Annotated in this window: 38 protein-coding genes; 21 read left to right on the forward strand and 17 right to left on the reverse strand. The window is 75.2% G+C overall.

Going from position 1 to position 43,889, the window contains the following annotated elements; all coding sequences use genetic code 11:
• The first annotated feature begins 252 nt into the window (after window positions 1–252).
• The 3 genes from ACF09K_RS32615 to ACF09K_RS32625 are packed head-to-tail and all read left to right on the forward strand — an operon-like array spanning window position 253 to window position 1,246.
• Complete coding sequence (locus tag ACF09K_RS32615) at window positions 253–528, forward strand: hypothetical protein (protein WP_392248980.1); 276 nt, start codon at window positions 253–255, stop codon at window positions 526–528.
• The gene (locus tag ACF09K_RS32620; RefSeq protein WP_392248942.1) at window positions 525–857 is read left to right on the forward strand and encodes a hypothetical protein; all 333 of its coding nucleotides are present in this window, start codon (window positions 525–527) and stop codon (window positions 855–857) included. The genes ACF09K_RS32615 and ACF09K_RS32620 overlap by 4 nt, the downstream gene beginning before the upstream one ends.
• Entirely contained in the window at window positions 854–1,246 is a 393-nt protein-coding gene (locus ACF09K_RS32625; RefSeq protein ID WP_392248943.1) for an STAS domain-containing protein, read from the forward strand. The genes ACF09K_RS32620 and ACF09K_RS32625 overlap by 4 nt, the downstream gene beginning before the upstream one ends.
• A 162-nt stretch (window positions 1,247–1,408) precedes the next feature.
• Here ACF09K_RS32625 and ACF09K_RS32630 read toward each other — a convergent pair whose 3' ends face one another.
• Window positions 1,409–1,972: a Dps family protein gene (locus tag ACF09K_RS32630; protein ID WP_392248944.1), complete on the reverse strand. Its 564-nt coding sequence runs from the start codon at window positions 1,970–1,972 to the stop codon at window positions 1,409–1,411.
• 324 nt (window positions 1,973–2,296) lie between these two features.
• Here ACF09K_RS32630 and ACF09K_RS32635 point away from each other — a divergent pair, with 324 nt between their 5' ends.
• Window positions 2,297–3,094, forward strand: a complete 798-nt coding sequence (locus ACF09K_RS32635; RefSeq protein ID WP_392248945.1) for an MEDS domain-containing protein — start codon at window positions 2,297–2,299, stop codon at window positions 3,092–3,094.
• Window positions 3,091–4,047, forward strand: a complete 957-nt coding sequence (locus tag ACF09K_RS32640; RefSeq protein WP_392248946.1) for an anti-sigma factor RsbA family regulatory protein — start codon at window positions 3,091–3,093, stop codon at window positions 4,045–4,047. The genes ACF09K_RS32635 and ACF09K_RS32640 overlap by 4 nt, the downstream gene beginning before the upstream one ends.
• A gap of 78 nt (window positions 4,048–4,125) precedes the next feature.
• Here ACF09K_RS32640 and ACF09K_RS32645 read toward each other — a convergent pair whose 3' ends face one another.
• Window positions 4,126–5,016, reverse strand: a complete 891-nt coding sequence (locus ACF09K_RS32645) for an SDR family oxidoreductase (protein ID WP_392248947.1) — start codon at window positions 5,014–5,016, stop codon at window positions 4,126–4,128.
• Window positions 5,017–5,423: 407 nt separating this feature from the next.
• Between ACF09K_RS32645 and ACF09K_RS32650 the strand changes: the two genes are divergently transcribed.
• The 3 genes from ACF09K_RS32650 (at window position 5,424) to ACF09K_RS32660 (ending at window position 10,138) form a co-directional block, all read left to right on the forward strand.
• Window positions 5,424–6,413, forward strand: coding sequence for a polysaccharide deacetylase family protein (locus ACF09K_RS32650; RefSeq protein WP_392248948.1), 990 nt, complete (start codon window positions 5,424–5,426; stop codon window positions 6,411–6,413).
• A gap of 294 nt (window positions 6,414–6,707) precedes the next feature.
• Window positions 6,708–6,923 carry a hypothetical protein gene (locus ACF09K_RS32655; RefSeq protein ID WP_392248949.1) on the forward strand — a complete coding sequence of 72 codons (216 nt, stop codon included), beginning with the start codon at window positions 6,708–6,710 and terminating at the stop codon, window positions 6,921–6,923.
• Window positions 6,924–7,072: 149 nt separating this feature from the next.
• Window positions 7,073–10,138: a glycosyl hydrolase gene (locus tag ACF09K_RS32660; protein ID WP_392248950.1), complete on the forward strand. Its 3,066-nt coding sequence runs from the start codon at window positions 7,073–7,075 to the stop codon at window positions 10,136–10,138.
• Between the two features lie 246 nt (window positions 10,139–10,384).
• Here the strand turns inward: ACF09K_RS32660 and ACF09K_RS32665 are convergent, their stop codons facing one another.
• Complete coding sequence (locus tag ACF09K_RS32665; RefSeq protein WP_392248951.1) at window positions 10,385–12,505, reverse strand: alpha-galactosidase; 2,121 nt, start codon at window positions 12,503–12,505, stop codon at window positions 10,385–10,387.
• A gap of 194 nt (window positions 12,506–12,699) precedes the next feature.
• On the opposite strand from ACF09K_RS32665, the gene ACF09K_RS32670 reads away from it, so the two are divergent.
• The 3 genes from ACF09K_RS32670 (at window position 12,700) to ACF09K_RS32680 (ending at window position 17,355) form a co-directional block, all read left to right on the forward strand.
• Window positions 12,700–13,872, forward strand: a complete 1,173-nt coding sequence (locus ACF09K_RS32670) for an ROK family protein (RefSeq protein ID WP_392248952.1) — start codon at window positions 12,700–12,702, stop codon at window positions 13,870–13,872.
• A 155-nt stretch (window positions 13,873–14,027) separates the two neighbouring features.
• Window positions 14,028–15,407, forward strand: a complete 1,380-nt coding sequence (locus tag ACF09K_RS32675; protein WP_392248953.1) for a protein kinase — start codon at window positions 14,028–14,030, stop codon at window positions 15,405–15,407.
• Between the two features lie 574 nt (window positions 15,408–15,981).
• Window positions 15,982–17,355 (forward strand): trypsin-like serine protease, encoded by a 1,374-nt coding sequence (locus ACF09K_RS32680; RefSeq protein ID WP_392248954.1) that lies wholly within the window; start codon window positions 15,982–15,984, stop codon window positions 17,353–17,355.
• 162 nt (window positions 17,356–17,517) lie between these two features.
• Here the strand turns inward: ACF09K_RS32680 and ACF09K_RS32685 are convergent, their stop codons facing one another.
• The 6 genes from ACF09K_RS32685 to ACF09K_RS32710 form a co-directional block, all read right to left on the reverse strand.
• On the reverse strand, window positions 17,518–18,606 hold the full coding sequence (locus tag ACF09K_RS32685; protein WP_392248955.1) for a serine hydrolase domain-containing protein: 1,089 nt from the start codon (window positions 18,604–18,606) through the stop codon (window positions 17,518–17,520).
• Entirely contained in the window at window positions 18,603–19,526 is a 924-nt protein-coding gene (locus tag ACF09K_RS32690) for a DUF6895 family protein (protein WP_392248956.1), read from the reverse strand. The genes ACF09K_RS32685 and ACF09K_RS32690 overlap by 4 nt, the downstream gene beginning before the upstream one ends.
• Window positions 19,523–20,728, reverse strand: coding sequence for a DUF6895 family protein (locus tag ACF09K_RS32695; protein ID WP_392248957.1), 1,206 nt, complete (start codon window positions 20,726–20,728; stop codon window positions 19,523–19,525). The genes ACF09K_RS32690 and ACF09K_RS32695 overlap by 4 nt, the downstream gene beginning before the upstream one ends.
• A complete protein-coding gene (locus ACF09K_RS32700; RefSeq protein WP_392248958.1) occupies window positions 20,725–21,432 on the reverse strand; it encodes a hypothetical protein in 708 nt (235 codons plus the stop codon). Before ACF09K_RS32700 ends, ACF09K_RS32695 begins: the two co-directional genes overlap by 4 nt.
• Before the next feature lie 21 nt (window positions 21,433–21,453).
• Window positions 21,454–21,642, reverse strand: a complete 189-nt coding sequence (locus ACF09K_RS32705; protein WP_392248959.1) for a hypothetical protein — start codon at window positions 21,640–21,642, stop codon at window positions 21,454–21,456.
• A 216-nt stretch (window positions 21,643–21,858) separates the two neighbouring features.
• On the reverse strand, window positions 21,859–23,925 hold the full coding sequence (locus ACF09K_RS32710; RefSeq protein WP_392248960.1) for a SpoIIE family protein phosphatase: 2,067 nt from the start codon (window positions 23,923–23,925) through the stop codon (window positions 21,859–21,861).
• 486 nt (window positions 23,926–24,411) lie between these two features.
• Here ACF09K_RS32710 and ACF09K_RS32715 point away from each other — a divergent pair, with 486 nt between their 5' ends.
• On the forward strand, window positions 24,412–26,877 hold the full coding sequence (locus ACF09K_RS32715; RefSeq protein ID WP_392248961.1) for a SpoIIE family protein phosphatase: 2,466 nt from the start codon (window positions 24,412–24,414) through the stop codon (window positions 26,875–26,877).
• A 32-nt stretch (window positions 26,878–26,909) separates the two neighbouring features.
• On the opposite strand, the gene ACF09K_RS32720 is transcribed toward ACF09K_RS32715, so the two are convergent.
• Entirely contained in the window at window positions 26,910–27,281 is a 372-nt protein-coding gene (locus ACF09K_RS32720) for a transglycosylase family protein (RefSeq protein ID WP_392248962.1), read from the reverse strand.
• A 553-nt stretch (window positions 27,282–27,834) separates the two neighbouring features.
• On the opposite strand from ACF09K_RS32720, the gene ACF09K_RS32725 reads away from it, so the two are divergent.
• The 5 genes from ACF09K_RS32725 (at window position 27,835) to ACF09K_RS32745 (ending at window position 32,234) form a co-directional block, all read left to right on the forward strand.
• Complete coding sequence (locus ACF09K_RS32725) at window positions 27,835–28,014, forward strand: hypothetical protein (RefSeq protein ID WP_392248963.1); 180 nt, start codon at window positions 27,835–27,837, stop codon at window positions 28,012–28,014.
• A gap of 205 nt (window positions 28,015–28,219) precedes the next feature.
• Complete coding sequence (locus tag ACF09K_RS32730) at window positions 28,220–28,543, forward strand: alpha-amylase (protein ID WP_392248964.1); 324 nt, start codon at window positions 28,220–28,222, stop codon at window positions 28,541–28,543.
• A gap of 206 nt (window positions 28,544–28,749) precedes the next feature.
• On the forward strand, window positions 28,750–28,935 hold the full coding sequence (locus ACF09K_RS32735) for a hypothetical protein (protein ID WP_392248965.1): 186 nt from the start codon (window positions 28,750–28,752) through the stop codon (window positions 28,933–28,935).
• Window positions 28,936–29,237: 302 nt separating this feature from the next.
• Window positions 29,238–31,502, forward strand: coding sequence for a catalase (locus ACF09K_RS32740; RefSeq protein WP_392248966.1), 2,265 nt, complete (start codon window positions 29,238–29,240; stop codon window positions 31,500–31,502).
• Window positions 31,503–31,766: 264 nt separating this feature from the next.
• Entirely contained in the window at window positions 31,767–32,234 is a 468-nt protein-coding gene (locus tag ACF09K_RS32745) for an MSMEG_6728 family protein (protein ID WP_392248967.1), read from the forward strand.
• A gap of 75 nt (window positions 32,235–32,309) precedes the next feature.
• Here the strand turns inward: ACF09K_RS32745 and ACF09K_RS32750 are convergent, their stop codons facing one another.
• Window positions 32,310–32,681: a DUF4190 domain-containing protein gene (locus tag ACF09K_RS32750; RefSeq protein ID WP_392248981.1), complete on the reverse strand. Its 372-nt coding sequence runs from the start codon at window positions 32,679–32,681 to the stop codon at window positions 32,310–32,312.
• 313 nt (window positions 32,682–32,994) lie between these two features.
• On the opposite strand from ACF09K_RS32750, the gene ACF09K_RS32755 reads away from it, so the two are divergent.
• From ACF09K_RS32755 to ACF09K_RS32765, 3 genes are all read left to right on the forward strand, one after another.
• On the forward strand, window positions 32,995–33,141 hold the full coding sequence (locus ACF09K_RS32755; protein WP_366060574.1) for a hypothetical protein: 147 nt from the start codon (window positions 32,995–32,997) through the stop codon (window positions 33,139–33,141).
• Window positions 33,142–33,230: 89 nt separating this feature from the next.
• Complete coding sequence (gene htpG, locus ACF09K_RS32760; protein ID WP_392248968.1) at window positions 33,231–35,147, forward strand: molecular chaperone HtpG; 1,917 nt, start codon at window positions 33,231–33,233, stop codon at window positions 35,145–35,147.
• A 153-nt stretch (window positions 35,148–35,300) separates the two neighbouring features.
• Window positions 35,301–35,693: a hypothetical protein gene (locus ACF09K_RS32765; protein WP_392248969.1), complete on the forward strand. Its 393-nt coding sequence runs from the start codon at window positions 35,301–35,303 to the stop codon at window positions 35,691–35,693.
• A 25-nt stretch (window positions 35,694–35,718) separates the two neighbouring features.
• On the opposite strand, the gene ACF09K_RS32770 is transcribed toward ACF09K_RS32765, so the two are convergent.
• From ACF09K_RS32770 to ACF09K_RS32790, 5 genes are all read right to left on the reverse strand, one after another.
• Window positions 35,719–36,606, reverse strand: a complete 888-nt coding sequence (locus tag ACF09K_RS32770) for an oxygenase MpaB family protein (protein ID WP_392248970.1) — start codon at window positions 36,604–36,606, stop codon at window positions 35,719–35,721.
• 505 nt (window positions 36,607–37,111) lie between these two features.
• The gene (locus tag ACF09K_RS32775) at window positions 37,112–37,804 is read right to left on the reverse strand and encodes a hypothetical protein (protein ID WP_392248971.1); all 693 of its coding nucleotides are present in this window, start codon (window positions 37,802–37,804) and stop codon (window positions 37,112–37,114) included.
• Window positions 37,801–39,462, reverse strand: a complete 1,662-nt coding sequence (locus tag ACF09K_RS32780; protein ID WP_392248972.1) for a serine/threonine-protein kinase — start codon at window positions 39,460–39,462, stop codon at window positions 37,801–37,803. The genes ACF09K_RS32775 and ACF09K_RS32780 overlap by 4 nt, the downstream gene beginning before the upstream one ends.
• A gap of 442 nt (window positions 39,463–39,904) precedes the next feature.
• Window positions 39,905–41,143 (reverse strand): MFS transporter, encoded by a 1,239-nt coding sequence (locus ACF09K_RS32785; protein ID WP_392248973.1) that lies wholly within the window; start codon window positions 41,141–41,143, stop codon window positions 39,905–39,907.
• Window positions 41,140–41,730: a helix-turn-helix domain-containing protein gene (locus tag ACF09K_RS32790; protein ID WP_392248974.1), complete on the reverse strand. Its 591-nt coding sequence runs from the start codon at window positions 41,728–41,730 to the stop codon at window positions 41,140–41,142. Before ACF09K_RS32790 ends, ACF09K_RS32785 begins: the two co-directional genes overlap by 4 nt.
• Here ACF09K_RS32790 and ACF09K_RS32795 point away from each other — a divergent pair.
• Window positions 41,729–42,250, forward strand: a complete 522-nt coding sequence (locus ACF09K_RS32795; RefSeq protein ID WP_392248975.1) for a GNAT family N-acetyltransferase — start codon at window positions 41,729–41,731, stop codon at window positions 42,248–42,250. The genes ACF09K_RS32790 and ACF09K_RS32795 overlap by 2 nt on opposite strands.
• Window positions 42,251–42,421: 171 nt before the next feature.
• Here the strand turns inward: ACF09K_RS32795 and ACF09K_RS32800 are convergent, their stop codons facing one another.
• Window positions 42,422–43,588 carry a S1 family peptidase gene (locus ACF09K_RS32800; protein WP_392248976.1) on the reverse strand — a complete coding sequence of 389 codons (1,167 nt, stop codon included), beginning with the start codon at window positions 43,586–43,588 and terminating at the stop codon, window positions 42,422–42,424.
• Between the last annotated feature and the right edge of the window lie 301 nt (window positions 43,589–43,889).

Here is a 43,889-nt window from a genome sequence, read left to right on the forward strand (position 1 = left end):
GGGGGGGCCGCGCGGCGGGGCCCCGCGGGGGCCCCCGCCCCCCCCCGCCCACCCCCCCCACTCTGCGGGGGGGGGGGGGCCCCCCCCCCGCCCCCCCACCGCCCGTGATCTCCCCACCGGGTCCCCGCCCGTCCCCACGGTGGCGCCGGCGGTGCCGGCGCCACGTGGAACGACGCCCCACCCGGTTCTCGTCGGGAGACGCGGGGCGACGTCGTCGGGATCGACCGAGCCGCCCCGCCGCACACCGACGGCATCACCGAGGCCCGCGGCGATTCCCCGGGCGACCGGATGTACGGTGAACACCGGTTGTGCGCGTCCCCGGCCGGATGCGCGAGAATGCCGACGGAAGCGGTGGCCGAACGCGTGCGGACGCCCACCGCACAGCGGCCGGGCGGGAGCAGGCACGACGACACGGCGGCCCCGGCCACCACCCGTCCGACGACCGGCCGAGGACGGCTCCACCCCGTGGACGGACCCACCGCCCGGAGCCGGGCCGCGCAGGACCGGACGGAGGAGGAGGGCGCATGACCGATCTGTGGGAGCTGTCCCCGGTGCCGCGGTCGCACACTCCGCACCAGCGGGACCGCCCGGCCGAGGACGTCCGGCACGTCATCGGGTCCCCGGCCACGGCCTGCCGCCTCGACGATCCGGACCTCTTCACCCGGTCCGTCGGCCGTACCACCGGTATCCTCACCGCGCGAGGCGTCCCCGTCGGGTCGCTCCGCCTCGACCCGACGGTCCTCGCCGCCCACCCGTACGACTTCCCCCGCGCACGGCGCTTCCCGAACGAGACGACGCCGGGCCCCGACTCGTTCGCCACCGTCCTTTCCGCCACCGGCACAGGAACCCCCGCATGAGCACGCACGTCCCTTTCCAGATGACCACCGCGGCCTCCGGCCCGAGCACCCTCACCATGGAGGTCGTGGGTGAACTCGACCACGACGCCGGGCACTTCCCGACCCTGCTCACGTACGCCATCGAGGAGCACCAGCGGGAGCACGGGGCGACGCTGCGGGACCTGCACCTGGACTGCGCCCGCCTCACCCTGATCGACTCGACGGGGCTGGCCATGCTGCTCATGCTCCGCCGGCGGACCTATCCGGCCGGGATCACCCTGCACCTCGACAACCGGCCCGCCCACCTGGAGCGCATGCTCCAGCTCACCGGCACCGCCGAGTACCTCACCGAGCCCCAGCCCGGCGCCGGGCGGCACACCGAGGAGCCGGACGGCGCTCCCGCGCCCTGAGACCGACCGCCCGTCCACCGCCCGCGCCGCACGCCGTCGACCGCTCGCACCGTCCACCGCCCGCGCCGCCGTCCGCCCCGGGCGACCCGCCCGCACGACAGTCGGCGGGCGGGCGGCCCCGATCGTCCCCGCGAGCGGTCCGCCGCGGTCGGTCCGGTGCGATCAGTCCAGTGCGGCGCCGCGCGCCGCGGCCTCGCGCTCGGTGTCGGCGTCGGCCGTCACCAGGGTGCCGTTCGCGCTCTCGAGGTGGGCGCGGACGAACCACTGGAACTGCTCCAGGTCCCGCAACTGCTCGATCAGCAGGTCCTCGGTGGCGGGGTCGAGGTCGCCGACCTCCTTGATCGAGTTCCGCACGCCCTCGATCAGGCCGGTGTAGACCACGTCAAGAGCGCCGAGGTGCGCGATCGCGCCCTCCCGTCCGATGGAGTAGTCCTGCCACGACCGCTCCTCGACCAGCGCGCCGGGCGTGCCCTGCGCGACCCCGCCCAGGGCCGCGATGCGCTCGGCCACGTCGTCGGCCATCTCACGCACCCGGTCGACCTGGGGGTCGATCATCTCGTGCACGGAGATGAAGTGGGGCCCCACCACGTTCCAGTGGACGTGCTTGAGGGTGAGGTGCAGATCGTTCAGGGCGTGCAGCCGCAGGCGCAGCGCGCCGATGAGCCGGCCGGCGGCCTCCCGCTCGATGCCCGGAACGGTGTACTGGGGAGTCAGGTCCTTCGCCATCTGCGCAGCTCCTTCAGGTCATGGGGTGTTCGGTGCCCTGGTGCCCCGCACCCGGTGCGACAGGCCTGTGAACCGCGTCGCTCCACCGATCGGACCACCGGTTCGGCCGCGGCGCGGGCCGGAGACCGCCGTACGGGTGTCGGCACGGTCGCCGGCACGGGGGCCGCGCCGGACGGACCCGGCGCGCCCGGGCCGGCGACCGGGCGGGGCACCGCGAGCGGTGCCGGTGACATTCCGGGCCCGCCGGCCGTCCGGATGCGCACGGGGTTCCACCAGGGCCGAGGCCTGGGCCAGTAGGGTGAAAGGGTGAACGAGGGGAGACCGGTGAGAGCGGCGCGTAGCCTGGCGACGCTGGACGACGTGGAGAGCGGCGACCACGTCTGTCAGTTCCTGGACCCGGCCGAGAACGGCGTGGAGCGCAGCCGCGCCTTCGTGGCCGACGGCGCGCTCTTCGGCGACAAGCTCGTCATCGTCGGCACCGACGACCGTCCCGCTCCGGAGATCGCCGACACGCCGGCCCGCGTCGTCCTGGACCCGGCCCGGCTGGACGGTTCCGCCCTGCTGGCCGCGGTGCGCAGGGAGGCCGCGACCGCCGGACGCGAGGGTTTCCGGGCCCTGCGCATCCTGCGGCACGTGACGGCCGACCACCGGGACGCCCAGCGCGACACCATGCTGCAGAGCGAGCTGGACCTGGAGGAGTTCGCCGCGGACAGCGGTGCGATGGTGCTGTGCACCTACCGGCCCGCGGACTGGGACCCGCCGACACTCGACCAAGTCAGGTGTGTGCATCCGCACCATGTGGGCAGCAGACCGGCGGCGCCTGAGTTCCGGGTGTACACAACCGGAGAGGGCCGTTGGAGGGTGAGCGGAGTAATCGATTCCGAGGGTGCCGCGGCGTTCGGCGCGGTACTGCGCAGCCTGGTCGCGCACGCGACGACCCTGCGCCTGACCTGTCACGACCTCGAGTTCTTCGACGCGGCCGGCATGCGTGCCCTGGCCGACGCCGCCAGACTCCTGCCGGAGCGAGTGGTGATCGTCGAGGGGGCCAACGAGACCGTGCGCCTGAGCTGGGGGCTCTCGGGATACGCCGTACCGGAGGTACCCGTGGTGATGGTGCCATGACCATGTCGTCCTCGCGTGAGTCCGCGACCGCCCCCGGCGGATACCGGCACGAGCTGTATCCCTACCGGGGACGTCAGGAGTTCCTCGACGGCACCCTGGACTTCATCCACGAGGCGCTCGACGGGGGCGAGGCCGTCGTCGTGGCCGTGCCGAACGACAAGGTGACGCTGCTGCGCGCGGAGCTTCCCCGGCTGTCGGCGGTCCGCTTCGTCGACACCGCCGCCGTCGCCCACCATCCCGGCCGCCTCATCGCCGCCTGGCAGCGGTGGATCGGGGAGCACACCGCCGAGGGCCGGCCGGTGCGGGGCATCGGCGAGTCGCCGTGGGACACCGTCCGCAGCCGCGCCGAGGTGCGCGAACTGCAGTACTACGAGTGGCTGTTGAACAAGGCCTTCGCCCACAGCCCCGCCTGGTGGCTGCTGTGTCCGTACGACGCCGACGGCGGGCACGCCGACCTGAAGGCGATGGCGCGCTGCCATCCCCAGGTACGCCGTGACGGCCGCTCGCAGACGAGCGACGACTACGACGCCGAGGCGGCCTACCGGTTCGAGCCCCTCGACCGGCCGTGCGACCCGTACGAGGAGATGCGCTACGCCGGCGGGGAGCTGTCCGCGGTGCGCGCGAAGATCGCCGAGTGCGCCCGGCGGCACGGCCTGGACGGCTCGCGGCTGAGGGAACTCTCCCTCGCCGCCACGGAGATCGCGGGCAACAGCATCAAGCACGGCGGCGGCCACGGAGTGCTCCGGACCTGGGTGGAGGACGACCGCATGATCTGCGAGTTCCGCGACCGCGGCTATCTGGCCGACCCCCTCGTGGGGCGGACCGGGCCGGACGCCGCGCAGGTCGGCGGCCGGGGACTGTGGCTGGCGCACCATCTCTGCGACCTCGTCGAGATCCGGTCCACCCCCGAGGAGGGGACGACCGTCCGCCTGCACACCGCACTGCGCGGCTGAGGACGGCCGAAGGCCCCGGACGGCCCGGATCCCGCTCGGCCCGGGCTCCGCCCGCCCGGGCCTTCTCGCCGGTCGCGGTCAGGGCAGCGGGGTGCCCCCGGTCGCGTTGAGGATCTCCGCGGTGATGAAACCGGCCTCCTGCGAGGCGAGGTAGACGTAGGCGGGCGCCAGTTCGGCCGGTTGCGCCGGACGCCCCATCGGGCTCTGCTTGCCGAACTCCGCGGTGTCGGGCATCGTCGCCGGGATCAGCGGCGTCCACACCGGGCCCGGCGCGACCGCGTTGACGCGGATGCCGCGCTCCGCGACCATCTGCGCCAGCCCCTGCGTGAAGGTGACGATCGCGCCCTTCGTCATCGCGTAGTCGAGCAGGTGCGGACTGGGCTTGTACGCCTGCACGGACGTGGAGTTGATGACGCAGGCGCCCTCCGGCAGGTGCGGCAGCGCGAACTTGGTGAGCCAGAACATGCCGTAGAGGTTGGTGCGCAGGACGCGGTCGAACTGCTCGGTGGTGATCGCCTCGATGCCGTCCGGCTGGGACATCTGGTACGCCGCGTTGTTGACCAGGATGTCGATCCCTCCGAACTCCGCGACCGCCCGGTCGATCAGCGCCCTGCACTGGCTCTCCTCGCGGATGTCGCACGGGACGGCGACGGCCTTGCGCCCGGCGTCCTCGACCAGCCGGGCCGTCTCGCGCGCGTCGTCCGCCTCCTCCGCGAGGTGGGTGAACAGCACGTCGGCGCCCTCGCGGGCGTAGGCGAGGGCGACCGCCCGCCCGATGCCGGAGTCCCCGCCCGTGATGACCGCCCTGCGGTTCTCCAGCCGGCCGGAACCGCGGTAGGACTCCTCGCCGTGGTCGGGCGGCGGATCCATCGGTCCGGTCCAGCCGGGGTGCGGCTGCTCCTGGGAGGGGAAGTCGGGCCGCGGATACCGGGTGGTGGGGTCCTGCTGCCTGCGGTGCTCGTCCGTCACGTGGAACTCCTCGTCCTCGGGGGAGGGGTGGGCAGGCCGGGTTCCCCTTCGTGACCGGCCGAAAAGCGCCCTCCACAAGCCGGTCCGGAAGCGGTTCGAATGTTTCGGGGTCGACGTCTCTCGCCAATGGATCTCCCTTCCCGCTTCTCGTCGTGCTCGTGTGCGGAGATCGCCCTGGTGGGAGCCCTGGTCTGCTGAAATCCCGGCCGTGAACGCCCGAATTCCCCTTCGAACGTTTCGAAATGACGACCGAAACTGTTGACTGCCGACGGGGACGGCTCAACACTTTCGCCATTCCCGTCCCCGCAGGAAGAGGAGCGTGCGGGAGCACCTGGGCCGTCGCCCCGGCCCACGGCCTCCCGCACCCCGAGCCGACCCCGCAGTCCCCGACTGGAGGACCGATCCGCATGAGCACCAGAGCACGTCTCGCGACGCGCCGGCCGGGCACGGCCCTGGCCGTCCTCGCGCTGGCCGCCGCCGGCACCCTCACCGTCCAGGCCGCCCCGGCGGAGGCCGCCGCCTGCAACGGGTACGTCGGCCTCACCTTCGACGACGGCCCGTCCGGGAGCACCCCGGGCCTGCTCAACGCCCTGAAGCAGAACGGGCTCCGGGCCACCATGTTCAACCAGGGCCAGAACGCCGCCGCCAACCCCGCCCAGGTGCGGGCCCAGGTCGACGCCGGCATGTGGGTGGGCAACCACAGCTACACCCACCCGCACCTGCCGCAGCTCTCCTCGTCGCAGATCGACTCGGAGATCTCCCGCACCCAACAGGCGATCGCGGCCGCGGGCGGAGGCACCCCGAAGCTGTTCCGGCCGCCGTACGGCGAGACCAACGCGACGGTGAAGTCGGTCGAGGCCAAGTACGGCCTCACCGAGGTCATCTGGGACGTCGACTCCCAGGACTGGAACGGCGCGAGCACCGACGCGATCGTCCAGGCCGCCGCACGGCTCACCGACGGCCAGACCATCCTCATGCACGACTGGTCCGCCAACACCCTCGCCGCCATCCCCCGCATCGCGCAGAACCTGGCGGGCCGCGGCCTGTGCGCCGGCATGATCTCCCCCCTGACCGGCCGGGCCGTGGCCCCCGACGGCAGCGGGGGCGGCGGTGGCGGGGGAGGCGGCGGTACCGGTTGTACGGCGACCCTGTCGGCGGGCCAGCGGTGGGGTGACCGCTACAACCTGAACGTCTCGGTGAGCGGGTCGAGCAGCTGGACGGTGACGATGAACGTCCCGTCGCCGGCGAGGATCCTCTCCACCTGGAACGTCAGCGCGTCCTACCCCAGCAGCCAGGTGCTGACCGCGAAGCCCAACGGCAGCGGCGACACCTGGGGCGTCACCGTCCAGCCCAACGGCAACTGGACCTGGCCCACGGTCTCCTGCGCCACCGGCTGACCGCACGCCCGGAGCGGGTTCGAGGCGGGGCGTCCGGTCCGGGCCGGATGCCCCGTCGTGGTGCACGGCAGCCTTGGCCCGCCTCGCCGCCCCGCTCGCCCTGTCCGGGGGCGCGCCCCCGGCTGGAGGGCGCCGTCGCCTGGTCCGCGCCCGGCGACCTCACCCGGCGGGGCGCGGACTCGCCGGAGGCGCTGCCCCTCGGAGCCGCCCCCGCCGACGTGCCGCGACCCGCCCGTGAGACAAGCCCCTCGGCGCAGGTCCGGCCCGGCGCGCCGCCCTTCCCGCTGGTCCACGGTGAGGACGACTCCATGGTCGGCCGCGACCACGGCCGCGACCACGGCCGCGACCACGGCCGCGACCCCGGCCGCCCGGGCGGCGGAGGCGGGCGCCCCGGTCGGCCTGCGGACGGTCCCCGGCGCCGACCACGTCGGGTACGGCCTGCCCGACGAGCGGGTCGACGACCTCTTCGTCCGCACGCCCGACTGGATCCGGAGCCGCCCCCGCCGGTGACCGGGAGCGCGCCCGTCAGGCCCGTGAGGCCCGTGAGGCCGACCGTGCCGGACCTCTTGACCTGATCCGGCCGGCGGTTTAGCGTTCCCGCGTCGATCATGATTGAAACGATTCAATCATGGGTTGTTCTCCCGGACTCGAGGCGCACCATGGATGAAGGCACGACGCAGAGCGGCGGCATACCCCGGCGGACGGCCCTGGCCGCGGGACTGGCGGCGGGGGCCGGGGCGACGGTCCTCGGCGCCCTGCCCGGCGCGGCGGCCGCCGCCCCCGCGACCGCGGTCCCCGCGACCGGAGCCACGGCGCCCGGAGCCGGGGGCGGCGCGGCCGCGGAGGCCGCGCCCGGTGCCGACTGGTTCGCGAAGCCCCCGCGGTCCGTGCGCCCCAGGTTCCGCTGGTGGTGGCCGGACGGGCTGGTCGACCCGGACGAGATCGCCCGTGAGGTCGACCAGATCGCGGACGCCGGCTTCGGCGGCATGGAGATCGCCGCCGTCCACCACAGCGTCAAGGACAAGTCCGTCCTGGACACCGTCCGGCACGGCTGGGGCGGCGGAGCCTGGCGGGACGGCGTCGAGGCGGCCCTGGGCAGAGCCGCCAGGCGCGGCGTCGCCATCGACCTCACCCTGGGCCCCGCCTGGCCCGTCGCGGTCCCCGGCGTCAGCCCCGACGACGAGGCGGCCGCGCAGGAACTCGCCCACGGCCGGGCCGCCGTGGCCGCCGGAGCGGTGTACGAGGGCCCGGTGCCCCCGCCCGTCCACGCGCCCGCCCCCGGCGTCACCCGGCAGCGGCTCCTCGCCGTGCAGGCGGCCCGTGTCGACACCGCCCACTCCACCCGCAAGGAGACCGGCCTCGACCCCGCGAGCGTCCGCGACCTGACCTCCCTGGTCACCGACGGCGCCCTCTCCTGGACGGCCCCGCAGGACGGCGACTGGGTGCTGATCTCCTACTGGCGGCGCGGCTCGGGACAGCAGCCCGAGTCCGGGCCGCACTCCTCGCCGGCGGCCCACGTCGTCGACCACTTCAGCGCCGCGGGCACCGGGGCCGTCACCGGCTTCTGGGAACGCGAGATCCTGACGCCCCGGCTGCGCGGGCTGCTGAAGGCGGCGGGCGGCGCCTTCTTCGAGGACTCCGTGGAACTGGAGACCGACGGCCTGTGCTGGACCTCCGCGCTGCCGGAGGCCTTCGAGGAGCGCACCGGACGGCCGCTCCTGCCGTATCTGCCGGCGGTCGTGCTCGACAACGGCAACCAGGTCTTCGCGTTCGGGGCCCAGCTCACCCGGCAGATCCGGCACGACTTCTGGGCGACCGTGTCCGACCTGTTCAACCGGCACCACGTCCGCGCCCTGCGGGACTGGGCGCACTCCCTCGGCATGGAACTGCGCGCCCAGCCCTACGGCCTGCGGACCGACGCCATCGCCTCGGCCGCCCTCCTCGACATCGCCGAGGGCGAGTCCCTCGGCTTCAAGAACCTCGACGACTACCGCTGCCTGGCCGGCGGCCGGGACATGGCCGGGCACACCGTCCTGTCCTGCGAGGCCGGCGCCTACAACGGCTCCGCGTACAGCACGACCTGGGACCGCTTCCTGCGCACCATGGGCGGCGCCTACGCGGCCGGCGTCAACCAGACGGTCCTGCACGGCTTCTCCTACGCCACCGCACCCCAGGTGAGCTGGCCCGGCTTCGCCGCGTTCAGCCCGTACAACGGCACCGCCGGTTACGGCGAGTCCTGGGGGCCGCGGCAGCCGACCTGGCGGCACGTGGCCGACGTCGCCGACTACCTCGGCCGGGTGCACCGGGTGCTCCAGGCGGGCACCGTCCGGGCCGACGTGGCGATCCTGCGGCAGACCGGCTACACCGCCACCGGCATCGGCGCCTCCTGGTTCACCGCGACGGGCGTCCCGCTCGGCTGGACCCACCAGTTCCTCAGCGGCCCGCTGCTCGACCTGCCCTCCGCCACCGTGCGCGACGGCCGCCTCGCGCCCGACGGCCCGGCCTACAAGGCCCTCTTCGTCGAGGGCGACTTCTTCTACGGCTCCACGCCCACCCTCGCCCTCGACGACGCCCGCAAGGTGCTCGCCCTCGCCGGGGCCGGACTGCCCGTGGTGCTGCTCGGCGCCTTCGACCAGGCCCTGACGCCGGGCGTGCCCGCGGACGGCGAGACCGACCGGCTCCGGGACGTCCTCGCCCGGCTGCTCGCCCTGCCGAACGTCGCCCGCGTCACCGACAAGGCGCTCGTCGGCGACGCCCTGAACCGGCTCGGCGTCACGCCCGACGTCCGCCACAGCACCCCCTCCACCCTCCTCAACGCCCACCGGGCGACCCCCGAGGCGGACTTCTACTACCTCTGCAACGGCAAGCACGCGGAGACCGTGAAGCCGGCCGTCACGGCCGTCGACCACGAGGTGACGCTGCGCCGCACCGGGACCGGGGAGGCGGTGCCCTACCTCCTGGACCCCTGGTCGGGCCGGGCCGTCCGGCTCGCCCGCTACACCCGCGACGGCGACGACCTCACCCTGCGGATCGCCCTTCTGCCGGGGGAGACGGCCGTCGTCGCGCTGGGCCGGCCCGGACTCTTCGGGGACCGCCACGGCGCCCGCCCGCACGTCGTCGCCACCGACGCCGACGAGGCCCTGTTCACCGACGAGGGGCTCGTCGTACGGGCGGGCGCGCCGGGCACGTACACCACCCGGTCGGACCGCGGGCGGCCGGTCACCACGACGATCCGCGCCGTCCCCGCGGTGATCACCCCGGGCCGGTGGCGGCTCGACGTCGAGGACTGGCGGCCCGGCACCGGCGCGACCCGCACCGAACGGGTCGAGGTCACCGTCACCCTGGACGCGCTGCTGCCCTGGTCGCGCATTCCCGAACTGGCGGACAGCGCGGGGATCGGCCGCTACCGCACGACCCTCGACCTCCCCGCCGACTGGACCGCCTCCCACGGCGCCCGTCTGGAACTCGGCCAGGTCAGCGACACGTGCCGGGTGAGCGTCAACGGCGTGCGGCTCGGCCCGGTGGACCGGCTGCACCCCGTCGTCGACCTGGGCACCGCCCTGCTGCGGCCCGGCGCCAACGTCGTCGAGGTGGAGGTGGCGACCCCGTTGATCAACCGTCTCCGGGTGGCGCAGCCCGCCGTGTTCGGCGGCGCCGCCCGCCAGGACCACGGCCTGGTCGGGCCGGTGCGCCTGGTGCCGTACGCGCAGGCACGCGTCTCCTGACCCCCGGGGTTCCCGGATCCCCGGGGTTCCCGGATCCCCGGGGTTCCCGGATCCCCGGGGTTCCCGGGGATCGCCGGGGCGTGCGTGGGCGCGGGAGCGGGGCGGCGGGCTTCGGCTCCGCCGTCCCGCTCCCCGGGCGGGGGCCGGTCGGTCCGCCTGCCCGCCCGTCTCCCCTCCGGTCGTCACCCGCGCACTCGTGTCCGTCCGCTCGCGTCCGTCCGGCCGTCCGCGCCCCGGCGTCTCCCGTCAGTCCGTGCGGACCAGGTGGACGGCCGTGCTCGACCAGTCGCCCCGCGGCAGGTCCAGGTGCAGGCCGTACCCGGCGAGGACGGCGGCGTGGTGCACGGCGCCGGTGCGGGTGTCCCGGTAGCGGGCGCCGGGCGTGAGCGCCGGCAGGCGCACGGGCAGGCGCGGGGTGCCGTGCCGGGGCCCGCGCTGCCAGGCCAGCACGAGCAGCTCGGCGGCGTCCTCGGCGACGTACTGCACCACCGTCGGACGGTCCTCGCCGAGCGGTTCGGACAGCCGGTACAGCGCGCCGTGCTGCACGAGGTGGCGCACCTTCTTGTACTCGGCCACCAGCGTCGCGCCCTCGGCCAGCTCCTCCTGCGACCAGTGGGCGAGGTCGCCGCCGATGCCCAGCAGCCCGGCCATCGCGGAGTGGAAGCGGAACCGCAACGGCACCGTGCGGCCGGTCAGCTGGTTCGGCACGTCGGTGACCCAGGCGGACATCGTGCGGGCGGGGTAGACCTGGCCGAAGCCGTGCTGGATGACCAGGCGGTCGACGGCGTCGGTGTTGTCCGACGCCCAGGCCTGGTCGGTGCGCGCGAGGATGCCGAGGTCGACGCGCCCGCCGCCCCCGCTGCACGTCTCGATCCGCAGCCCCGGGTGGTCGGCGCGCAGCCGGTCCAGGACGCCGTACAGGTTGGTGACGTACGCGCTCCACAGCCGGTCGCCGTCCGGGGCGGCGCCGGGCCAGCCCGCCTCGCTGAAGGCGCGGTTCATGTCCCACTTCAGGAAGTCGACGGCGTGGTCGGCGACCAGGGCGGTGAGCCACCGGTACGCCCAGTCGGCCACGTCGTCGCGGGCGAAGTTGAGGACGAGCTGGTTGCGCAGCTCGCTGCGGGCCCGGCCGGGGACGTGCAGCACCCAGTCGGGGTGCGCGCGGTACAGGTCGCTGTCGGGGTTGACCATCTCCGGCTCCACCCAGATCCCGAACCGCATGCCGAGCCCGTGCACGGCGTCGGACAGCGGGCCCAGGCCGTCGGGGAAGCGCTCGGGCGCCGGCGTCCAGTCCCCGAGGCCGGCGCGGTCGCTGCGGCGCGCGCCGAACCAGCCGTCGTCGACGACGTACAGCTCGACGCCCAGCGCGGCGGCCCGTTCGGCGAGGGCCTTCTGGCTCGCCTCGTCGACGTCGAAGCCGGTGGCCTCCCACGAGTTGTAGAGCACCGGCGCGATCTCGCGGCCGCGCGGCAGGACGTGCGCGAGCGTGTACGCGTGCCAGGCGCGGCTCGCGGCGCCGAACCCGCCGTCGGTGCACAGCCCGGCGAACACGGGGGTGACGTGCTCCTCGCCCGGCGCGAGCGGCAGGCTCACGCCCTCGTGACCGGCGCCGCCGGTCCAGCCGGCCCGCCCGTCGGGGGTGCGCTGCACGGTGACCCGCCAGGTCCCGGACCAGGCGAGGGCGGCGCTCCACACCCGCCCGTGGTCCTCGTCGGCGTCGCCCGCGTCGAGCATCACCCACGGGTTGGCGTGGTGGCTGGTGATCCCGCGCCTGCTGGTCAGCACGGTCTCGCCGTAGGGAAGGGCGTCCCGGCGCAGCCGGCTCTCGGCGGACCACTGCCCGGTGACGTGGCTGAGCCGGTAGTCGGGCAGCACGGGCAGCGTCCAGGCGGCGGAGTCGGCCCGCAGGAGCTCGACGCGCTGCTCCCCGGCGTTGCGCAGCACGGTCCGGCGCTCGATGACGTCGGTGTCCTCGCGCACCCGGTAGTGGAGCGCCACGTACAGGGGGTGGAGGCGGTCGCGGAACTCCAGGACGAGTTCGGCGCTGCCGGGCGCGGGCTCGTCCACCCGGTGCCCGACGGGCTCCCACTCGAAGGCGCGGGAGCCGTCGGCGTGGCGGACCTGGAGGGAGGGCGGGCCGAAGCGGGTGCCCCCGTCGACGGGGAGTTCCTCGCCGACCGCCGGCCGCCCCTCGAAGCTGTCGCCCGCCGGTCCGGCGGGCACGAGGAGCCCCTCCGCCTCGGCGAGGGTCAGCCGCGGCCCCCACGCCAGGTGGCAGGGAGCCCCCGTCTCGTCGATCCGCAGGGCGTACGACGTCCGCGGGGTGGTCAGCAGCCAGATCCCGGTGTCCGGGGAGAAGGAGATCATCGGTTTCGGGCCTCACGTGGATGAACGGACGAAGGAGGGGCGAAGTGACGCAGAGCCCAGCGTGACCTTCGATCACCTGCAAAGACTCCGCCCTCCTCGCGGCTTCCAAAGGAGATCACAGGTCCCGTCGGCCGTTCAAGGCTTCACGGGTTCTTTTATTGACAGCGGAAAATAAGGGGCCTAGGTTCCCGGCCATGCCCTCGTCCCCCGGCACCGAGACGTTCCCCGCCGCCACCCCGGCCGCCTCGCTCGTCTTCACCACCGTCCTCTCCCACGGTCCCCTCACCCGGCTGGAGGCGGCCCGGCGGGCCGGCCTGTCCCCGGCCGCGGTCACCAAGGCCGTCCGTCCCCTGATCGCCTCGGGCTATCTGGTGGAGGACGCGGGCGCGGAGGCCCGTCCGGCGCTCGGGCGGCCCGCCAACCCGGTGCGCGTCGACGGCGGCCGCGCGCTGTTCGTCGGCGTGAAGCTGACCGGTGACGAGATCATCGGCGTGCTCACCGACCTGTGCTGCCGCACCCTCGTCGACCGTCGCGTACCGCTGGCCGACCGCGCCCCCGGGGCGGTCCTCGCCGCGACCGCGGACCTCGTGCGGGAACTGCTCACCGAGGCGGACGGCTACGGCGTCCGCGTGGCCGGACTGGGCATCGCCGTCTCCGGCGACGTCGACCGCGCCGAGGGCGTGGTGCGGTACTCGCCGTTCCTGGAGTGGCGCGAGGTCCCGCTGGCCGAACTCGCCACCGCCGCCACCGGGTTGCCGGTGACCGTCGACAACGACGTACGGGCCCTCACCGTCGCCGAGCAGTGGTTCGGCGCCGGCGTGGGCCTGTCGGACTTCGCGGTGGTCACCGTCGGCGCGGGCATCGGGTGCGGCCTGGTGGTGCACGGCCGGGTGGTCGCGGGGGCGTACGGCGTGGCCGGCGAGATCGGCCACGTGACCGTCGACCCGGACGGGCCGCCCTGCCACTGCGGCAACCGCGGCTGCGTGGAGGCCGTCGCCGCGGACGCGGCGATCCTCGCCCGCATCCGCGAGACGGGCGGAACCGAGGTCGCGGACACCGCCGAGGCCGTGGAACGGGCGCGCCGCGGGGATACCGGGGCACGCGAGGCGTACGCCAGGGCCGGGAACGCCATCGGCCGCGGCATCGCCACCGTCGCCAACCTGCTCGGACCCTCCCGCGTGATCATCTCCGGCGAGGGGCTGGCCGCCTACGACCTGTTCGCCGAGCACGTCCGCGAGGCGTTCACGGCCGCCGCGTTCGGTTCGGCCGCGCGGTGCGACGTGCGGACCAGGCCGCTGCCCTTCGAGGAATGGGCGCGCGGGGCCGCGGCCACGGCGATCCAGTCCTTCATCACCGCGCCCCACTGAGGGGTGACCGGCCGGAACGTGCTAAAGGTCATCAATCGGTCGAAGTCGCCCCGAACGGGTCGGAGTCGAACGAGGGCCGGAGTGCGGGGCCGAAGGCCGGGTACCCGGACCGCGTGACAGCTCCGACTTCCCGCATCCCCGCGACAGGGGAGCGCGTGCCCGCACATCCCCGGCCGCCGGTGGCGGAACGCCCCCGCGAAGGGCGGGTGCTGGCGGGCCGTTACCGGCTGGGCCCCCTGGTCGGGCGGGGCGGCGCCGCCGACGTCCACGCCGGCTTCGACCTCCGGCTCAGGCGGCGGGTCGCGGTCAAGGTGTTCCGGGGCGGCGCGGCGCAGTCGGAGGAGAGCTTCACCGACGAGGCCGTACTGCTCGCCGGGCTCCAGCACCCCGGCCTCGTCACCGTCTACGACTCCGGCCGGGACGGGGACCTGCCCTTCCTGGTCATGCAGTTCCTCGAGGGGCCGACCCTGCGCGCCCGCATAACGGCCGGAGCCCTGCCCCCGGCCACCGTCCGCGAACTCGGCTCCGCCCTCGCCGAAGCACTCGCGTACGTGCACGCCGCGGGCGTGGTGCACCGCGACGTCAAACCGTCCAACATCCTCCTGGACACCGCCGGCGCGCCCCACCTGTCCGACTTCGGCATCTCCCGCCCGGCCGACGGCACCGGGCGGACGGCCCCCGACGTGCTGGAGGGCACCGCCGCCTACCTGGCGCCCGAGCAGGTCATGTCCCGTCAGGTCGGACCCGCCGCCGACGTCTACGCCCTCGGCCTGACCCTGCTGGAATGCGTCAAGGGCGAACTGGAGTACCCCGGCGCGCCGCTCCAGGCGGCGATCGCCCGGCTGCACCGTCCGCCGGTGCTGCCCCGCTTCCTCGACGACGAACTGACCGGCCTGCTGGCGGCCATGACCGCGGAGGACCCGCAGGCCCGCCCCGGTGCCGCCGCGTGCGCCCGCGCGCTGGCCGACATGAGCACGCGCGACGCCGCCGACGCCGCCGGCGCGGCCGGGACGTCCGGCGTCGGCGGCGCGGTCCTCGGCCGCACCGGCCGGCCCCGCGCCGCGGCCGGGCCGGCGGCCCCCGCCGCCCGCCGGCCGGGCGGACGCACCCTCGCGGTGGCGGGCGCCGCGCTGGCCGCGGTGCTCGGCGTCACCCTGACCGGATCGATCGGAGCGGCGCCCGACGACGGTCCCTCGCGCGCCGAGGGCTCCGGCACGCCGCCCGTCACCGGATCGGTGAACCCACCCGCGACCACCCCGGACACACCGGCCGGCCCGGCCTCCGGCGGCCCCTCCGCGGCCCCGGAGAAGACCGTCCCCACGACCCCCGCCGCCCGTACCCCGTCGTCCGGGCGGGACGACGGGGCCGGCGACCGCGCACAGGGACACCCGGCGGCCGACGCTCCCCAGGAGCACGGCAAGCCGGACAAGACCCGGGCCCCGGCGGCGACGGCCAAGGGCAACGGCACCGGCAACGGCAACGGCAACGGCAACGGGCAGGCCGGCGACAGGCAGAACCGAGCCGCCGCACGGTGACGGCCGACCGCCCGCACCCGGCACCGGCAGGCACCGGCGGGTGGGGCCGGGGCGGAACGGACAGGAGCGGTGGGCGATGAAGGGCGGACGGTGACGAACTGACGGGCTGACAGGCTGACGTGCTGACGGACCGGTGGACCGCCGCCGGCCGGCGTGCGGGTCCGCCGCCGCGGCCCGCACCGCCTCCGCCCCGACGCCGTCCCCACCCTGCCGCCGGTGCCGACGGCGCACCCCACGGCCGGGCGCGGCGACGGCACCGGACCGGACGGGGTCGACGGCGGTCGGGGCAGGGGCCGGAGCAGCCCGCGGGCCCGGCCGCCCGGTCGGCCGGGGGCCCCTCGCCGGGCCTCCGGGGGCGAGCGGCCCCGGACCGGCCCCGGCGGTGGCGCCGTACCGCGGCCGCGGTGGACACCCCCCCGCGGCGCACGCCGGCCCCGGGCCGTCGGCCGGTGTACTGCACATGGCAGCCCCGGGCGTCCCCCGAAGCCGCTAAACCCTCCCGCCTCCCGCATCTCTTCGCGCACCACGGGCAAGGCCTCGCGTCGACCGACCCCGACCCGAGGAGACACCCCGCATGGTTGCCAGACCCCCCGCCGGCGGACGCCGCGCCGCCCTGACCGCCGTCGGCGCCCTCGTCCTGGCGGCCGTCCCGGCGGTCGCGGCCGCCGGGCCGCCGCACTCCGCACGGCCCGCACCCGCCGTCCGCGCACCCGGAGCGGAGCAACCCCCGCGGGAGGTGCTGGACGCCCTCCGACGCGACCTGCGCCTGACGCCCGAGCAGGTCACCGCGCGCCTGGCCAACGAAGCGGAGGCGGGCCCCCGGGCAGGCCGGCTCCACAACGCGCTGGGCGCGCGCTTCGCCGGGGCGTGGGTGACCGGCCCGACCTCCGACGCCCTCACGGTCGCCACCACCGACGCGGCCGACGTGCCAGCGATCCGCGCCGAGGGCGCGCGGGCCGCCGTCGTCACCACCCCCCTCAGCGGTCTGCTCTCCCTCAAGAACGCCCTCGACGAGGCGGCCGGCCGGGTCCGGACCGCGCAGACGCCCGTCTGGTACGTCGACGTCCGGGCGAACCGGGTCGTGGTCCAGGCGACCAGCCGGTCGGCCGCGACCGCCTTCATCGAGGAGGCCGGTGCCCGGGAGGGCGAGGGCCTCGGCATCCGGGTGGCGGCCGAGCGCCCGCGCCTGATGGCGGACGTCGTCGGCGGCGACGCCTACTACATCGACGACACCGCCCGCTGCTCCGTGGGCTTCTCCGTCACCAGGGCGGAACAGCAGGGCTTCGCCACGGCGGGTCACTGCGGCAGGGCGGGGGCCACGACGACGGGCTCCGACGGGACCGACCAGGGCTCGTTCCAGGCGTCCGTCTTCCCGGGCGAGGACATGGCCTGGGTGGGCGTGAACGGCAACTGGACCGCCACCCCCGACGTCAGGGGGGAGGGCGGCACGAAGGTCCAGGTCTCCGGTTCGGTCCGGGCGCTCGTCGGCGCGTCGGTGTGCCGCTCCGGCTCGACGAGCGGCTGGCACTGCGGCACGGTCGAGCAGCACGACGTGAGCGTCACCTACGCGGAGGGCACCGTCGACGGACTGTCCCGTACGACGGTGTGTGCCGAACCCGGCGACTCCGGGGGGCCGTTCCTGGCGGGGACCCAGGCCCAGGGCGTCACCTCGGGCGGCTCGGGGGACTGCACGCGCGGCGGCACCACGTTCTTCCAGCCGGTCAACCCCCTCCTGAGCCGGTACGGGCTGACCCTGAAGACCGCGGGCGGGACCGTCACGCCCGCTCCGCGGCCCGGCACCTCCACCGACACCTGGGCACCCGGCCGGGTCTACGAGGTGGGGCAGACCGTCTCCTTCGGCGGTGTGGACTACCGGTGCCTCCAGGACCACCAGGCGCAGGGCGCGGGATCGCCGGAGGCCGCCCCGGCCCTGTGGCAGCGCTCCTGACCCCGCCGGACCGCGTGGATCGCGCCGGTCCGGCGGCGGAGTCCGTTCCGCCGCCGGAGCCGCCCGCTCGTCCCCGCCCGCGCCTCGTTTCCGCGCTCCGCCCCGCAGCCCCCGCAGGCCCCGCCGTCCCGGTGTCTCGTCGCCGGGTGCCGCCCCCGCGGGTCATGCCCGGGCGAGGAGCGCGTAGGCGGTGGCCACGAAGGGATCGTGGGCGCGGAACCGGCGGGTGCACAACGCCACCAGTGCCGTGCCGGTGTCGGGCCGGAAACCGAGGAAAGCCTGCTGGCCCAGCGTCGCGCCGCTGTGGAAGTACATCGGCCCCCGGTCGGTGGGGTGACGGAACCAGCCCACCGTGTGCACGTGCCGGTGGCCGAGGCCGCGTCGCAGGACGGGGGTGCGCACCGACAGCAGGGCGTCGGCCGGCGGAGCCCCGCGCGGGTCGAGGTGGGCCTCCAGGAAGGTCAGCAGGTCGTGCGGTGTGGCCCGGACGGCGCCGGCCGCCGGGAAGCCGCCCGCGTCGAAGGGCGGGACGGGGGTGAGGCCGTCCTTGCCGTGCCCGACGGCGTCACCGCCCGGCCCCGGCCGCGTACCCGTCGAGTCCAGGGCCAGGGGTCCCAGGACGTGCTCGGCGAGCAGTTCCTCCCAGGGGGTACGGGTGGCCGCGGCGACGGCGTGGCCGAGTACCGCGACGCCGAAGTTGGAGTAGTGCCACCGCGTCCCGGGCCGGCGCCGGGGCCGGTGCCGCAGGAAGGCGTCGACCACGCGCGGGCCCGGGTAGCGGGCGTAGGGGTTGGTGCGCCAGGCGGGCAGGGCCCGGACGAAGAAGTCGGCGGGCAGGGCGGGCAGTCCGGACGTGTGGGTGACGAGATGCGCGAGGGTGACGGGGGACGCGCCCGGTGCCCGGCCCGGGTGCAGACAGGTGACGGCCGGTTCGCCGCCGGTCAGCGGGCCGTGCTGGATCAGCTGGGTGAGGGCCAGCGCCGTGAACGCCTTGGAGGCGGAGCCCAGTTCGTAGCGCAGGTCCGGGCGGGGCACGGCGGGTGGCGGCGCGGTGCCGCCGCTGCGGAGGGTGCGGCGGCCGTGCCGGGAGACGGCGAAGACGGCGTCGGGCGCCTCGACGGCGTCGACCGCCTCGGCCAGCAGCTCCGGCCAGTCCCGTTCACCCGGCCGGTCGGGCGGGGGAGTCCGGTCGTCCGCGCGGACGGCGTCGTCCGCGGGGAGGCCCGGCCAGAGCGCGGCGCGGGCGCTCATGACGCGGCGGCGTGCGTCAGCTCGGACAGGGCACGGGACGTGGCCAGGGCCGAGGCGAAGGCGGCGACCAGCGTGGGGTGGTAGACGAGGTCGAAGACCTCGTCGGGATCGCCGTCGGGCATGGAGCGCAGCGCGGGCATCGCGCCGTCGGCCTGCTGCGCCGCGGCGAAACCCGCCCAGGCCCGCTCGTCGAGGGTGGGCCGCGGCAGGCACGCGTCGACGACCAGCAGTTCGCCCAGCAGGTCCCAGCGCCGCAGGTCCAGCCAGTCGTCCAGCCACACGGGCAGCCAGTCGGCCAGGTAGGCGGCGACGCGGGGCGGCAGGCCGTCGGGACGCCCGCCCCAGTCGGTCAGGTGGAACACGGTGTGCGTGACGTCGTAGGCGATGTGCCCCTCCACCGTCCACGGCTCCGGGGTGCGCGCCAGCCAGGTCCCGGCGAGGGCGTCGGCCTCGGACGGGCGGGGGGACAGCCCGAACCGCCGCTGGAACGCGGACAGGCCCAGCCGCCGGGTCGGTGTCGTCTCGAACGCCGACCAGCTGCCGACGCGGTGGTTCAGGACGGTGGCGCGCTCGATCTCGGGCAGGCTGTGGCCCAGTTCCCTGAACGGCAGGTACACCTCGAACGGGACGGGCGAGATCGGCTCGATGCGCTGGGCGCGCACCAGCACGGTTCCGCCGTCGAGCGTCTCCCGCCAGACGTGGTCGAGGAGCCGGCGCGCCAGCCGGGCCTGCCGCGCCCCGGCCACCCCCTCACGGAACAACACCTTGCAGACCAGGGCGAGTTCCCCCACCGGCTTGAGCCGGTCCAGGAAGCCCACCTCGGGGTCCACGTCCGGCTCCATGCGGAAGCCCTCGCGGTGGGCCCACAGCCACTCCAGGGCGCGGACGCCGACGGTGTGGACCAGCCGGGTGTCGGTCATCCCAGGGCTCCTTCCGGACGGACGTACGGTGCGGGCCCACCGTTGCCGCGGTGGTGCTGTCCGACGGTCAGGGCCGCGGCGAAGGCGGCCATGAGCGTGGAGTGGTAGCAGTGCGGGAAGTCCGGTGCGGGACCGGACGCCGCGGGTTCGGACCGCGCGGGTTCGAACGGCACGGGTTCGAACGGCACGGGTTCGGATCGCACGGGTTCGGACGGTGCGCCGGGGGGCGCCGGGTCCGCCGTACCGGACCCGCGTTGCTCCGGGAGCGCGCCGCCGGCGTGCCGGGCCGCCGCGATCCGGTCCCAGGCGTGGCCCGCCGCGGCGGGGGAGAGGGGCTCGGGCAGGCTCGCCGCCACGGCGAGCAGTTCGCAGCCGAGATCCCACATCCCCGCGTCCAGACAGGTGTCGAGCCACGCGGGCAGCCAGTCGGCCAGATACTCCCTCAGATCCGCGGGAACGCCCGCCGGGCGACGGCCCCAGTCGGTCAGGTGGAACACCACGTGGGTGAGCGCGTACCCGGAGAAGCGCTCGAAGGCCCAGGGTTCCGGGAGCCCGCCCAGCCAGGTCCGGCCCAGCGACCGGCGGACGCCGTCGTGGGGACGGACCCCGTCGTGGGGGCGGACCCCGTCGTGGCCGGGGGCATCGTGGCCGTGGGCATCGTGGTGTCTGCGGTCGTCCCCGTGGCGGCCGTGGTCGTCCCCGTGGCGGTGGAGGCCGATGCGCCGCTCCGCCGCGAGCACGCCGAGCCGCCGGGTCGGGTCCTGTTCGGCGAGCTGCCAGCCGCGCGAGCGGGCCACCGTGGCGGCCGCCGCCTCGTAGCCCGGGTGCCGCAGCCCCGCCGAGGCGAACGCGGCGTACACCTCCAGGGGATAGGTGGCGAAGGGCTCCAACCGTTGCAGACGGGCGAAGAGTTCGCCCTCCCCGGTCTGCCGCCAGGCATACGCCAGGAGGTCGCGCACGGGCGCGTGCAGGGGGTCGCGGGGCGGAGTGAGCGGGGAGAGGCTCGCACAGACCCGCGCCAGTTCCCCCAGGGGCTTCCAACTGCCGTTCACGGCACCGTCCGGCGCCAACGCGTCCGCCCCGAGGGCGAAGTGCTCGCGGTGCGCGGACACCCAGGCGAGGGCGCCCTCCTCCACCCGGCGGGCCGTACGGACGTGGGCGGGCGTCCCGCCCGGGCCCGTCCCCCCGGCGGGCGGCGTCACGCGGACACCCCGGTCCGCAGCGACCGGGCCGCCTGCACCTGGAGGCCGACGCGCGGGTCGGTGCCGCCCATGAGGTCCACGAAGTTGAGTCCGGCTTCGAGTCCGAGCGTCGGGGGCACCCCGTCCAGCAGGGTCAGCCAGCGTCCCGCTCCGGCGGCCTGCCGCCAGTCCCTGCGCCGTACCGCCCGGACGAAACCCCGGGCGACGTCCACGGGCCGGCGGCGGGCGGCGCGGGCCACCGCGCAGTCCTCGCCGGGCAGCGCGAGGGGCGCGAGGACGGCGAGCTGGTGCGTCAGGGTCTGCCAGGACGCGTCGTCGAGCCAGGACGCGTCCGGCTCCGGTGGTGTGCCGCCGCCGGAACGGCCCGGCAGGGAGGACGCGTACCGGTGGAGCGCGCGGGTCATCGCCCAGTGGCTCCAGCGGATGGCCGGGGCGGTGTCCGCGCGGGGCGGGAAGGCGTCCACGGCCGCGCGGAACAGGGTGAGTTCCGCTTCGTCGGGCCGGGTGCGCAGCAGGACGTGCGGCAGGAGGAGATCGGCTCCCGTCACGCGCACGGCTGCCGGCAGGAGTTGCCCGCCGCCGTCGCCGACGGCCGTAGGGCCCGCCGACGGAGCATGGCCCCCGCCGCGAAGGGCGGAGACCACACCGGCAGCGAGGTCCTGCACCGTACCCAGCAGAAGGGGTGAAGTGCCTGACTGCTCCATTGCCTGCTCCTGTCGTTCCCGTCAGCCCTTCTTGGGCCGCGGGGTGGGCGGGGACAGCAGGAGCGAGCCCCCGCCGGAGGACAGCGCCAGCGCGGCGCACTCCCTGCTGTCGCGGAAGACCCCGTCGGGCTCGGCGGGGTCGAGCACGGCCTCGAGGTCGTCGGCACGCAGGCCGGTGAGCTCGTCGGTGCGGTGGTCGGTGGTTGTCATACCCACCATCTCCCTCTGTTTCTGGACCGAAATGCTTCCGCTGCCGAGTTGACCGCATCGCCCGAAATGATGCGTAAATCCCATAAGTTCCGAAAGTAACTTGTTCAATGTCTCGGGCTTCGAGGCGGTGGGTTGCCGGACGCGGAAGGGACCGGGCGTCGTCGGGGCAGCGGGGGCGCCGGATCGGCGCGGGGCGGATCCCTGACGCACCGTCGACTACACGGTCCGGGCGACGAGAAGGGCGACGTCGTCGTGGTCCTCGGGATGACGCAGGCCGTGCAGGAGCAGGTCGCAGGTCTCCTCCAGGGGGCGCCCCGGTTCGTCGAGGAAGCCGAGCAGCACGTCGAGGCGGTCGTCGATGGAGTGGTGACGGGTCTCCACGAGGCCGTCCGTGTAGAGGACCAGCAGATCGCCGGGGACCAGGTCGGTCGTGGTGGTCTCGAAGGGCACGCCGCCGACGCCCAGCGGGGCCCCGGTGGGCAGGTCGAGCAGCCGGGGTTCGTGACCGGGGCCGCTCAGCGCGGGCGGCATGTGGCCGGCGTTGGCGATCCGGCACCGGCCCGTACGGGGGTCGTAGACGGCGTAGAGGCAGGTGACGATGTAGTGCTCCAGGCCGCGGGTGATCTTGTCGAGGTGCTGGAGCACCGAGCCGGGGTCGAGTTCGAGGTCCGCGTACGCGCAGGTGGCGGTGCGCAGCCGGCCCATGGTGGCGGCCGCGTCGATGCCGTTGCCCATCACGTCGCCGACGACCAGCGCCGTCTTGTCGTCGGAGAGGGGGATGACGTCGTACCAGTCGCCGCCCACCTCGCTGGTGGCCTGCGCGGGCTGGTAGCGCGAGGCCAGCTCCAGGCCGGGGTGCCGGGGCGGGTGGTCGGGCAGCAGGCTGCGCTGGAGGGTCAGGGCGGTGTTGCGCACGCTCTGGAACCAGCGCGCGTTGTCGATGGCCACGGCGGCGCGGCCGGCCAGCTCGGCGGCGAGGACGACGTCGTCCTCGTCGAAGGGGAGCGGGTTGCGGGTGCGCTTCAGGTCCAGGGCGCCCAGCACCTCGCCGTGGGCGATCAGCGGGACGGCCAGGTACGAGTGCACCCCGGCCTCCGCCAGGAGCGCGCAGGCCTCGGCGCTGCGGGCGATGCGCGGCAGATCACGCTCGCCCACGTGCCGTACCAGGACCGGCCGGCCGCTGTGCACGCACAGGGTGACCAGACGGTCGCCCTCGTACCGGGTGAGGTCGCCCGGCGGGTCGGCGGCACGCTCCGCCGCGGTGGGGTGGGACGCCTTGAGCGCGAGGGCGCGGAAGAGCTCGGGCCCCTCGTCCGGCCGGCGCCCGCGGCGGCAGGCCAGCGCCGAGTCGAGGATGTCGACGGCGACCACGTCGGCGAGCTGCGGCGCGGCGACCTCGGCGAGCTCCCGGGCGGTCCGCTCCACCTCCAGCGTGGTGCCCACCCGCGCGGACGCGTCGGCGATGAGCGCCAGGCGTCTGCGGGCCCGGTCGGCCTCGGCGGCCGCGCGGTGGCGTTCGGTGACGTCGACCAGCGAGAGGGCCGCGCCGAGGACCTTGCCGCCCGGATCCTCCAGCCGGTAGAAGGACAGCGACCACGCGTGCTCGCGGTCCGGGTCGGTGGGCGGCCGGCCCACGTGGAACTGGTCGAGCAGCGGGGTGCCGGTGGCGATCACCTGGCGCAGCGCCGACTCGACGGTGTCGATGTCGGGCAGGGGCAGCGCCTCCCGCAGCCGACGCGCGACGTGATCGCCGGCGGGAATGCCGTCGATGCGCTCCAGCGCCGGGTTGACGAGCAGGTACCGCAGCTCGGTGTCGACGAGGGCCAGACCGATCGGGGACTGGTCGATGAGCCGCTCGCACAGCGCGAGGTCCGTCTCGACGCGCTGGAGGACCTGGTGGTCGGCCACGATGCCCAGGGCGTAGACGTCCCCCAGGTCGTCCTGCAGCCGGATGTTGCGGAACTCCACCAGACGGCTGCTGCCGTCCTTGCGCCGGACGGGGAACGCGCCGGCCCAGCCGCGGCCGGTCTCCAGGACCTCCGCGAACAGCCGTACGACGGACTGCAGGTGCTCGGGGTCGATGAACAGCCGCGCCGCGTGCGTGCCCAGGGCCTCCGCCGCGGTGTAACCGAACAGTTCCTCGGCCTGCGGCGTCCAGAAGACGATGCGCCCCTCGGTGTCGAGGACCACCGCCGCCACGCTCAGCAGGTCCAGCAGGCCGGTGGTGCGGGGCTGCCCGGAACCGTACGGGTCGTCGCCGGACCGGAAGGAATCGGACGTCATCCCTGAGCCTCCTCCACCGGTAGGCGGGACGGGGCGGCGACGGCCGGTACCGCCGCACACCCGGATCGCGGGCACCGGCCCCTCCATGCTCCCCCCGCACGGCGGTTCCCGGAAGCCGGGCCGCCGCCGGCACCGGCCGGTCCGGCCGGTGCCGTGCGCATCGGCCGGACTAGCAGGACCATGGTCGTGAAGAGGATGGCAGCCATGGAATCTGCTCGAGGTACTCCCGAGGGTCCGCCGCCCGACGGACCCCGACACGTGCCCGACGGACCGCCGGCCGGTGAGCCCGGTGGCGTGCCCGGTGTGCCGCTGCGCGCCGAGTCCGGGCAGGTCTCCGGGGGGCCGCTGCCCGCCGGGCCCGGCCGGAGCCCTGCCGGGCCGGCGTCCGGTCGTGCCGACGGCGGTCCCGGGGGGCCGGAGGCCGGTGCGTCCGGTGGCCGTTCCGGCGGGGCGGAGGCCGGTGCGTCCGGTGGCGTTCCCGGCGCGGTGCCGGTCGTGAGGGCCGGCGGGCCGGCGGCCGGGGGTGCCGAGGGGGTTCTCGACGCGTCCACCGACGCGGCGGCCGTCGTCACCGCCGCCGGCGTCGTCGTGGGCTGGACCCGGGCGGCCGAGGCGCTGCTCGGCCGCCCGGCGGCCGAGGTGGTCGGCGGGCCCGCCGCGCGTCTGGTGGCGATGCCCGCGGACCCGGCGCGGGTGGCCGCCGTCGCCGAGCACTGCCGCGCCGGCATGGGGTGGAACGGACACGTCTCCGTACGCCACCGCGACGGCCGGTCCCTGGACGTCGACCTGCGCGTCTCCGCGTCCTTCCGCCTGGGCGACGACGAGTGCTTCCTGCTCTCGGCCCGTGAGCGGCGGACGCGGTGGACGGTGGGCCAGTCCGTCCTCGACGGGTTCCTGACCCGCTCGCCGATCGGCATGGCGGTGATGGACCCGGACCTGCGGTACGTGTGGCTGAACGACACCCTGGAGCGCTTCGGCGGCGTCCCCCGCGAGCAGCGCCTGGGACACCGGCTGAGCGAGCTGCTCCCCGGCCTCCAGGCGGAGACGCTCGAAGGCCTCATGCGCAAGGTCCTGGAGACGGGCGCCCCGATCACCGACTACGAGTACGTGGGCTGGAGCTGGGCCGACCCGCACCGGCAGCACGCCTACTCGACCTCGTTCTTCCCGCTGGTGGACGCCCGCGACGCGGTCACCGGGGTCTGCTACATGGTCCTGGACGTCACCGAGCGGTGGAACGCGCGCCGCCTGCTGACGATGGTCAACGAGGCCGGAACCCGCGTCGGCACCACCCTGAACGTGATGCGGACGGCCCAGGAACTCGCCGACTTCGCCGTTCCGGGCCTCGCCGACTTCGTCATCGTCGACCTCCTGGAGCCGGTCCTCAGCACCGAGGGCCATGGCACGTGGCTGACCGACGCGGGCCCGGCGCCCGCCAGACCGGTGATGCGCCGCGCCGCGCTGAGGTCGGTGCGCGAGGGCTGCCCGGAGGCGGTGGCGCAGATCGGCGACCGGGTGGGCTTCCTCCCGCCCCCGCACGGGATGCGCCTGCTCATGGCCGGGGACGCGATCCTCATCCCGGTCCTCGACCCCTCCGAGAGCCTGTGGGTGGCGGAGGAGCCCGCGCGCGCGGAGCGGATCCGGGAGTTCGGCCTGCACTCGCTGATCTCCGTGCCGATGCGGGCGCGGAACACCGTCCTGGGCGTCACCACGTTCGTCCGCTCGCTCAACCCGGTCTCCTTCCAGTCCGACGACGTGCTGCTGGCCCGGGAACTGGTCGCGCGGGCGGCCCTGTGCGTCGACAACGCGCGGCGCTACACCCGGGAGCACACGGCCGCCGTCACCTTGCAGCGCAGCCTGCTGCCGGACGTCCTGACCGGCGGTTCCGCGCTGGAGGTCGCCTCCAGCTACCTGCCGGCCGACCCGACGGACGGCGTGGGCGGCGACTGGTTCGACGTCATCCCGCTCTCCGGGGCACGCGTCGGCCTGGTCGTCGGGGACGTGGTGGGGCACGGCATCACCGCCGCGGCGACGATGGGCCGCCTGCGCACCGCCGTGCAGACCCTCGCCGACATGGAGATGCCCCCCGACGAACTGCTGGCCCACCTCGACGACCTCGTGCTCCGGCTGAGCGCGGAGGACGGCGGCGACGAGGCGGCCCGCACGACGGCGGCCACCTTCCTCGGCGCGACGTGCCTCTACGCCGTCTACGACCCCGTCACCCGGCGGTGCTCGATCGCCCGGGCCGGACACCCGCCCCCCGTCGTGGTCTCGCCCGACGGGCGGGCCTCCTTCCCCGAGGTTCCCGCCGGGCCGCCGCTCGGGCTCGGTGGCATGGGCTTCGAGACCACCGAGATCGAACTCGCCGAGAACAGCCTTCTGGGCCTCTACACCGACGGCCTCGTCGAAGGGGCCGACCGCGACATGGAACGGGGCATGACCCGGCTCGGCGAACTGCTGGCCCACCCGGACGGCGACCTCGACACGCTGTGCTCGACGGCGGTACGGCACCTCGTGCCCGCGCCCCGGCCCGACGACGTCGCCCTGCTCCTGGTCCGCACCCGCGCCCTGGGCGCCGACGACGTCGTGTCCTGGGAGGTCCCCGTGGACCCGGCCGCCGTCGCCGACGCCCGGGCCCGCGCGACCCGCCAGGTGGAGGCGTGGGGGCTGGACGACCTGGTGATGACGACCGAACTCGTCGTGAGCGAGCTGGTCACCAACGCGATCCGGCACGCCGTTCCCCCCATCCGGCTCCGCCTGCTCCGCGACGCCCGGCTGACCTGCGAGGTCTGCGACGCCAGCAGCACGGCCCCCCGTCTCCGGCACGCCCGCAGCACCGACGAGGGGGGCCGGGGCCTGTTCCTCGTCGCCCAGCTCGCGCACCGCTGGGGAGCGCGCTACACGCCCGGCGGCAAGATCATCTGGGCCGAACAGGAGATCCCGGCGCCCTCGTGACCGGGGGCGCCGGGAGGACCGGGCGCGGGTGCTCAGGCGCAGCCCCAGGCGTTCATGCCCTGCATCGCCGCGAGCCGGCGGGCGACGGCGATCTGCGACTCCCTGCTCGCCAGGTCGGCTCGCGGCGCGTGTCTGAGTCCGCCTGCGGCGACCCAGCTGCGCTGCGAGAACTGCAGGCCGCCGTAGTAGCCGTTCCCGGTGTTGGCCCGCCAGTTGCCGCTGGACTCGCAGCGGGCGATGGCGTCCCAGTCGGCCTCCGCCGGGGCGCCCGGGGCCGCCCCGGCGGCGGGGGCCATGACGGTCAGGAGGGCGGCGACGGGCAGGCCGAGCCACAGGGCGGGGCGGGCCGACCGGAGCGGTCCGTGCGCGTGACGGCACGTCAGGTGTTTCTGAAGTGAAAACATGACAAGTGACATTAAGTGCAGGAATTCGCCGCCACCTGCCGTCGCGTCCGTACGTGGCCCGTCGTACGGCCTTCCGGGTGACGGCCCGTCAGTCCGTCCCGCCCCCGGCGGCGGTCCCGTGCCGTCCCCCCCCCCTGGTGGTCGGCCCGTCCCGCCCTGGCGGCCGTCCCGTCCCGCTCTCCGGCGGTCGTCACCTCCCGCCCTCCGGCGGTCGGCCTTCGGCGCCCGCGGCCGTCGCTCCTCGCCGCCCGAGGGGCGTCCCCCGGCCGAGGGTCGCCGTCCGCCGTCCGGGTACGGCCGGCCACCGTCCGCGGGCGGGTCCGCCGGAGCGGCTCCGGCCGATCGGGGAGGGCGGCGGAAGGTCCCCCCTCGCACCCGTCTACGATGTCCTGGCCCCTGCCCGACCGGCGTGGGAGCGAGTCGGCGTCCGGTGACCCGGTCCGACTCGGTGGACAGGGGTCGACACCGGTGTCGGACCGCCCGTCGACCGTGGCTGTCCGCCGGCCCAACTGGCCCTGCCGGGGCCGCCGTCTGCCGAAAGTGACGTGCCTACGTGTTCCAGGAAACGCCGATCTTCCATCGTCTCGTCGCCGAACGGGGCGACATCCCGACCCAGGTGCGGGGCGAGGCCGAACGGATCCAGCGCGATCTCGCCGCGGTCATCCCCTCCCCGTCCGCCGCCGGCAACCTGCCCGCGCAGCACTTCCTCGCCGTGCGGGGCCGCTCCGAGTGAACCGCTCCCGCCGGTCCCGGCACCGGGCCGGATGGCAGGAATTGCAGACCTCGCACCCGTGCTGAGCAGTCGCTTTGCTTCACGGTTGGACGACGTCTGAAAACATCTTCATCCCTTTGCGCAAGAGGTGAGGAGTCGTGAGGATGGCGCGTCAGGACGCCCCACCGTCATCCGTCCGTCCACCCTCACCTCTTGGGGAGAAGACATGCCGCATCTCCTTGCACGGGCCGCGGCCACGGCCGCCGCCGCACTCACCGTCCTGCTGACGAGCCCGGCGGTCTCCCGCGCCGCGATCGCCGATCCGCCCGGGACGCCGGCCCCCGACTGCGTGCACCACTACGCCGACCGGCGCCACACCACCGTCGTCAACGACTGCGACACCACCGTGAGCGTGACCGTCGACCACGCCGACGGCCAGTGGGCCCCCTGCCGCACCCTCGCACCGCACGACGTCGCCACCTTCGCCGGCTACGGCTTCGGCGAGAACCGGGTCACCGGTCTCCGTACCTGCCTGCCGGGGACCGTCTGACCGCACCACCCGCACCCGCCCTCTTTGCCCGCACCCGCACCCGCGTTCCCGTTCCCACCCGCACCCGCACCCGCACCCGCACTCGCACCTCCCGACCGGCCGGCGGGGCGCTTCCGGCCCCGCCGGCCGGTATCGGCGTGTGTGCCTCGCGGGCATCGGGTACTCGGCCCGCGACTTGTTCGACGTGCGCGGAAGGGGCGGCCGTGATGACGGTGCCGGAAGAGAACCGGAAGAAGACCCGTACGACCGACGAGGTGATCGGCGGGGGCACCGGTTCCGGGGGCTCCTCCCGTCCCGTCCCGGCGTCGGGCCGCACGATGCGCGAGGCGATGGAGGAGGCCGGTGTCCGCTCCGAGGACTACCGGGCCCCCGCGGATCCGAAGGGGGCGTAGCGCCGCGCCCGCCCGGTGCGTCCGTCCGCGGCGCGCGACCCGCTCCGGTTCCGCCCGGGTCCCGCCGCCGCTCACCCGGCTGGTGGACGAGCCACTGCGGCGGACTCCCGACCGTGCCAGATTGATGCGCGGAACCACCTTTTCGTAGGCCCCTGTGTGCCTTTGACGCCGTGGTCCCCTGGTCCGCCGCCACCCGCGAGCAGGTGGCGGCGGGTGTCGTAAGCCCTCCGCTGCCGTCGGCAGCCGGACCGCCGCGCGGACCCGGCACACATCCGCTCCACGAGTGAGAAGCGAAGGAAGCGATGAGCGAGAGCAATCCCATCAAGCGGGCGGCGGAGAAGGTCGTCGACACCCTGCGCGCCGACGGGGCGGGGCCGGAGGACGGGATCCCCGGGAAGCCGGGGCCCCAGTCCCCTCCGGTCGCCGAGCCGACCCGGCCGACGGACCCCCTGCCGCCCAAGCCGGACCAGAGCGGGCCCGACACCGTCTCCCCGACGGGACAGCCCACGGGAGCCGACCAGGCCCGCGTCGCGCAGTCCGGCAGCTACCTGACGAACGCCCAGGGAACCCGCCTCCACGACACCGACCACTCGCTCAAGGCCGGACCCCGCGGCCCCGTGCTGCTCCAGGACCACCACCTGCGCGAGAAGGTCATGCACTTCGACCACGAGCGCATCCCGGAGCGGGTGGTGCACGCCCGGGGCGCGGCGGCCCACGGGGTGTTCCAGAGCTACGGCACGGCGGCCTCCGTGACCAAGGCCGCCTTCCTCGCGGAGGACGAGGAGACGCCCGTCTTCGTGCGGTTCTCCACGGTGCTGGGGTCGCGCGGCTCGTCCGACACCGTGCGGGACACCCGCGGTTTCGCGACGAAGTTCTACACCAGCGAGGGCGTCTTCGACCTGGTCGGGAACAACATGCCGGTCTTCTTCATCCAGGACGCCATCAAGTTCCCGGACGTCATCCACGCCGGAAAACCGCACCCGGACCGCGAGATCCCGCAGGCCCAGAGCGCCCACGACACCTTCTGGGACTTCGTCACCCTGCACACCGAGGCCACCCACCACACCCTGTGGAACATGTCCGACCGGGGCATCCCGCGCTCGTACCGCACGATGGAGGGCTTCGGCGTCCACACCTTCCGCCTGGTCGCCGCCGACGGTGGCACGACGCTGGTGAAGTTCCACTGGAAGCCCAAGCTGGGTGTGCACTCCCTGGTGTGGGAGGAGGCGCAGATCATCAACGGCGTCGACCCGGACTTCCACCGCCGGGACCTCGCCGACGCCATCGAGGCGGGTGCGTACCCCCAGTGGGAGCTGGGCATCCAGACCTTCCCCGACACCCCCGACCAGACCTTCGAGGGCATCGACCTGCTGGATCCGACCAACCTCGTCCCCGAGGAGCTGGCCCCCGTGCGGCCGGTCGGGCTGCTGACCCTCAACCGCAACCCGTCGAACTTCTTCGCCGAGACCGAGCAGGTCGCCTTCCACGTCGGCCATCTCGTACCGGGCGTCGACGTCACCGACGACCCGTTGCTGGCCGGGCGCCTGTTCTCCTACCTCGACACCCAGATCACCCGGCTCGGCGGCCCCAACTTCCCCCAGCTGCCCATCAACCGGCCGCACGCGCCGGTCAACGACATGCTGCGCGACGGCATGCACCAGACGGCCGTGCACCGGGGTGTCGCCCCCTACCGGCCCAACTCCCTCGACGGCGGCTGCCCGTTCACCGCCGGCGCGGACACCGGCGCCTACATCGAGACACCGGTGCCGCTGCCCGCGTCCACCAAGGTGCGTGAGGCGCCCGAGTCGTTCGCGGACCACTTCAGCCAGCCGCGCCGGTTCTGGCTCAGCATGAGCCCGGTGGAGCGCGAGCACATCATCGGCGCCTACACCTTCGAACTCTCCAAGTGCTACGAACAGGCCATCAGGGAAAGGGCGTTGCAGGTCCTGGCCAACATCGACCCGGAGCTGTGCGGCGAGGTGGCGAAGGGCCTCGGTCTGCCGGCGCCGCAGCCGACCGTGCCGCTCGCGGACGTCGAGCCCAGTCCGGCCCTGTCGCAGGTGGGACGCACCTGGCCCACGGACGGCCGGATCATCGGCATCGTCGCGGGACCGGACGGCGACCTCGACGGGGTGCGCGCCGTGCGCGACGCCGTCCTCGAAGGCGGCATGGTCCCCCTGGTGATCGGCCCGGTCGGCGGCACCCTGGGTCCCCTGACGGTGCAGCGCACCTACGCCACCGCGCGGTCCGTCGAGTTCGACGCGCTGCTGCTGGCGGGAACCCCCGCCGTGGGCGGCGACGCCTACGGCGCCCGTGACGCCAAGGGGCTCCCCGCCGCCGCGGGCCCGGCACCCGTGGACCCGCGCGTCGGCCTGCTGGTGTCGGAGGCCTTCCGGCACGGCAAGGCCCTCGGCGCCTGGGCGGGAGGCGAGGCCGTCCTCGACGCGTCCGGGGTGCCCGCCGTCGCACCGGGCGTCGTCGCCGGCGCCTCGGGCACGGCCGTCCTGGAACAGCTCACCCGTCTCCTGGGCGAGCACCGCGCGTGGGACAGGTTCGCCGCCGCCTGACCGACCGGGCCACGGCCCGCCGGCCACGACGGCTCGACCGGCTGACCGGCCAGGACGGTCCGATCGGCTGACCGGCCACGACGGCTCGACAGGCTGACCGGCCAGGACGGTCTGACCGGCTGACCGGCTGACCTGCCGACCGGCCACGACGGCCCGTCCGCCCGACCGGCCGTCGGCCGCACGCTCCCGCGGCGTGCGGCCGACGGCCGGTCGCTTCTCCCACGCGCTCCGCGTTCTTCCGCGTTCTCCCGCCAGGGGCGGCCCGTGCAGACCTTCCTCCCTCACACCGACTTCACCGCGTCCGCCGCGGTCCTCGACCCGCGCCGGCTGGGAAAGCAGCGCGTCGAGACCCTCCAGGTGCTGCGCGGTCTGACCGTCCCCGGCTACGGCTGGCGGCACCATCCGGCGGTCCGCATGTGGACCGGCTACGAGGAGGCGCTGGTCCGCTACGGCCTGGAGATCTGCGGAACGTGGACCGCGGCCGGCCGCGCCGACACCTGCGCCGTCTCCCTCATGACCGGCTTCGCCGGCAGCTGCGGCGACACCGGCGTCCGCACCCAGCCGGAGCTGGCCGACGCCGGTGAACTGCCGCCGTGGCTGGGGGACCCGGACTTCCACCGCAGCCACCGGTCCGCGCTCGTGCGCAAGGATCCGGACTTCTACGGCCCCCTCTTCCCGGACGTGCCCGACGACCTGCCCTACGTGTGGCCCGCCTCGGACCGGACGCCCTGACGCCCCGCCCCGAAGCAGGCGGGACGGGGCGTCAGGGCATTCGGTGGCCCGGCGTGAAACGCCGGAAGCGGTGGATCAGTTGTTCACGTCCCGGTCGAAGTCCTTCGCGCACTGCTCGCGTTCGGCCTGCGTGCCGGCGTGCTCGACGCAGTCGGAGTAGTTCTTGAACTCGTCCGAGTTGAGCATCGACACGCCCGCGGCGAGGATGACCGACGAGCCGATCAGACCGAGGGCGCCCGTCACCGCGCCGACGATGGCCATGACGCCGTTGGTGGCCGTGCCGCGCCGGGCGCGGCGGTGCCCCAGGACGCCGAAGACCACGGCGAGCAGCCCGAGGACGATGCCGCCGAAGACGGTCCAGAAGAGCACGACGGCCACGATGCCCAGCACGAGCGCCGCGATCCCGAATCCGTTGCGCCGCTCGGGCGGCGTGCCGTACGAGGGCATGGGCTGTCCGTGCGAGGGCGAGGGCGTGGACTGCCCGTACGGGGGTGTGGGCTGTCCGTACGGGCCTTGGGCCGAGGTCATGACGGTGACTCCCTCCGGTACGCGGACCGCGGTCGCGGTGCCGTCCGCCGCCGCGCGGTCGCGGGCGGCGGGTGCACGTCGGTTGCCCCCTCCTTCCCGTCCCATGCCCGCGGCCGGCGCACCGCCCCGCGAGGCCCGGACCCGCCCACCGGCCGGACCCCTCGGGCCTGATCGGCGCCCGGCCGGGTAGGCGGACGGGGACAGCGACCGATCCGACCGGAGGAGGACGACGATGGCCACCGTCATCCAGCGCATCAAGGAGTTCAGCAGGAGCCCCCAGGGCCGCCGCACCATGGAGCAGGTGCGCCGCACGGCGTCCGACCCGCGCCGGCGGGCCCAGGCGCGCCGGCTGCTGGACCGGCTGCGCACCCGGCGGTGACCGGCCGGGCGGGCCGGTGACCGGCTGTTCTAAAGTGACTGCCGTCAGTCAGTTCCGGATGACCTGGGACGGAGAGGTAGTCACCCATCATGCCGACCGAAACGTTTGAGTTCCGCGTAGAGGCCCGTCAGCTCCTGCAGCTGATGATCCACTCGATCTACTCGAACAAGGACGTCTTCCTGCGGGAACTCGTCTCCAACGCCTCGGACGCGTTGGACAAGCTGCGCCTGGCGGCGCTGCGCGACGACGCGCCGGACGCCGACGTGTCCGATCTGCACATCGACATCGAGACCGACAGCGAGGCCCGCACCCTGACCGTGCGGGACAACGGCATCGGCATGTCGTACGACGAGGTGGCGGAGCTGATCGGCACCATCGCCAACTCCGGCACGGCGAAGTTCCTCGAACAGCTGCGGCAGGCCGACGACGAGGCCGGCGCCGAGAACCTCATCGGGCAGTTCGGCGTCGGCTTCTACTCCAGCTTCATGGTGGCCGACGAGGTCACCCTGGTGACCCGGCGGGCCGGCGAGGCGCACGGTACGCGCTGGTCGTCGCGCGGCGAGGGCACCTACACGCTGGAGACCGTCGACGAGGCGCCGCAGGGCACCACGATCACCCTCCACCTCAAGCCCGCCGACCCCGAGAACCAGCTCCACGACTACACCTCGCCCTGGAAGCTGCGGGAGATCGTCAAGCGGTACTCGGACTTCATCACCTGGCCGATCCGGCTGGCCCCGCAGGCCCCGGCGGGCGACGACGACGGCGACGGCGCCGCCCGCGAACCCGAGACGCTGAACTCGATGAAGGCCCTCTGGGCGCGCTCGCGCGACGAGGTCGAGGAAGCGGAGTACCACGAGCTCTACAAGCACATCAGCCACGACTGGAACGACCCGCTGGAGACCATCCGGCTCCAGGCGGAGGGCACCTTCGAGTACCAGGCGCTGCTGTTCATCCCCGCGCATGCCCCGCACGACCTGTTCACCCAGGGCTACAAGCGCGGCATCCAGCTCTACGTCAAGCGCGTCTTCATCATGGACGACTGCGAGGCGCTCCTCCCGCCGTACCTGCGGTTCGTGAAGGGCGTCGTCGACGCCCAGGACCTCTCGCTCAACGTCTCCCGCGAGATCCTCCAGCAGGACCGCCACATCCAGCTGATGCACCGGCGGCTGGCCAAGAAGGTCCTGTCCTCGGTGAAGGACATGATGAACACCGCCCCCGACCGGTACGCCACGTTCTGGCGGGAGTTCGGCCCCGTCCTGAAGGAGGGGCTCATCACCGACGCGGACAACCGCGACGCCCTCCTCGCCGTCTCGTCGTTCGCCACCACGCACGACGCCTCCGAGCCGACGACGCTCAAGCAGTACGCGGAGCGGATGAAGGAGGGACAGGACGCCGTCTACTACATGACCGGCGACTCCCGCGAGGCCATCGAGAACTCGCCGCACATGGAGGCCTTCCGGGACCGCGGCATCGAGGTCCTGCTGCTGACCGACCCGGTCGACGAGGTGTGGACCGACGCGGTCGCCGAGTTCGACGGCAAGCCGCTGCGGTCCGTGGCCAAGGGCGAGCTCGCCCTCGACGGCGACGGCGGCGAGGAGAAGCCCGCGGAGGACCGCGAGAAGCAGAACGAGGAGTACGCCGACCTGCTCACCTGGATGAAGGAGCAGCTCGACGAGGACGTCAAGGAGGTCCGGCTGTCCTCCCGGCTCACGGTCTCCCCGGCCTGCCTGGTCTCCGACACCGACGACCTGACCCCGGCACTGGAGAACCTCTACCGCGCCATGGGCCAGGACGTCCCGCGCGCCCGGCGCATCCTCGAACTCAACCCCGACCACACGCTCGTGAAGGGCCTCAACCGGGCCCTGCGCGACCGGGCGGACCGGGCCGCGCTCGCCGAGGACGCCCAACTCCTGCACGGCCTCGCGGTGCTCGCGGAGGGCGGCCGGCCGAAGGAGCCCGCCCGCTTCACGCAGCTCCTCGCGGAACGCCTGGAACGCGCCCTGTAACAGGGGGACTTGAGAAGGGGGCGACGCCACGCCCGGGGCGTCGCCCCCCGACGCGTTGTCAGCGGTATGTTGAAGAATGCGCGAAAGCGAGATCAACTCCTGGCAAGACGGGGTAGGCGGTCTCGAGTCCCTGTCTGAAAGAGGTCACCGCTGATGCCGCTCACCGCGATACGGCCGCAGTCCGCCGACACGCCTCGCACCCCGGCCACGGCCGACATCCTGCGCATCGTCTCGGACGCCCGCACGCCGGTCTTCGTCACCGTGCACGCCAACGGCCGCCGCAGGTACAGCTATTGGCGCCCGCTGGACTCCGCGACCGGCAGAGGCGGCTGCTACGTCGCCCTCCCCACCGCCGAGTGCGACGAACTGCAGGCCGCCGGCCGCATCATCCTCGGCGACCCCCTCACCGACCCCACGAAGACCACCTACCGGGTCCGGCCGCAGCGCGCCGCCCAGACCACCACCCGCCGCATCCCCTCGGCCCCCCGCCGCCCGGTCCCGGTCCCGGTCCCGAACCGGTCCCGGGACCGCATCCGGGCGGCGTGAGGCGGCACGCCCGGCACCACCCCCGTCAGACCGGCGGCGCGACCACCGCACGCCGGGCCGGCGCCATCGCCCAGCGGATCGCCGCCGTCATCGCGGCGCCCAGCGGCCGTACGCACAGGTGGTCGACCACGGCGAACCGGGGCAGGCGCAGCTCGGCGGCGGCCCACTCGGGGAGCAGCGACACGGCGTTGGCGGCCAGCACGCCGTAGGGCAGGCGGGCGACCAGGGGAACCGGCGGGTTCAGCAGGAGGAAGCGGGCGGTGTCCCGGGCCTCGGGGGTGGCGCGCAGCTCCGGGCGGTACGCGGACAGCCGCGCCGTGAGCGCCTCCCTGCTGCGCGGCGGATCGGGGATGCCGAGGGCGACGGCGATCCGCGCCGTGTCCTCGACGTATCCGTCGCACTCCGCGTCCGACAGGGGCCGCAGACCGTAGCGCTGGTGCGCGCGGAGGAAGCTGTCGACCTCGGCGACGTGCACCCAGGCCAGCAGGTGCGGGTCCGAGGCGCGGTACGGCTCCCCGCTCGCGGTGACCCCGCGGACGCGTTCGTGGACGGCACGGACCTGCTCGCAGGCCTCCGCGGCCGCGTCGGCGGTGCCGTACGTCGTCGTGGCGAGGAAGGTGCTGGTGCGCTGGAGCCGGCCCCACGGGTCGCCCCGGAAACCCGAGTGCGCGGCCACGGCGGCCATGGCGAGCGGGTGCAGGGACTGGAGCAGCAGGGCGGACAGCCCGCCGACGAACATCGAGGCGTCGCCGTGCACCCGGCGGACGGGACGCTCCGGTCCGAACCAGCGCGGGCCCGGCGTGCCGTGGATGCGGGCGCGGTTGCGCACCCCGTCGGGCCCGGCGACGCGCGCGAAGAGGCCCTGTCCCAGCCGCTCGCGCGGACTCGTGCCCCCTGTTCCGATCGTCCTCATGGCTGCCGTGGCCTCCTCTCGGCCCACCGGGAAGCGCGGGCCCGTGGCGTCCGTTCCTTTCTACCGCTCCCGTCGACCGAGCGGGAGCGCACCCTCCCCGGCCGCACGGCCCGAACGCTCCCGGGCGCTTCCCCCGTCGTCTTGAGGGCGCGGCGGGTTCCCCGGGTCGCCCGCGTACCCGGCCCCGGGGCGGCGACACGGATCCCGCCCGCGCTCCGCCCCCGGGAGGCCGGCTCCCGCACCCCAGGCCGGGTGCGGCCGGCGGCGACGGGCGGCCACGCACCGTCACTTGGGTGGAACGGGGGCCCCGCACACCGACACCGGGCCCGACGTCCCGGATCGCCTCCTCACCGTGGTCCGGACGGCCCGGGACATCACAAGCCCGAACGCCGGCCGTCGCACGACCGGGCCGGACCACCCGGGTGCGCCCGCCCCGGCGAGCGGTCGACGCCCCCCGTCGGGGCGCACGGGGCGGCACACCGACGGCACCCGTGGCGGACGGTGATCAGGGGCAGTCGTACACGAACCGGACCTCGGCCGACCGCCGCTCGGGCGACAGCACCCGCAGCTCGGCCACCGCCGCGTGCCGGCCGGGACCCTCGAAGGTCCACAGCAGCTGGAGCCGCACCTGATGCTGTCCCCGCGCGACCGCGGCGTGCCGTACGGCGGAGGAGGTGCCGTCGCCGCGCACCCACCGGTAGGAGAGCGTGCCGGGCCGGCCGTCGGTGCGGACGACCCCGACCACGACGGCGGTCGTGTCACAGCCCTGGAGCTCCCGCGCGACCCCCACCGACACCTCGCGCACGCCCACCGCGGGCGCGGTGTGCTCGCGCCAGAACAGGAACAGCACGGCGGCGGCCAGTACCAGGGCGGGCAGTGCGTGGCGCCGCAGCCGGCGGCGCGGCGGCGGGGGAGGCACGGGCGCGGGCGGCGTCGCACGCGGGTGCCGGGTCAGGGCCGCCGTCGTCACGCCGGGACCGAAGCGCAGCACGGTCCCGTCGCCGGGAGCGGCCACCGTGGGGGCCGACGGGGTGGGGGCGGGGACGGAAGCGGGGCGGGAGCCGGATCCGGGTTCGGGTTCGGGCAGCTGGACCCAGTGGCTGGCCAGCACGGTCGCGCTGTAGTCGTCGTCCCCGGCCGCGGGGTTCGCCGGGGGGAGGGAGCCGGGCGCGGGCGCCGCGTCGTCGGGGGTGGTCATCGGAGTTCACACCGCCTGGTCAGGAGCTGCTGGGAGGCGTCGCCACCGGCGGCGGCGGGGCCGGTGCCGACCCGGACCGTCCAGTAGCAGCCGGTGCCCTCGAAGGCGTGGTCGACGGTGAAGGAGTACCGCGTGGCACCACTGCGCCGCTGCGTCGCCGGTGCCCCGTCGGCGGTCCCCGGCCGGCCGCCGACGTCGCCGGTGAACCAGCCGACGGTGACGGAGAACGGACCGGTGCCGTCCGTGGTGACGGTGACCGTCGCCGTGGCCGTGCCGGGCCCGGTCTGCCGGAAGCCGGTCACGGTGACGCCCTCGACCGCGGGCGGGCCCGGGGGGACGGAGGCGCCGGTCGTCGCGCTCGCAGGGGCCGTCACCGTGGGCTCCGCCGTGGCCGGTCCCGCGCTGGGGACGGCCTGCGACGCGGAGGGCGACGGGGGCGGGGACGGTGCAGCCGGGCTGCCGGACGAGGCGGTGGCGGACGAGGCGGTGGCGGACGGCGCGTCGGAAGGCGTCGCCGCGGCCGTCGGCGACGCGGCGCCCGGCGGGACCGTGCCCGTGGGCGAGGCGGGCGCGACGGGTGCGGCGCTCGTGGTGGCCAGGTCCTGCGCCGCCTGGCGGGAGTCGGCGACGGTGTCCGCGCCGGTGCCGCGCGCCGCCAGGACCGCCACGAGCACGACGGCCACGGACACCGCGAGCCCCGGCCAGGTGGGCCGCCACGGCCGCAGCCTGCCGCCCGCGCCCCGGCCGAACACCGTACGGGCCGTGTCGGTGGCGGTCGTCGGCATCTCCCGGCCGGACGGACGGGGGAACAGGAACAGCGCGACCAGCGCGGCCAGCCGGCCCCGCCCCCGCTCCTCCCAGTCGCCCCCGTACGCCGCCGCGGCGACGCCCTCCAGCTCCGCGACGAACGCCGCCGCGTCGCGGGGCCGGTGCTCCGGCGACTTGGCCAGCCCCCGGCCGACCAGCGACCGCACCGCCTCGGGCACCTCCGCGACCGGGATCGCGCCCTCGACGTGCTGCAGCGCCAGTTCGGCCAGGTGGTCGCCCGTGTAGGGCCGGTGTCCGGTGAGGCACTCGAAGAAGACGGCCGTGGCGGCGTACACGTCACCGGCGGGCGAGGCCGGGGCGCCGGTCCACTGCTCCGGGGCCATGTAGGCGGGCGTCCCCGCGGCACCGGCCCGCACACCGGCGTCCACGGCGATGCCGAAGTCGACCAGTTTGGACACGCCCTCGGGCGAGACCAGGACGTTCTCCGGTTTGTAGTCCCGGTGGACCACACCGACCCGGTGCGCGTCGGCGAGACCGAGCAGGGAGCCCTTGAGGACGGCCAGCGCGGCCTCGGGCGACAGCGGGCCCTGCCGCGTCAGCGCGGCCCGCAGCGAGACGCCGTCCACCAGCTCCATCACGATGGCGGCGCCGTCCGTGGCCTCGACGTACTCGTAGAGACCCGCCACGTGCGGGCTGCTCAGCCCGGCGAGCAGCTGCGCCTCCGCGCGGAACCCGTGCACGAAGCCCGGCCGCGTCCGCAGCGACTCGCTGAGGTACTTCACCGCGACCGGCACCCCCGTCGGCTCGTGGACGGCCAGCACCACCCGCCCGCTCGCCCCGGACCCGAGTTCGAGCGACTCGGAGTACCCCGGTACAGCCCATGTGTTCATCGCCGTCCCCCAGCCCGTGCTACGCCCGTGTCACCGCGCCCCGGCACATCGGGCCACGCCGACGAAGACACGTTTTCGGCCAGAGCGGTTGCAGGCCGGCCGGGGACGGTCGCACCCGGCCCGCGGACGGCAGGCGGCGTACGCCGGAGCGTGCGCGGCGGACGGCGGACGGCGGACGGGGGAGGGCGGACGGCGGACCGTGGCGGCTGGCCGCCAGAGGTCACGCATCAGGACGGGCGGGCTCGGCCCGGACATCGCCGTCCGGGTGAGCAGGACGCTCACCGTTCCGCCGGCCCGCCGGTGCGCGGGCCGGCCGCGCACCGTGGAGACCGGGACGGCCGCCGGAACCCGCCGGAACCCGTCGGTCCCCGCCGGAACGCGCGGCGGGAACCGGGCGGGCGTGCGCCGGCAGGCCGCCCCCCGGGGCCGCGTCCCCCCGGGGTCAGGGGCGCCGGAGGGCGGCCTGCCGGTGCCGGTCCTCTCCGGTGCCCCCGCCCGGCCGGGCTGCTCCCCGGCGCGCGGCGGCGAGTCCGGCGGCGGCGAGTCCGGCGGCGGCGAGGAGGGCGCTCAGGGCGGTGAGGATCGTGCCCCGCCAGCCGACCGCGTCGAGGAGGGGGCCGGTGAGGGCCGCGCCCAGCGCGCCGACGGCGAAGTAGAGCACGAGGTAGACGCCGGTGAGGCTGCCGGCGCGGTCGGGATCGACGGCGACGACGACGCTCTGGTTGGCGGCCTGCGCGGCGAAACAGCCCGCGTCGAACAGGGCCAGCCCCGTCACGGTCGCCAGCGGGTGCGGGAAACCCGCGGCCAGGACCGCCGTGCCGAGCGCGGCGACCGTCACGGCCCCCACGGTGACGCGGCCCGGCGTGTACCGGTCGACCAGGCGGCCGGTGAACGGCAGCGCCACGAACCCCAGGAGGCCGGCCAGGCTGTACAGGCCGATGGCGGTGGCGTCGAGGGAGTACGGCGGACGCGCCAGCGTCAGGGAGAGGGCCACCCAGACGACGTTGAAGGCGAAGTACCACAGGCCGCCCAGGGCCACGGCGCGGCGCAGCGGGCGGTGCCGGAGCAGCAGGGGCGCCATGGCCGCGAGCGCGGCGGGATAACCCTCCCCGGGCCGCGGGCGCTCGCGGGGCAGGAACCGCGAGGTGGCCAGCGCGCCGAGGAGGGCGAGGCCGGCGAAGACGAGCAGCATGCGGCGCCAGCCGAGCAGGTCGGCCAGGCTCCCGCCGGCCCAGCGGCCCAGCAGGATGCCGGCGGACAGACCGGTGGCGACCGTGGCCATGGCCCGGCCGCGCCGGCCGGGTGCGGCGTACCGGCCCGCGATGGCGCCGGCCTGCGCCGCGACCCCGGCCGTCGCGCCGACGAGCAGACAGGCGGTCAGCAGGACCGGCGCGTTCGGCGCGACGGCGGCCAGCACGAGCCCCGCGGCCAGGGCGCACAGCTGGACGCCGACCAGCCGGTGCGGGGCGACCCGGTCGGTGAGCGGCAGCAGCAGCGCGAACCCCGCCGTGCAGCCGACGAGAGTGGCCGTCGGGACCAGCCCCGCCGTGGCGGGGGACAGGCCGAGGTCGGCGGCCACGTCGGTGAGGGAGGGCTGGAGGACGTGGTTGTCGGCGATCGCCGTCGCCGCGGTGCCCGCGAGCAGCAGGGTGCCGTACCGGGGGAGGCCCGGGCCGCTCACGGCCGCTCGGCCTGGGCGCGGATGACGACGTACCGGCACTCGGCGGCGCCCTCGTTGGCGAAGGTGCAGGGCGCGGGCTCGCCGAGTTCCACGGTGTCGCCGGGGCCGAGGTCGTGGACGGTGGTCCCCTCGTGGAAGGTCAGCCGTCCGTCCAGCACCCACACCACCTGCCGGGCGAACGCGAAGGACGCCGCCGGGTACGACACCGCCGCCCCGGCGGGCAGCCGGATCTCCGCCGTCTCCGCGGGGAAGCGCGGTCCGGTGATCTGACGGCGCCGGTAGCCGGTGTCCGGATCCCGCCACTCGGTCGCGTCCCCCGACCGCCGCACCCCGGCCGTGCCGTCGGGCCCGGGCGCCTCGCCCTCGGCGAGCGCCAGCAGCGAGGAGACGCTGAGCCGGAAGGCGGCGGACAGCTTGCCGAGCACGACGGCCGTGGGGCTGCTCTCGCCCCGTTCGATCCGGTGGATCATGGCGCGGGAGACCCCGGAGGCCTCGGCCAGCTCGTTGAGGGTCCAGCCGCGCCGCTCGCGCTCGGCGCGGACGCGGACGGCGATCCGCCCCACCAGGGGATCTACTATGTTGGACATGGTGACAATATATGAGAAGCGTGAGGTGGTGCGGGTCCGTCCGGCGACCGCGGCCGACGGCGAGGCCATCCGCGTCATCCGCAACCACGCCGTCGCCACCTCGACGGCCCTGTGGACCGACACCCGGCAGTCGCCGGCCGACGCCGCGGTCTGGCTCGCCGCGCACCTCGCGCGGGGCTCGGCGCTCGTCGCGGAGTCCGGCGGCGAGGTCGTCGGGTTCGCGGTCTACGGCCCCTGGCGCGACCTCGACGGCTACCGCCACACCGTGGAGAACTCCGTCTACGTCCGCGAGGGCAGCCAGGGGCTGGGGATCGGCGGCGCGCTGCTGGGCGCCCTCGTCGAGGCGGCGCGCGCGGCCGGGCACCACAGCATGATCGCCGGGATCGAGTCGGGCAACGCCACGTCGATCCGGCTGCACCGGCGGTTCGGGTTCACGGAGGTGGGCACGGTGCGCGAGGCGGGACTGAAGTTCGGCCGGTGGTTCGACCTCACGCTCATGCGGCTGGCGCTGGAGGGCTGACTCCCGCGCGCGGCCACGGGGGCGGGGCCGGGGGCGCCTGTGCACGGGCCCGTGGTGCCGGCGTACGGGCCCGGGGGCGCCGGCGCACGGGTCCCGTGCGCCGGCGGACGGACCCGGGGGCGTGACCGGCCCGCCGGCCGGAGCTTCCGGAGCCCCCGGGTCCGCCGCGGATCAGGCCGTGTGCAGGGTCAGCCCGTAGCGGTTGAGGATCTCGTTGACCGGCTGGAACCAGGTCTCCCCGCCGCTGCCGCAGTTGCCCCAGCCGCCCGAGGTGACGCCCTGCGCCTGGTCACCGCTGAGGAACGAGCCGCCCGAGTCGCCGGGTTCCGCGCACACGCTGGTCTTCGTCATCTGGTGCACCGCGCCCTGGCTGTAGTTCACCGTCTCGTTCTTGGCCAGCACCCTGCCGCAGTGCCAGTGCGTCGTCGAGCCCGACCGGCAGATCGAGCTGCCGACCGGCGCCTCGGCCGAACCGCGCACCAGCTGGTCGGGGATGGTTCCCCAGCCGAGCACGACCGGTACGGTCCACCAGCCGCTGCCGACGTTCACCCAGGCGTAGTCGTTGTCCGGGAACGACGAGCCCTGGAAGGCGCCGACGTAGGAGCCGTCCCAGCCGCTGACACCGGCGCCCGCCCGGCCGCAGTGCCCCGCGGTGACGAACCCGCCGTGCACCGAGAAGCCTATGGAGCAGCGGACGTTGCCCGTGTAGTACGGGTCACCGCCGACCGTGCCCGCCGCGAAGGTGCGCGGCGCGGCGGCGACCGTCTCGACACTGACGGGACCGGCCGCGCGGGCCCGGGAGACGAACCGGCGGACATCGTTGTCGGCGGCCCTGTCCCGGACCACCTCGACCACCAGCGCGTTGGCCTCGGGGTCGACGTGCCAGCTGCTCACCCCCCGTGGGGCGGGCAGCCGGTCCACCCGCTCCTTGGCCGCGTCGAGTTCACGCGCGCTGTGCTCGACGGTGCGCACGGCGGCGCCGGTGGAGCGGACCGCGCGCAGGGTCGTGGGGGAGGCGTCGGAGGTGACGGCCACGGTCAGCCGTCCTTCCTCCGCGTCGAACCACGCACCGCCGTAGGAGGCTCCGGCGGCGGTGCGGGCCCGCGGCTCCACGGCGGTGGCGGTGCGCTCGGCCGCGAGCCGCTCCTCGGCCTGACGCCGCGTCAGTCCGAGGTCGCGCTGCATCGCGGCCAGCAGTCCGGTGGAGACCGGCCGGGAGTCCGCGGCGGCCGGTGCGGGGGAGTCGTCCGCCGCCGCGGGCAGGGCGGAGCCGGCGGTCCAGCTGCCGGCCAGGAGCAGGACGGCGAGTCCGGCGTACTTGAGTCTGCGGTGTCGCAAGGGAGTTGCCCTTCGTCGTTCCAACAGGGTGGGGGTGGAACAACCGCGTCTGAGAGCGCTCTCGTACGGATGGATAGAGGGTAGCCACTCGTGATGGACAGGTCCATGCCAATGGCGGACTTCGGTTCTCCGGAGGCCCGCGGCGCACGCCGGCCCGGCGTGGGGGGGCGGGGCGGGGGGGGGGGGGCGGGGGGGGGGGGGGGGCGCGCCCCCCCCCGCCCCCCCGCCGCCCCCGGGGGGGGGGGGGGGGCCCGGCACCAACACCCCCCCCCGGCCGCACCCCACGCCCCCCCCCCCCCCC

It is taken from the genome of Streptomyces sp. NPDC014882 (genome assembly GCF_043081325.1).
Classification (GTDB): Bacteria; Actinomycetota; Actinomycetes; order Streptomycetales; family Streptomycetaceae; genus Streptomyces.

Excerpts from the sequence above, each read along its gene's own strand:
- ACF09K_RS32775 (WP_392248971.1), bottom strand. The coding sequence starts at position 37,804 with ATGACCACCCCCGACGACGCGGCGCCCGCGCCCGGCTCCCTCCCCCCG.
- ACF09K_RS32660 (WP_392248950.1), top strand. The coding sequence starts at position 7,073 with ATGGATGAAGGCACGACGCAGAGCGGCGGCATACCCCGGCGGACGGCC.
- ACF09K_RS32790 (WP_392248974.1), bottom strand. The coding sequence starts at position 41,730 with ATGTCCAACATAGTAGATCCCCTGGTGGGGCGGATCGCCGTCCGCGTC.
- ACF09K_RS32720 (WP_392248962.1), bottom strand. The coding sequence starts at position 27,281 with ATGTTTTCACTTCAGAAACACCTGACGTGCCGTCACGCGCACGGACCG.
- ACF09K_RS32770 (WP_392248970.1), bottom strand. The coding sequence starts at position 36,606 with ATGAGGACGATCGGAACAGGGGGCACGAGTCCGCGCGAGCGGCTGGGA.
- ACF09K_RS32795 (WP_392248975.1), top strand. The coding sequence starts at position 41,729 with ATGGTGACAATATATGAGAAGCGTGAGGTGGTGCGGGTCCGTCCGGCG.
- ACF09K_RS32780 (WP_392248972.1), bottom strand. The coding sequence starts at position 39,462 with ATGAACACATGGGCTGTACCGGGGTACTCCGAGTCGCTCGAACTCGGG.
- ACF09K_RS32700 (WP_392248958.1), bottom strand. The coding sequence starts at position 21,432 with ATGGAGCAGTCAGGCACTTCACCCCTTCTGCTGGGTACGGTGCAGGAC.
- ACF09K_RS32710 (WP_392248960.1), bottom strand. The coding sequence starts at position 23,925 with ATGACGTCCGATTCCTTCCGGTCCGGCGACGACCCGTACGGTTCCGGG.
- ACF09K_RS32620 (WP_392248942.1), top strand. The coding sequence starts at position 525 with ATGACCGATCTGTGGGAGCTGTCCCCGGTGCCGCGGTCGCACACTCCG.
- ACF09K_RS32630 (WP_392248944.1), bottom strand. The coding sequence starts at position 1,972 with ATGGCGAAGGACCTGACTCCCCAGTACACCGTTCCGGGCATCGAGCGG.
- ACF09K_RS32735 (WP_392248965.1), top strand. The coding sequence starts at position 28,750 with ATGACGGTGCCGGAAGAGAACCGGAAGAAGACCCGTACGACCGACGAG.
- ACF09K_RS32680 (WP_392248954.1), top strand. The coding sequence starts at position 15,982 with ATGGTTGCCAGACCCCCCGCCGGCGGACGCCGCGCCGCCCTGACCGCC.
- ACF09K_RS32640 (WP_392248946.1), top strand. The coding sequence starts at position 3,091 with ATGACCATGTCGTCCTCGCGTGAGTCCGCGACCGCCCCCGGCGGATAC.
- ACF09K_RS32765 (WP_392248969.1), top strand. The coding sequence starts at position 35,301 with ATGCCGCTCACCGCGATACGGCCGCAGTCCGCCGACACGCCTCGCACC.
- ACF09K_RS32750 (WP_392248981.1), bottom strand. The coding sequence starts at position 32,681 with ATGCCCTCGTACGGCACGCCGCCCGAGCGGCGCAACGGATTCGGGATC.
- ACF09K_RS32690 (WP_392248956.1), bottom strand. The coding sequence starts at position 19,526 with ATGACCGACACCCGGCTGGTCCACACCGTCGGCGTCCGCGCCCTGGAG.
- ACF09K_RS32625 (WP_392248943.1), top strand. The coding sequence starts at position 854 with ATGAGCACGCACGTCCCTTTCCAGATGACCACCGCGGCCTCCGGCCCG.
- htpG (WP_392248968.1), top strand. The coding sequence starts at position 33,231 with ATGCCGACCGAAACGTTTGAGTTCCGCGTAGAGGCCCGTCAGCTCCTG.
- ACF09K_RS32740 (WP_392248966.1), top strand. The coding sequence starts at position 29,238 with ATGAGCGAGAGCAATCCCATCAAGCGGGCGGCGGAGAAGGTCGTCGAC.
- ACF09K_RS32685 (WP_392248955.1), bottom strand. The coding sequence starts at position 18,606 with ATGAGCGCCCGCGCCGCGCTCTGGCCGGGCCTCCCCGCGGACGACGCC.
- ACF09K_RS32670 (WP_392248952.1), top strand. The coding sequence starts at position 12,700 with ATGCCCTCGTCCCCCGGCACCGAGACGTTCCCCGCCGCCACCCCGGCC.
- ACF09K_RS32650 (WP_392248948.1), top strand. The coding sequence starts at position 5,424 with ATGAGCACCAGAGCACGTCTCGCGACGCGCCGGCCGGGCACGGCCCTG.
- ACF09K_RS32755 (WP_366060574.1), top strand. The coding sequence starts at position 32,995 with ATGGCCACCGTCATCCAGCGCATCAAGGAGTTCAGCAGGAGCCCCCAG.
- ACF09K_RS32730 (WP_392248964.1), top strand. The coding sequence starts at position 28,220 with ATGCCGCATCTCCTTGCACGGGCCGCGGCCACGGCCGCCGCCGCACTC.
- ACF09K_RS32665 (WP_392248951.1), bottom strand. The coding sequence starts at position 12,505 with ATGATCTCCTTCTCCCCGGACACCGGGATCTGGCTGCTGACCACCCCG.
- ACF09K_RS32705 (WP_392248959.1), bottom strand. The coding sequence starts at position 21,642 with ATGACAACCACCGACCACCGCACCGACGAGCTCACCGGCCTGCGTGCC.